Source organism: Mesorhizobium sp. M4B.F.Ca.ET.203.01.1.1 (assembly GCF_004791025.1).
Lineage (GTDB): Bacteria > Pseudomonadota > Alphaproteobacteria > Rhizobiales > Rhizobiaceae > Mesorhizobium > Mesorhizobium abyssinicae.
This window is the reverse complement of the sequence record NZ_SRUO01000019.1, coordinates 57,672-115,013: the sequence shown is the minus strand read 5'-3', so window position 1 is coordinate 115,013 and position 57,342 is coordinate 57,672. Positions and strand designations below refer to the sequence as shown.

52 protein-coding genes and 4 pseudogenes (1 of these 56 cut by a window edge) are annotated in these 57,342 nt (G+C 59.9%); 27 read left to right on the top strand and 29 right to left on the bottom strand.

Translation table 11 applies throughout. From position 1 onward, the window contains the following. Nucleotides 1-227: 227 nt before the first annotated feature. The 12 genes from EN846_RS28980 to EN846_RS28925 form a co-directional block, all read right to left on the bottom strand. The gene (locus EN846_RS28980; protein ID WP_024505378.1) at nt 228-1,031 is read right to left on the bottom strand and encodes a hypothetical protein; all 804 of its coding nucleotides are present in this window, start codon (nt 1,029-1,031) and stop codon (nt 228-230) included. A gap of 359 nt (nt 1,032-1,390) precedes the next feature. Further along, the gene (locus EN846_RS28975) at nt 1,391-2,428 is read right to left on the bottom strand and encodes an EscU/YscU/HrcU family type III secretion system export apparatus switch protein (RefSeq protein WP_095521255.1); all 1,038 of its coding nucleotides are present in this window, start codon (nt 2,426-2,428) and stop codon (nt 1,391-1,393) included. Continuing rightward, on the bottom strand, nt 2,425-3,243 hold the full coding sequence (gene sctT, locus EN846_RS28970; RefSeq protein ID WP_091595845.1) for a type III secretion system export apparatus subunit SctT: 819 nt from the start codon (nt 3,241-3,243) through the stop codon (nt 2,425-2,427). Before sctT ends, EN846_RS28975 begins: the two co-directional genes overlap by 4 nt. A gap of 8 nt (nt 3,244-3,251) precedes the next feature. Further along, entirely contained in the window at nt 3,252-3,500 is a 249-nt protein-coding gene (locus tag EN846_RS28965) for an EscS/YscS/HrcS family type III secretion system export apparatus protein (protein ID WP_189523703.1), read from the bottom strand. Between the two features lie 29 nt (nt 3,501-3,529). Next, nucleotides 3,530-4,195, bottom strand: coding sequence for a type III secretion system export apparatus subunit SctR (gene sctR, locus EN846_RS28960; protein WP_029354851.1), 666 nt, complete (start codon nt 4,193-4,195; stop codon nt 3,530-3,532). After that, on the bottom strand, nt 4,188-5,216 hold the full coding sequence (gene sctQ, locus EN846_RS28955; protein WP_187331393.1) for a type III secretion system cytoplasmic ring protein SctQ: 1,029 nt from the start codon (nt 5,214-5,216) through the stop codon (nt 4,188-4,190). The genes sctR and sctQ overlap by 8 nt, the downstream gene beginning before the upstream one ends. A gap of 89 nt (nt 5,217-5,305) precedes the next feature. After that, on the bottom strand, nt 5,306-5,818 hold the full coding sequence (locus EN846_RS28950) for a hypothetical protein (protein ID WP_091595843.1): 513 nt from the start codon (nt 5,816-5,818) through the stop codon (nt 5,306-5,308). Then, on the bottom strand, nt 5,794-7,152 hold the full coding sequence (sctN, locus tag EN846_RS28945) for a type III secretion system ATPase SctN (protein ID WP_024505372.1): 1,359 nt from the start codon (nt 7,150-7,152) through the stop codon (nt 5,794-5,796). Before sctN ends, EN846_RS28950 begins: the two co-directional genes overlap by 25 nt. Continuing rightward, nucleotides 7,149-7,772: a type III secretion system stator protein SctL gene (gene sctL, locus EN846_RS28940; RefSeq protein ID WP_095521256.1), complete on the bottom strand. Its 624-nt coding sequence runs from the start codon at nt 7,770-7,772 to the stop codon at nt 7,149-7,151. The genes sctN and sctL overlap by 4 nt, the downstream gene beginning before the upstream one ends. Continuing rightward, the gene (locus EN846_RS28935) at nt 7,769-8,464 is read right to left on the bottom strand and encodes a nodulation protein NolU (RefSeq protein ID WP_281034022.1); all 696 of its coding nucleotides are present in this window, start codon (nt 8,462-8,464) and stop codon (nt 7,769-7,771) included. The genes sctL and EN846_RS28935 overlap by 4 nt, the downstream gene beginning before the upstream one ends. Beyond that, nucleotides 8,409-9,272, bottom strand: a complete 864-nt coding sequence (gene sctJ, locus EN846_RS28930) for a type III secretion inner membrane ring lipoprotein SctJ (protein WP_095521257.1) — start codon at nt 9,270-9,272, stop codon at nt 8,409-8,411. Before sctJ ends, EN846_RS28935 begins: the two co-directional genes overlap by 56 nt. Nucleotides 9,273-9,281: 9 nt before the next feature. Next, on the bottom strand, nt 9,282-9,791 hold the full coding sequence (locus tag EN846_RS28925) for a nodulation protein NolB (RefSeq protein WP_095521281.1): 510 nt from the start codon (nt 9,789-9,791) through the stop codon (nt 9,282-9,284). Nucleotides 9,792-9,977: 186 nt separating this feature from the next. On the opposite strand from EN846_RS28925, the gene EN846_RS28920 reads away from it, so the two are divergent. The 7 genes from EN846_RS28920 to tdh all read left to right on the top strand — a co-directional run bounded on the left by EN846_RS28920 (nt 9,978) and on the right by tdh (nt 19,133). Next, entirely contained in the window at nt 9,978-10,676 is a 699-nt protein-coding gene (locus EN846_RS28920; RefSeq protein WP_091595837.1) for a secretin N-terminal domain-containing protein, read from the top strand. 427 nt (nt 10,677-11,103) lie between these two features. Further along, a complete protein-coding gene (locus EN846_RS28915) occupies nt 11,104-12,915 on the top strand; it encodes an HrpF/NolX family T3SS translocon protein (protein ID WP_245518754.1) in 1,812 nt (603 codons plus the stop codon). A gap of 1,051 nt (nt 12,916-13,966) precedes the next feature. Beyond that, nucleotides 13,967-14,311, top strand: a complete 345-nt coding sequence (locus EN846_RS36555) for a helix-turn-helix domain-containing protein (RefSeq protein WP_127282368.1) — start codon at nt 13,967-13,969, stop codon at nt 14,309-14,311. A 37-nt stretch (nt 14,312-14,348) separates the two neighbouring features. Continuing rightward, a complete protein-coding gene (gene glyA, locus EN846_RS28900) occupies nt 14,349-15,686 on the top strand; it encodes a serine hydroxymethyltransferase (protein WP_091595829.1) in 1,338 nt (445 codons plus the stop codon). A gap of 57 nt (nt 15,687-15,743) precedes the next feature. After that, complete coding sequence (gene metK / locus EN846_RS28895) at nt 15,744-16,919, top strand: methionine adenosyltransferase (protein WP_063169265.1); 1,176 nt, start codon at nt 15,744-15,746, stop codon at nt 16,917-16,919. After that, complete coding sequence (locus EN846_RS28890; protein ID WP_236370636.1) at nt 16,894-18,033, top strand: adenosine kinase; 1,140 nt, start codon at nt 16,894-16,896, stop codon at nt 18,031-18,033. The genes metK and EN846_RS28890 overlap by 26 nt, the downstream gene beginning before the upstream one ends. A gap of 65 nt (nt 18,034-18,098) precedes the next feature. Then, the gene (gene tdh / locus EN846_RS28885) at nt 18,099-19,133 is read left to right on the top strand and encodes an L-threonine 3-dehydrogenase (RefSeq protein WP_127282948.1); all 1,035 of its coding nucleotides are present in this window, start codon (nt 18,099-18,101) and stop codon (nt 19,131-19,133) included. 1,084 nt (nt 19,134-20,217) lie between these two features. Here the strand turns inward: tdh and EN846_RS28875 are convergent. Continuing rightward, on the bottom strand, nt 20,218-20,502 hold the full coding sequence (locus EN846_RS28875) for a hypothetical protein (RefSeq protein ID WP_126089914.1): 285 nt from the start codon (nt 20,500-20,502) through the stop codon (nt 20,218-20,220). Between the two features lie 309 nt (nt 20,503-20,811). Here EN846_RS28875 and EN846_RS28870 point away from each other — a divergent pair, with 309 nt between their 5' ends. From EN846_RS28870 to EN846_RS28855, 4 genes are all read left to right on the top strand, one after another. After that, entirely contained in the window at nt 20,812-21,498 is a 687-nt protein-coding gene (locus EN846_RS28870) for a response regulator transcription factor (protein WP_029354874.1), read from the top strand. A 71-nt stretch (nt 21,499-21,569) separates the two neighbouring features. After that, nucleotides 21,570-22,991 (top strand): type II and III secretion system protein family protein, encoded by a 1,422-nt coding sequence (locus tag EN846_RS28865; RefSeq protein WP_051695798.1) that lies wholly within the window; start codon nt 21,570-21,572, stop codon nt 22,989-22,991. Between the two features lie 9 nt (nt 22,992-23,000). Further along, nucleotides 23,001-23,564: a CpaD family pilus assembly lipoprotein gene (locus EN846_RS28860; RefSeq protein WP_029354878.1), complete on the top strand. Its 564-nt coding sequence runs from the start codon at nt 23,001-23,003 to the stop codon at nt 23,562-23,564. Between the two features lie 84 nt (nt 23,565-23,648). Next, nucleotides 23,649-25,520, top strand: a complete 1,872-nt coding sequence (locus tag EN846_RS28855) for an acyltransferase family protein (RefSeq protein WP_091595825.1) — start codon at nt 23,649-23,651, stop codon at nt 25,518-25,520. Between the two features lie 488 nt (nt 25,521-26,008). On the opposite strand, the gene EN846_RS28850 is transcribed toward EN846_RS28855, so the two are convergent. Further along, nucleotides 26,009-27,148 (bottom strand): porin, encoded by a 1,140-nt coding sequence (locus tag EN846_RS28850; RefSeq protein WP_095521259.1) that lies wholly within the window; start codon nt 27,146-27,148, stop codon nt 26,009-26,011. Nucleotides 27,149-27,830: 682 nt separating this feature from the next. On the opposite strand from EN846_RS28850, the gene EN846_RS28845 reads away from it, so the two are divergent. Both EN846_RS28845 and hemN read left to right on the top strand, forming a co-directional pair. Then, nucleotides 27,831-28,187, top strand: a complete 357-nt coding sequence (locus tag EN846_RS28845; RefSeq protein ID WP_091595902.1) for a hypothetical protein — start codon at nt 27,831-27,833, stop codon at nt 28,185-28,187. 495 nt (nt 28,188-28,682) lie between these two features. Beyond that, nucleotides 28,683-30,010 (top strand): annotated as a pseudogene (gene hemN / locus EN846_RS28840) (oxygen-independent coproporphyrinogen III oxidase). Between the two features lie 231 nt (nt 30,011-30,241). Here the strand turns inward: hemN and EN846_RS28835 are convergent. The 10 genes from EN846_RS28835 to EN846_RS28790 all read right to left on the bottom strand — a co-directional run bounded on the left by EN846_RS28835 (nt 30,242) and on the right by EN846_RS28790 (nt 41,665). Beyond that, the gene (locus tag EN846_RS28835) at nt 30,242-31,885 is read right to left on the bottom strand and encodes an MFS transporter (protein WP_029354881.1); all 1,644 of its coding nucleotides are present in this window, start codon (nt 31,883-31,885) and stop codon (nt 30,242-30,244) included. Between the two features lie 173 nt (nt 31,886-32,058). Then, on the bottom strand, nt 32,059-33,042 hold the full coding sequence (locus EN846_RS28830; RefSeq protein ID WP_091595821.1) for a beta-ketoacyl-ACP synthase III: 984 nt from the start codon (nt 33,040-33,042) through the stop codon (nt 32,059-32,061). After that, nucleotides 33,039-34,304 (bottom strand): adenosylmethionine--8-amino-7-oxononanoate transaminase, encoded by a 1,266-nt coding sequence (locus EN846_RS28825; RefSeq protein ID WP_091595819.1) that lies wholly within the window; start codon nt 34,302-34,304, stop codon nt 33,039-33,041. Before EN846_RS28825 ends, EN846_RS28830 begins: the two co-directional genes overlap by 4 nt. Continuing rightward, a complete protein-coding gene (gene bioD / locus EN846_RS28820) occupies nt 34,304-34,939 on the bottom strand; it encodes a dethiobiotin synthase (RefSeq protein WP_029354884.1) in 636 nt (211 codons plus the stop codon). The genes EN846_RS28825 and bioD overlap by 1 nt, the downstream gene beginning before the upstream one ends. Beyond that, nucleotides 34,936-36,072 carry an 8-amino-7-oxononanoate synthase gene (locus EN846_RS28815; RefSeq protein ID WP_029354886.1) on the bottom strand — a complete coding sequence of 379 codons (1,137 nt, stop codon included), beginning with the start codon at nt 36,070-36,072 and terminating at the stop codon, nt 34,936-34,938. Before EN846_RS28815 ends, bioD begins: the two co-directional genes overlap by 4 nt. Next, nucleotides 36,069-37,037: a biotin synthase BioB gene (gene bioB, locus EN846_RS28810; protein WP_236370746.1), complete on the bottom strand. Its 969-nt coding sequence runs from the start codon at nt 37,035-37,037 to the stop codon at nt 36,069-36,071. Before bioB ends, EN846_RS28815 begins: the two co-directional genes overlap by 4 nt. Nucleotides 37,038-37,244: 207 nt before the next feature. Continuing rightward, on the bottom strand, nt 37,245-38,123 hold the full coding sequence (gene nadC, locus EN846_RS28805) for a carboxylating nicotinate-nucleotide diphosphorylase (protein WP_029354890.1): 879 nt from the start codon (nt 38,121-38,123) through the stop codon (nt 37,245-37,247). A 4-nt stretch (nt 38,124-38,127) separates the two neighbouring features. Beyond that, nucleotides 38,128-39,669: an L-aspartate oxidase gene (locus tag EN846_RS28800; RefSeq protein WP_029354892.1), complete on the bottom strand. Its 1,542-nt coding sequence runs from the start codon at nt 39,667-39,669 to the stop codon at nt 38,128-38,130. Beyond that, nucleotides 39,666-40,640 carry a quinolinate synthase NadA gene (nadA, locus tag EN846_RS28795; RefSeq protein WP_029354894.1) on the bottom strand — a complete coding sequence of 325 codons (975 nt, stop codon included), beginning with the start codon at nt 40,638-40,640 and terminating at the stop codon, nt 39,666-39,668. Before nadA ends, EN846_RS28800 begins: the two co-directional genes overlap by 4 nt. A gap of 62 nt (nt 40,641-40,702) precedes the next feature. Continuing rightward, nucleotides 40,703-41,665: a hypothetical protein gene (locus EN846_RS28790; RefSeq protein ID WP_095521262.1), complete on the bottom strand. Its 963-nt coding sequence runs from the start codon at nt 41,663-41,665 to the stop codon at nt 40,703-40,705. A gap of 171 nt (nt 41,666-41,836) precedes the next feature. Here EN846_RS28790 and panB point away from each other — a divergent pair. The 5 genes and pseudogenes from panB (at nt 41,837) to EN846_RS28770 (ending at nt 45,120) form a co-directional block, all read left to right on the top strand. Then, nucleotides 41,837-42,672: pseudogene (gene panB / locus EN846_RS28785) on the top strand (3-methyl-2-oxobutanoate hydroxymethyltransferase). Next, nucleotides 42,669-43,577: a pantoate--beta-alanine ligase gene (gene panC / locus EN846_RS28780; protein ID WP_091595811.1), complete on the top strand. Its 909-nt coding sequence runs from the start codon at nt 42,669-42,671 to the stop codon at nt 43,575-43,577. Before panB ends, panC begins: the two are co-directional and overlap by 4 nt. 99 nt (nt 43,578-43,676) lie before the next feature. Beyond that, nucleotides 43,677-44,198, top strand: coding sequence for an autoinducer binding domain-containing protein (locus EN846_RS28775; RefSeq protein WP_329609618.1), 522 nt, complete (start codon nt 43,677-43,679; stop codon nt 44,196-44,198). Further along, nucleotides 44,192-44,395 (top strand): helix-turn-helix transcriptional regulator, encoded by a 204-nt coding sequence (locus EN846_RS36550; protein ID WP_287324222.1) that lies wholly within the window; start codon nt 44,192-44,194, stop codon nt 44,393-44,395. Before EN846_RS28775 ends, EN846_RS36550 begins: the two co-directional genes overlap by 7 nt. A gap of 92 nt (nt 44,396-44,487) precedes the next feature. Beyond that, complete coding sequence (locus EN846_RS28770) at nt 44,488-45,120, top strand: acyl-homoserine-lactone synthase (protein WP_095486082.1); 633 nt, start codon at nt 44,488-44,490, stop codon at nt 45,118-45,120. Between the two features lie 364 nt (nt 45,121-45,484). Here EN846_RS28770 and EN846_RS36075 read toward each other — a convergent pair whose 3' ends face one another. After that, on the bottom strand, nt 45,485-45,733 hold the full coding sequence (locus EN846_RS36075; protein ID WP_095486077.1) for a DUF6074 family protein: 249 nt from the start codon (nt 45,731-45,733) through the stop codon (nt 45,485-45,487). 536 nt (nt 45,734-46,269) lie between these two features. Between EN846_RS36075 and EN846_RS28760 the strand changes: the two genes are divergently transcribed. Beyond that, a complete protein-coding gene (locus EN846_RS28760; RefSeq protein WP_095521264.1) occupies nt 46,270-46,974 on the top strand; it encodes a Crp/Fnr family transcriptional regulator in 705 nt (234 codons plus the stop codon). Nucleotides 46,975-47,462: 488 nt separating this feature from the next. Here the strand turns inward: EN846_RS28760 and EN846_RS28750 are convergent, their stop codons facing one another. Further along, entirely contained in the window at nt 47,463-47,852 is a 390-nt protein-coding gene (locus EN846_RS28750) for a hypothetical protein (RefSeq protein ID WP_029354905.1), read from the bottom strand. 710 nt (nt 47,853-48,562) lie between these two features. Here EN846_RS28750 and EN846_RS36070 point away from each other — a divergent pair. The 4 genes and pseudogenes from EN846_RS36070 to EN846_RS28735 all read left to right on the top strand — a co-directional run. After that, nucleotides 48,563-49,534 (top strand): annotated as a pseudogene (locus EN846_RS36070) (cation:dicarboxylase symporter family transporter); the annotation flags it as partial. 856 nt (nt 49,535-50,390) lie between these two features. Beyond that, complete coding sequence (locus EN846_RS36065; protein WP_329609616.1) at nt 50,391-50,669, top strand: thioredoxin domain-containing protein; 279 nt, start codon at nt 50,391-50,393, stop codon at nt 50,667-50,669. Between the two features lie 82 nt (nt 50,670-50,751). Next, nucleotides 50,752-50,946 (top strand): hypothetical protein, encoded by a 195-nt coding sequence (locus tag EN846_RS36060; RefSeq protein WP_051695369.1) that lies wholly within the window; start codon nt 50,752-50,754, stop codon nt 50,944-50,946. Nucleotides 50,947-51,422: 476 nt separating this feature from the next. Then, the gene (locus EN846_RS28735; RefSeq protein ID WP_127283689.1) at nt 51,423-52,424 is read left to right on the top strand and encodes a zincin-like metallopeptidase domain-containing protein; all 1,002 of its coding nucleotides are present in this window, start codon (nt 51,423-51,425) and stop codon (nt 52,422-52,424) included. Between the two features lie 149 nt (nt 52,425-52,573). Here the strand turns inward: EN846_RS28735 and groL are convergent, their stop codons facing one another. The 3 genes and pseudogenes from groL to EN846_RS28720 all read right to left on the bottom strand — a co-directional run bounded on the left by groL (nt 52,574) and on the right by EN846_RS28720 (nt 55,001). Continuing rightward, entirely contained in the window at nt 52,574-54,232 is a 1,659-nt protein-coding gene (gene groL / locus EN846_RS28730) for a chaperonin GroEL (protein ID WP_029354912.1), read from the bottom strand. Between the two features lie 65 nt (nt 54,233-54,297). Continuing rightward, nucleotides 54,298-54,591: pseudogene (groES, locus tag EN846_RS28725) on the bottom strand (co-chaperone GroES); the annotation flags it as partial. Nucleotides 54,592-54,692: 101 nt separating this feature from the next. After that, nucleotides 54,693-55,001 carry a hypothetical protein gene (locus EN846_RS28720; RefSeq protein WP_126089903.1) on the bottom strand — a complete coding sequence of 103 codons (309 nt, stop codon included), beginning with the start codon at nt 54,999-55,001 and terminating at the stop codon, nt 54,693-54,695. Nucleotides 55,002-56,011: 1,010 nt separating this feature from the next. Here EN846_RS28720 and EN846_RS28715 point away from each other — a divergent pair. The 4 genes from EN846_RS28715 to EN846_RS28700 all read left to right on the top strand — a co-directional run. Beyond that, nucleotides 56,012-56,335, top strand: coding sequence for a DUF736 domain-containing protein (locus EN846_RS28715; protein WP_029354915.1), 324 nt, complete (start codon nt 56,012-56,014; stop codon nt 56,333-56,335). 180 nt (nt 56,336-56,515) lie between these two features. Next, nucleotides 56,516-56,785 carry a helix-turn-helix domain-containing protein gene (locus EN846_RS28710; protein WP_029354917.1) on the top strand — a complete coding sequence of 90 codons (270 nt, stop codon included), beginning with the start codon at nt 56,516-56,518 and terminating at the stop codon, nt 56,783-56,785. Nucleotides 56,786-56,853: 68 nt separating this feature from the next. Next, nucleotides 56,854-57,330, top strand: a complete 477-nt coding sequence (locus tag EN846_RS28705; protein ID WP_245492526.1) for a S26 family signal peptidase — start codon at nt 56,854-56,856, stop codon at nt 57,328-57,330. Then, on the top strand, nt 57,318-57,342 hold the beginning of the coding sequence (locus EN846_RS28700; protein ID WP_024505647.1) for a lytic transglycosylase domain-containing protein. The gene runs 659 nt beyond the window's last position; 25 of the gene's 684 nt are visible here — the first part of the coding sequence; it begins with the start codon at nt 57,318-57,320; its stop codon lies beyond the right edge, outside the window. Before EN846_RS28705 ends, EN846_RS28700 begins: the two co-directional genes overlap by 13 nt.

The following is a 57,342-nucleotide window of genomic DNA, read 5'->3' as shown; positions in this document are numbered from 1 at the left end:
AATTGGATTCGGGAGAGCTCGTATCCAAGAGGCGGAGTTCCGGCCCGAATACAATCCGCTCGCCCGCTGCACCCACGATGCGCATCCGCAGTTTATTGTCTGGGAGATGGGCTGGATTGCTCGGCGGCGCTGGCGCTAAGGCGGGGCTGATCGCCGGACAATCAGCATTCACTGCCAACAGCCTTGCAACCGTCACCAGTTGCAAGGCTCGGCGGCGGGTCGACAAATCACATGAAATCGTCGTCGGACCCGCTATCGCTGCTGTCGCTGTCCTCGGTTTTGTGGAGATAGAGTGGAGGTTTGCCTGCACGCTGCCACTCACCGGCACTGTTCTTCGTCCATTTGTCGGGATGCTGCGTAGGGTCAAGCACCAGGTCGCCATGATCCACTTCAACAAACCCCATCGTCTGCGCGCGCGCTTGTGCTTCCGGATTAGCCGCACGCCAATTCAGCAACGGTCGGTCGCCGTCTATCCGAAGTTGATGCTCCAGCAGAATATCGCCCGCATTTTCGACGAGCGGATGGGCGACTTGAAGATCCACTATGGAAGTGACCTCAGTTCGACCAGGAAATTGTTCCCGCCAACTTTCCGATTCGAACTCGTTCATGCTGAATCCGCCTTCCATTCTCAGCAGTCCGGCACTCCGGTCTCCCAATTGGTAACTGAAATATCGCGCGTGCTCCGTATCTCGACGGATGCCATATTGCTGAGCAACGTCCGCGGTGCGCCTGGCTCGTGACGATACGAACTCCGAATACTCTTGAGGATTGTCGGCGATGTGCGTGATTTCATCACCATGAAATTGCCTCACCTGTCTCCTGAAGGAAGTCCTGTTGATCTCCACCACAGGAGGTCGGGAATTGAGGGAGTATGCTTGGGGAGCCGCCGATGATGAGGCGCCGCTACCTTCCGATCCGGATAAGTGCATTCGGGCAAATGTGTCCGCGAACCCTTCGCTTCCTGCATCCGATTGCTCGCCGGCATTATGCGCGCGGTAACTATCGGATGAGCCACCAATTCGACCATACATGACGATTCGTACTCCTATGTTTCGCAACCGAGCTCAAGTTAGCACGGCTGTTCAACATAGGTCGCTTAGTTGACGACTAGCTGACGAGGGCATTCCAACGGCTGCACGAATCAAATCCGCACTGCCGGCCTCAAAACCTCGGACTGCGCCACGCACCGGCCAGCAGAGGCTGCAAGGTCATGCCGGAGGACTTGCCGTAGTTGCTGGGTGGCAGATCCGAGGGGAGTGATTGCCCCAGGCCCGCGGTTGCGCGGTTGGCCTGACAGAGACACTGGGGCACGGATGGCCAGCCGACATTTGCCACTAGCTAGCATGGAGCCAGGTCAGTTTTGAACTGGGCAGTCGTGGACTTCCAATGACTAGGCCAAGCCTGCGGCAAAGAGTGCTTTCGCGACAGGCTGGAAATATTGCATAGGAACGGCGTTGCCGAGTTTTGTAGTGCTTATCAGCTGACGTGCTAAGACATGGTCATGGACGATCGTCAGGCGTAGTGCCCGCGCCTCACTCAACACATGTGAAACGCGCTCACCTTCGGCACGGCAAACTAAGAACGGCACCCCGGTTTCACCGCGAACGTAACGCAGACCGATCAGGACCGCCCTTCCTGTTAAGACCAGCGTGGCGCGATGCACGCCAAGCGCAGGCTCGTCGGCCGCCTCCTCGCGGATGCGACGCTGTTCACCTTTCAACTCTGGCGCTCCTTGCTGATCCTTCGACTCGCGCGTCACTTCGGTATTGGTCATGCGCATTTCGCGCAGATACAACGCGCGCTGGAGCAGGAGATCGATCAGTCCGCCGACCAGCAGTGCGCCGGCGCCAATTCCCATCAGCAATTTTGTCTCCATAAAGATGAGGCCAACACAGCCCATGCCGCAGATCGGCAGAGGGACCATTGTCTTCCACATCCCGAGAAGGACAATGGAAAAGGTTGCGCTGAGAACCAATACCTTGAACATGGTCTTGCAGACTTCGACCATGGAACGAGCAGACCCCAAGCGCTTCAGCCCTTCAAAGGGGTCAATTTTCTTAAAGCTGAGCTTCATCGGCTCCAGAGAGAAGACAAATCCACCATTGGCTAGCAGGCTGGCCAAAATCACCGCGGCGACGAGGGTTCCAAGCAGCGGGCCAACAGCCGCGACGGTGAGTTGGACGAGCACAACCAATGCCTGCGGCACCGCGGTATCGAAAGGTAGGCTCTGCAACTTGGTGGCTAATAGGAGCGCTTCCCGGCATTTGTCCTCGATCACGCTGCCTCTTAGCCAAAGGTAGCCGAGCCCAGCGCAAGTCCCGACCGCGCGGACGAAATCGGAGCTACGTGGCAGCTGTCCTTTTTTGCGCGCTTCACTTAACTTCTTCGGGCTGGCGGCGTGTGTCTTCTCTTCACTTGTGTCGCTCATGGCAGCAATTTGTCGAACCACTCCAGCGCGCCGTTGGCTTGTGTGACCTCCAGTTTCATGCTCTCCACCAGATAGGCAGCGTAGGTGACCATGAGAACTGGAAAGACAATGTTCTTGATTGCCGGAGACAGTTGGCTCGCCTTAAATTGCGGGGCAAAGCGACGCAGCAGCATCATCGATATATCAATCAGTATCAGGAAGAACACGACAGGCCCCGATACCAATAATGCCGTGCGCATTATGCGGTCGAGAAGCCCCAACAACTCCATTGCTCCTGGCCCGCTCAGTGTCGGGTGAAACTGATACACCGGCCAGATCAAGTAGCTGCGGTACAGGACACTGATCAAAGTTTCCAGGCCTCCTGATCCGACGAATATGGCAATCGCAGTGATCCCCAGAAAAACGCCCATCGCGGAAGCCTGACTGTTCGTCGCGGGATCGGCCGAAGCGGTCGGGCTGCTGATGCCGCGTTGGTTGTCGATAAGCTCCCCGGCAGCCTGAAGGCCCCAAAGCGGAATGCCAAGAAAAGTGCCAAGGAGTACACCGACAAAAACTTCCTTGAATCCGAGCAGGGTTAGCTGGATCAGGCGTGTATCAGAATCCAGCGCCGGCAATCCGCCGCTGACGTGTGCCAGGCATGGTAGTGCGAAGCCAACAGCCAAACAGCCCCGGATCAGCCCACTGATCTGCGAGCGTGTGAATACGGGAAAGATCAGCATGATGCCCATCGCGCGGGCTGCCCCAAGACCTGCCGCAACGACGAGTTCGAGAGCCGTCTGGATCAGAATTTGAATATCGGCCGATGGCGCGTCCATGGGGCGGACTAGTAGCTAAGTGTCATTGCGGGAAACTCGGTGAAGATCTGATCGGCTAGCTCTATGAGCGGGGCGCCTAGCACAGGAGCAAACAGCCCAATCACCGCGACAACGACCAGAAGCTTCACGGTGAGCGGCAAGCTTTCATCCTGGATCTGCGTCGCCGCCTGGAGGATGCCGATGACGAGGCCGACAACCACTGATGCAATGAGCGGCGGTAGAATCCAGATCATGAAAACCACCAGTGATTGGCTCATAAGAGTAATGATGCTGGATTCAGTGATGATCAGCCTCCCGGTAACGTATAACTCAGCACAAGCCCATGCATCAATTTTGACCAACCATCAATGGCAACAAACAAAAAGATCTTGAACGGGACAGATATAACAGTTGGTGAGACCATCGACATACCCATTGCCATCAAGATAGTTGTCACTATCAGATCTATAACAATAAAAGGCAGATAAAGTAGAAATCCTATCTCAAATCCGCGCTTCAATTCTGATAGCAAGAAAGATGGTACAAGTATTGCAAAGTCATCAGGCGTGGCTGCAGCGTGCATTTCCTCTGGCCAGACCTTTTCTGTCGAAGATAGGAAAAATCGCCGCTGCTCTTCATTTGTGAATTTCTTGAGATGCTCGCGCAAGGGCTCACTTCCGGCTTTAGCGGCGCTTACCCAGTCGTCGAATGTCTGATAGTGGAGCTTGGGATCCGACATGCGGTCATAGGTCTGCTCAGCAACGGGCGCACTAACGAACATAGTGAGGATCATCGCCGCGGCGTACAGCACCACATTGGGTGGTATGGTCTGGGTCCCGAGCGCATTGCGGACGAGGAAAAGAACAATTGATACCTTTACAAAGGCCGTTGTCGTGGCAACTGCTAAAACCAGCAGACCGAGTCCGGCGGTAACCGCAAGAAGCGCCAGGATTGTCGGCTGAGCTTCACTCATTGCATGCAAACCCGCCACGGAGCCTGATGCCCAGCTCTTCTCCGATGCGGACAATGTCGCCACGCCCGATACGCTGACCATTGGCCACTATGTCGACCGGGCCGTCGATCGGCCATCCAAGTTCAAAAATATGCCCTTCGCCGGCACTTCTTAATTCCCCAAGAGAAATAGGCCAGCGGCCGCATTCAAAGACAAGCACGATCTCGACATCGTCGAGATCCTTAGTAAGCTCCAGTTGCGATCCGGGTTGTGTCATATGCGCATTCTCCAAAGGACACGGTCGCGGGCGGAAAGGCCCCCGCAAGATTAATTCATCGCCGTCAAGATCCGCCCCGGCGCACAACTGGCCGACAGCTAGGGTGATCTGGCCGCGGCCGAACGGCGCAATATCGGGCAACAATGCATCACCGACACATGCGCTTCGAAGAAGCGCCGCAGGAAGGCGAAGCGTGCCGACCTCTCCTGCAACAATGAGCGGGAGCTCTGGAGGCAGCCCGCCCAGCTGCCGCGGCAACTGGGCAAGCAGTTCGCCTAGCGCGCGAAACGCAGGCGGTACTAAGCCGTCAAGAGGCGTGAACAGGAATAGACGGCCCTTGCCCTTGACCGCGCCGAAAATGATGTCGAGTTCAAGATGAGGAGCCAGCATCGTGGCTTCGCATACGCGCACGAGTTGCACGTTCAGACGCGTCGTCTCCTCCAGTCGAGTGACAAGCGGCTCAAGAGCGAGTTCGAGAATAAGCGAAGCAGTTGGCTCGGAAGGGAAGGCCAAGCCGTTCTGCACTGTCGTGATGAACTCCTCTACGAGCGGGCGCGACAGCGACAAGATGACCGTCTCGGCTCCCACTCTCCAGACGCAGTCAAGCATCGGAATGGCAGCAGGTTCCTGCTGCCAGACAAGCCCTGCCGTTCGCACCGATAGCGGCACCTCGTTGATCCGGCTTTGAAACGGCGTGCGGGGCGCTGCTGTATCATTGAGCCACGAGACAACCGTGCGGGACAGTTTCAGAACTGGTTCGAACATGGCGGGTGTGACCGCAGCGGCTATCAAAGACTGCACGGTCGTGTCATTCGGACGACCTCTTGCGACTGTCGGATCCGGTTGCGCGGCATTTAGGCAAGCGACCCCCTCGCATATTTCAGCAGTATCTCGTCGTCGGCCTCGATCTCGGCTGCGGCCTCCGAATGAGTCTCGACGGCGCGCCGCACGTCGTCCTCGATTTGTTGCCATTTGTCCCTTGCCGCCGAACATATGACCCATAGCTCCCTCGTCCTGGACGCCGCCATCTCAGCCTCCTCTTGAGCGATTTGGGCATCATCAAGCATCTGCCGTCTGGAAGTGATCTCAGCGGCAAGCTGTTCAGTGTGAAGGCGGTGACGGTCGAGCGCTGCGCTAGACAAGTTGTCGAGTGACATCAGATGCTGATAGAGCGCTGCTTCTGTTCTTGAACAATGTTGCTGTATCATTGCAAGCTCCCTAGCGGCATTTTGTACGGCTGAGGCGGCCACATCGCGCTGGGCTTCCTTCTTGGACAGCTCGCCAAGGGCACGACGCTCTTGCATTTCCTTCAGAAGCCGTAACCTCGAAGACTGAACCCAGTTCACGCGGTCAGACGCGACATCCATGCGACCGTCTCCTCGAAATCTGACGCGTCATCTTCGCTCTGGCGCAGAAACTCCCTCAGTTCGTCGATTGACGCGACGGCCCGGTCAGTCAGGGGATCTCCACCTGGCTTGTATTCGCCAACATTGATCAAGAACTCGGTCTCGGCATAGCGCGATAGGAGCTCGCGGAAAATGGATGCTGCCTTGCGATGTGTCCCCGAAACGACTGCATCCATGACGCGGCTGCGACTCTGCAGCACATCAATAGCGGGGAAATGCGATCGCGCCGCAATAGCGCGTGAGAGGATGACATGGCCATCGAGAATACCACGCGATTCCTCGGCGATTGGATCACCTGTGCCATCACCCTCTACAAGCACCGTATAGAAGGCCGTGATTGAGCCCCGCTCACCCATGCCGGCGCGCTCGAGCAGGCCTGGCAGCATGCCAAAAACGGAAGGAGGAAAGCCCCGTCGCGTCGGCGGCTCACCCGCAGCAAGGCCTATTTCGCGCATAGCGCGGCAGAAGCGCGTCAGCGAATCCAGCATGAGAGCAACGCGTAGGCCCTGATCGCGAAAATATTCCGCGAGCGCAGTCGCCATTGGAGCGCATTGCGCACGCTCCACCGCCGAGCGGTCGGAGGTTTCAACCACGACGACCGTACGGAGAAGGCCCTCTTCACCAAGATTCCTTTCGATGAATTCACGAACTTCCCGTCCACGTTCGCCTATGAGCGCCACTATGACGACGTCAGCGGCGGCACCCTTTACGATCTGTGACAACAGCGTCGACTTGCCACCACCTGGCTCGCCATAAATCCCGATCCGCTGGCCCTCGCCGCACGTCAGCAGACCATCGAGGACACGGACCCCAAGCGGGAATGGCCGCTCAATCATGCGCCTCGTCATCGGATTGGGGGCTCTGCCATGCAGTGGCCGAGTTTCGACGGTCTTGATTTCGCCTTTGCCGTCCAATGGGCGGCAACGACTGTCGATCACGCGACCGAGCAAATCGCCGCCGACGGGCACCTCACGCATTCGGCCAGTGGCCACGACCTCTGCGCGGCTGGATAGGCCCACCAAGTCCCCGATCGGTGTCAGCAATACACCATCACCCGACAGGCCGATCACCTCGGCCTCGAGCGACAGCCCGGTTCGCGGGTCCTCTAGGAGGCAAAGTTCCCCAATACGAGTGTCTGGCAAGACGGCATGAACCAGTGTGCCGATAGCCCGCGTGATCCGACCCCGCACCGCACGCGTGTCAATTCGCTTGGCCGCAGCCCTCAACGACGAGATTGCTGGAACGAGAGCTCGAGTGTCGGCGTCAGCGTTATGTTCTGGGACGGGCTTTCTCATAGCTCGCCTTTTTCACAGAGCGTCCCGAAACCAAGGCGCAGCGCGCGCATCTGGGCGTCAAGTCCCAGGTCGACATTGCCGTACTCGCTCCACAGCACGCACCGTTGCGGCGACAACGTCGGGTCGGGCTCGATCCGCACCCTTGGTCGACCATCCTGGCCGTCGCATCGAGCAAACTCTCGTGCAAGCATGTCGACTTGCATGGGAGAAACATGAAGGCAAACTTCGGCGCCGCTGTATTGACACTCTATGGCGTGACGAACAGCCCTCACCAATAGCTCGCCCGGATCGAAAGCGCCGATAAGATCGCTCAATATTTCCATCACGAGCTGCGGCAATTCCTGCTCCAGAGCCGCCTTTCGTCGCGCGATTTCGGAGATTGTCTCCGCAATCAGCCCTGCCATCTCCTCGGTGCCTGCATTCGAGCCCTCCATGTGGCCGCGCGCCCACGCCCGCTGGTAAACGGCGCGTGCCCAGTTTCGAACGCGCTGCCGATGCCGTTCTGCCGCGGCAAGCGCTTGCGCGGCGCTGTGCCAGGTTTCGAGCTCGCTCGCGGGTATCAGTGGTCCGACTGGACGCATCTGCGGCGCTATTGGCCCCTCGGAAAGTTCGGCTGTCATTTCACCGGGGTCTCTGTCTCAAAATGAGCTAGTACAAGTGAAAGCAATTGGCCGGCGGCGGTCCAATGCTCAGGTGCTGGAGTCTCCGCGGCAGTCCCCTCGGGCAACCGAAGAAGCACGCGGTTACGCTCGGTCGCTGAACTGTCCTGGAGCCAAGCCCCAAGACATGCATGTCCATCGTATTCGATTTGCTGAGCGAGTTTTTCTGGGTCCGCGATCAGTCTGTTCTCAACGGCATGCAGCAGGTGTCGGATTCCGAATGCGTGTGCATCCACGCCGATGCGTTTAACAAGGATGGCAAGCTCAGGCTGAGAGACAAACGCGACCAGCGAACGGGCATGCCAGATACTACCAGCAAGAAGGGCAGCTCGATATGGATCGTGCCCGCGTAGAAGGTCCGGCCTGCAGCCGATGTGGTTCAGATCCACGTCATAGTTGCCCAGCAATTCTGCCAGCCTTGGATGCAGTCTGGAACACTTCTGCAACTTCACTAACGTTTCTGCCGATAACGCCGGATCAAGACGCGCCGCTAGACGGGTCGGATGGGCCGAAGCCGCAAGCTCGCTCGCGCCCGGAAAACGCAATTGGTGCGGACCATCAGGTCGGGCGGTCTGTATAGGCATTTGCAATGAGATGTCACCCACGTCCAATTGCAGGCATTCTTTTGCGAATGGCCTCGACAGCAGAAGCATCCCGGCGCCCCTCGACCTTGGAAACGCCGGTTGATTGCTTGCGCCGACGCGTAACAACGCTGACCAAGAGATAACAGGCCAAGGCGAATACGGCTGCGGCAAAACCTGTCACGGTCGCCAGAATTGGCGCAGGAAGAGGTATTGATGCTTGTGGCAAAACAGCAGTCGGATCGGGCCGTTGCTCGTGTGCGGACCGTTCTACCGGCACCAAAACCACTTCCACCTTATCGTAGGACAAGCCTTCGATGCTGTCGGCTACGAGCATCTTTATCTTTGGCAGCAGAGCCGCGACATTTGTTTTGGCGTCGTGCCTGATAAACACCGAGGCCGAGGATGGCGTGGCGCCGGCTCGCACAAGGTCGTTATGCGGCAGCACGACGTGAACACGTACAGAAAAAACGCCATCGATATCGCTGATCGTCCGCGACAACTCTTCGCTCAGGGCATACACGTAACGGGCACGCTCTTCGGTCGGCGAGGCAATCAGGCCTGATCCTTGGAATATCTCACCGAGGTTCTTGAAGGATTGGCGCGGCAACCCCTTGGCGTTCAGAAGGTTGATTGAGAAGGCGAGCAGCTTTTCGTCAACCTGGATCGTGCTGGTCCCATCCTTGGCGACCACCCGGATCGCGGCGACCCCGTTGTCTTCAAGAAGTGCGAGCATTTCATTTGCCTCACGCTCTTGCAATTGCGTGTAGAGGTCGGTTTTGCAAGCACTGAGGGCGACGAGAACTGGCAGCATGACAAGTCTAATCGACCGCCACCCTGACAGGCCACGCATGATTTCGCCCTTGGCCAAGCCAATCATGCGCCCGGTTCAGCCTTCCTTCAAAAGTTTATTCACGGATGATGTGATGCCGCTGACGCCTTTGGAGATAAGCGCCACCTGGGTGACGCCGTTGTAAACATCCCGAAGACCAGCCATCATCGTTTCGAAGTCTTGCCCTTGTTGAGGAATGCCCGAGATTCCGGTTCCCGCCTCACCTGCGACGGGAAGCTTCTGCGCCGGTCCCGGTAGAGCGCCCTTCGAAAGGGCTATGTCATGGTCGAGCGCGGGGAAGGAAACAGTGTTGTGTGGATATAGGGAGGAAATCGTCTGCAACACGCGATCGCCCATGCCGCTCGTCGGCGCAGCCGCGCGCTGAACATCCATCGCCGCAGCAACTGGCGCCGCACTCGCTGGCCCCGCGGCGGCATCGTTTTTCAGCGAGTCGGCTGCATGCCCTAAGGCGCGCTCAAACTGGGCCTGCTCGACAATCGACGGTGATCCGACCCTGGGGAGGCCAGCCGTTAGAGTGGCAGAGATCGACGTGACAGGCATCATCATGTAAGGACTCGGTTGCTCTCTCTGACCGGGCGAGCCCCGCCCATTCATCACCCGGTGTCGGCGCAACACTCCTAGGGGGGCAAGCTGACAACAAGCTGACTAACGGCGGCGTCATTTCGACATCTAAAATCTCTTCGGCAATTTAGTCACTTGTGATGATTTCAGCGTTTGGTTTATCAGTGCGACATGCCGAGAACGCTTATCCAACCCGTCACCCTGCATGTTTTGAGACTTCTCTGTGCCGGGTTTTTTCTGTCCACCGGGATTCACCCGGCGCACGCAGTCCCGCTGTCCCTTCCGGCGACACCCTATAGATACACGGTTCTGGATCAGGAACTCGCTGCAGCGTTGCAGGAATTCGGCAACAACCTGAATATCAGGGTCAACATCAGTCCTGCGGTGAAGGGGCGAATTCGCGGACGTATGCCTGATTTGCCACCGCGCGCGTTCCTCGACCGCTTGACGAACCTTTACGGTCTCCAATGGTACTATGACGGCCTTGTGCTCTATGTGTCTGCTGCACAAGAATCGCAAACTCGAATGCTTTTGATGACGTCGATTCGCTTCGATGCGTTCAAGGGGGCTCTCGACAAGCTTGATATCTCCGACGAGCGCTATGTAGTCAAACCCGTGCCAGGCAATGGCCTCGTCTTCGTTTCCGGTCCACCGCGCTTCGTCGCACTCGTGGAGCAGACCTTTAACGGCTTGGTGGCGGAGGCGCAGGCGCAGACTCACATAGCGGCCACGCCAAAGGAATCAGTGCTGATCTTGTTTCGCGGCTCCTCCACTACGGTCGTTCGCGACGGACGACCGGATGCTTCTTATTCTTCTGACATCCCACAACAGGATAGCGTTGGCGGGAAGCCTGAGCTGGGCAAGAAATGAACATTGAGGATTTGCCGCAGCTCTGAAGAACATGACTGCGGCTACCCCTTTGTGAACTCTTCGCAAACTCGTCAGTTTCTCGAAAGCTAATCCGCTCATGATGAGTCCCGGCAGCTCTCGCGGTGACTCCGGCCATTGTGTTGGACCGAACCTTGGAGCCGGCCCGGAACACAGCAATTGAAGGCAGGGCAGGCGCATTCGTGACCTGCCGACGCTTGGAATTGTCGAATTTTGTGAAACGCAAGGGATCTTCTGTCGGGGTCTCTTGTGGGGATTTCAACGTCACGTCTGAGGATGCACAATGTCGGCCAGCAATCTTTCAACTTTCTACCGCTCAAATTCGCTACAGTCCGCAAGGGGTTGGCCGGGCCTGAAAGTTTCCCATTTTGCGACCCAGCATCAGCAAAGTGCATCGTGCTTCGAAGCGATGCTGTCCACTTGTGTGCTGGCAAACAAGCCCGGCTCTTTCGCGCAAGGGGATCTGCCAACGTCGAATCTTGATTCGACAATGGATAAATTGCGGCAGGACCCTTTGGGCCATCTGGCACCGGATGTCGAATCGACATTGAAGGGCTTGGAGCAACACCCACTGGATCTGCTGCCGCCACATATGAGGGCGGCTCTCAAGGAGGACCAATCGCAACGCTCCAAGGCGACTGAAGCCCAACATCTGCTCCGCGTCACCCCGAAGATCGAGCCGGCTCCCAGGCCGAGCCCCGGAATCACGTGGAACGGTGGGTCGCTGACCACGGCTGAGTTGCAGATTGTTGCGGTACTCAACCGTCACAAGGACCAATGCCCGCTTAGTTGGAAGTCGTTGACCGAGAAAGCCAATGATCCCTCTACGCCACCGGATCTGAAAGCGGCGATCAAGGGACTGCAGCAGGATTCGGGACTTTTTTATGCGATTGGCTCGCAGGGCGACGGCCGCTGTGGAGGCAAGATCAACGCCAAGGACTTGGCCGGATTTTCAAACCACCACCCACAAGTTGCTGCATTTCAGGAAGCCCAAGCGCAAAGCTACGAGCAGAACTACATACCATCCGACGGCAGCGGAGGTTTGCAGCCTTCGGTCATGACCTTGAGCGATGCCTTGCGGGAGTTTTACCGGTACTCCGAAAATCTGTCCAAGGACCTGAGTCTGGATGAGTTCAAGAAAATGGTCGGCGGCGAATCGAAAAACGGCAAATTTCCGCCCCAGGTCATTGCGGCGGCGCAATATTTCCTCGATCACCCCGATGCTTGGAACCAGTTGTGCGGTGGCTCGAAAGGGAAGATGCACAAAGAGGATTTCCTGCAAGTGGCCTCATCGTCGATGAGCCTCACGCAAACTGAGCTGAATACGGTCGAGATGATCAAGGACCATCAGGACACGTTCTTTGGAAGCGGTGTTCTGACTCGCGACAAACTGGCGAAAATGAAAGACGACAAGAGCCTTGATCCGAAAGTGCGGGAAGCAGCCTCTCAGCTCCTTTCAGATCCTCTTTTGTTTGGCCTCCTGAACAATTCGATCACGGGCTATAAGACCCATCATAAATTCTTCGACTTTGGCGGCGGGCATACGGTTGATTCCGGCAATATCAGCAAAAAAGACTTTGCCCATTTTTGCACAAACATGTCGTCTGCGAACCGCAACGTTCAGCAGCCAATCACCCACGGCGCCCAAACCGCAGAAGAGCAGAATGCCGTCGCGGACATGAAGATGGGCCTGATGGACCAGCCTGACATTAAGTCAGCCAAAAAGAACGGCGGGGCCGTCATGCACGTCGTCGACTCCGTGCTCAAAATCGAGACGAAAGTGCTCGACTTGGCGGCAACGGCGGTGGGACTGCTCAGCTTCATTCCGGGCCTCGGACAAGTAGCCGATCTTGCCTCGATGGTTCTCGAGGCTGAGTCGCAAGCAGCCAATCTCCTGCGTACGGCCATTAACGGAGGCGATATGAAGCGAGCGCTGGAGGAAGCTGGCCTCAATATGGCCGCGCAGGCGATCGGCCTTATCGCAGGCCCCGAGGTCAAGCTGGCCATTCGAAATGGGCTCGTAAAGCACCTGATGGAAGAGGCCTTGGCGGCAGGCATTGATCTTTCGGTCTCGACGGCGAAGGACTACGCAGAAGGCTATGTGAATAACCTCCAAGCGCGCCTTGCAGGCGGCCCTGAGCAAAACCTAGGCCTTCCGAGCATGCCATCATTCCAGAGTGTGGCAAGCAATGTGCCCTTCGTCGGCATTGCCTTATCCTAGCCGTCGCCTTGCGCGGAAGCTTTGGCTCGCGCGCTGAGATAAGGGTCATTGTGGCACAAGCAGGGGTTCATCCGCATCAACGCAAGCGGTGTTCCTGACGCCATCTTGATCGGACTGTGAGGGAGATGTCCGAAGTCTGTGAAGGCTTCGGTATATGACGACTTCAGAGTTACGCTGAGCCCAGCCATCTCGAGCCGGTGCGCCGGGTCGAGGTTTTCACGGGCGCCGGCCGGCAGCGGGAATGGTCTCCGGAAGGCACGGCGCGGATGGTGGCGGAGCTGGCGCAGCCGAAGGAACGGCTGTCGCGCGCCCAGGGCGGCCTCCCGAACAGCCAGACGATGATCTCCTGCGGCCTATATCCTTGTGCCCACGCTCAAGGCAGTCGGCTGAAAACAGCGCTAAAACAGCATTATCCTGCACTGCACCCTCGATCCTTGCGCTCACCGATCGCTCGTCGACACGCACGCGGTCAAGTCGTTATCGGCGCTATGCCGATGGGCTTCGAGAGCAAGGTGGACGCTGAGCGGTGCGTCAGCCTCAGGGCGCGGCTGGCCAGCTTTGGGTCTCACGCTCTATGACGGCAACACCCGGCTGATCCACTTGGCCTGTTCGGGGGCTCCCGGCAGCGGCGCGGAAGCCACGGTCCGCCTTCCTCGGCTTCAGGCCAAAGACACCGCAGCATGCTCCAGAGCTATGTCTGCCGCCTTCGCCCCATCGTCGCTGGTCATGTGGAAAGGACAAGCAGGCTACGCACCCCATAATCCCGTCGGGCAGGATTCGACAGTCGACGGCGAGACATTCGCCAAACCTCACCCTTGATTCTCAGCAACGTTAAAAAAAATTCACATAATGTTCGTGAGCGTAGTCTCCTGTCAGGTGGTACATTAGCCCCAATATCTGGCGTCTTAGTCGTAGAAAGGACTGTGATCCATCTTCCATTAGCATCCATACCAGCGGATTTACAGCAAATGACAAGAAGAGATCTCATGCGGATTGATGGGGATAGAAGGGCTAGCGGCTTGCTGCATCCCGTCCGGGTTGATGCCAACCAATGTTGACACTGGTAAATCGCGTAAGGACGGCAGCGCATCTTGATCGCCTTCGAATCCTGGGCCTTTGCGCGCATGCGGATCTAACCGTCGGCGAGCTGGCCGATATTACCAGTCTGCCTCGCGAGCAGGTTCGACGCCACGTCCGGCGGCTGGTCAGAGCCAACTTTCTTTGCTGCAACGAACAACGTCCGCAGTCTTCGTACCATATGCAAGCAGGAGGCAAGGATGGCGGGCTGGCTCAATTGGTGGTCGATCTCCTGCCCCACGATGATGGTCATCATAAAAGAGACCTACAACGCCTGGAAGCAATACAAGACGCGCGGTTGAAGGGACCGCTTGCTTGATCGTGAAATAGATCAGTCCAAATGGAGCGCGACTACCATGGATAACTCCGCCGGCGGCGCCATCGCGCAGCCCGACACTTACGGGCGGCCTCACTTAGCCGCCGTCGACTCCCGCGTTCGCGAACTGCTTCTAAGACAGGAGCGCCAGGAGCGGACAACTCTCAAACTGATCGCCTCCGAGAACTTTGCCTCCTCGGCGGTGTTGGAAGCGACCGGGTCGATTTTCACCAACAAGTATGCCGAGGGATACCCCGGTGCGCGCTACTACGCCGGAAACGAGATCGTCGATGAGCTTGAGACCCTCGCGATCGAGCGCCTGAAAGCGCTATTTGGCAGTGAACACGCCAACGTCCAGCCTTATTCAGGCTCGCCAGCCAACCAGGCTGTCTATCGCGCGCTTTTGAGCCCCCGTGACAAAGTGATGGGCTTGCCTTTACCCGAAGGCGGCCATCTGACTCACGGTTGGTCCGTCAATTTTTCCGGCAGCGATTATCAGCGCGTCCCGTACAGGCTGCACGAAAAGACACAGCAAATTGACTATGACCACTTGCGCGAGACCGCCAAGCGGGAACGCCCGAAGCTAATTTGGGTCGGCGGAACTGCTTATCCGCGTATTTTTGACTACGCGGCAATGGCCGAAATTGCTTCGGAGGTGAACTCGTATCTGGTGGCTGACATCGCCCACATCAGCGGCCTGGTTGTCGCAGGAGTGCATCCGAACCCCGTGCCCCATTGCGATGTGGTCACCAGCACCTCTCACAAGTCGATCCGCGGTCCCCGGGGTGGCTTCATTTTATCAAGGAATGAAGACCGTTATCAGCCCCTCCATCATCCGAAGAGCAAACACAATCTGGCCAAACGTATAGACCGCGCCGTGTTCCCTCTTCTGCAAGGCGGACCGCATATGAATACTATCGCCGCGCTTGCCGTCGCTTTGCAGGAAGCAGCGAACTCGTCCTTTCGTGTCTACGGTCAGCAGATCGTCCACAACGCCAAGGCTCTGGCCCAGGCGCTTCTGGAGCGAGGTTATGAACTCGTCACCGGGGGCACTGACAATCACATGCTGATCCTTGATCTTCGGGACCGGCCGCTGTCAGGCAAAGCCTATGCGGAGCGCTTATCGCGTGCAGGCATCATTGCGAATTTCAATATGGTCCCGGGCGACCGGCGGCATCCGGCGCTGACAAGCGGCATCCGCTTAGGGACACCAGCGGTGACGTCCATGGGCATGCGCGAAACGGAGATGGTGCAGATCGCCGCTTTCATCGACTCGGTCTGCCGCCAGCCCGATGACCAGGAAGTTCATGCGAGCGTACGAAGAGACGTTGCCGACTTCTGCACTGCGTTCGATGTTCCCGGCATCCCCGACCGATAAGCCACCCCAATCCAGAAACTCCTCACTAACTCCAGCACTTGAAGCGAGGGCATTTTTATGACCAGGCAGTTCGTGTTCTCTTCCGAATCCGTCGGCGCGGGACACCCCGATAAGATGGCAGACAACATCTCCGATGCCATTCTCGATGCGGTCCTGCGCACCGATCCGAAGGCGCGCGTCGCCTGTGAAGTGTTGGTGAAGACGGGGATGGTCGTTGTGGCTGGCGAGATCACCAGCCATGCCCACATCGATTACAGCCAAGTCGCCCGCGATACGATACTCGATATTGGCTACGACGATGATGCGATTGGCTTTGATGGTCGACGTTGCGCCGTCGTTCTGGCCCTCACCGAGCAGTCGCCCGACATAAGCCAGGGCGTTGATGAAGGACGAGGGCAGGATCTCGGGCAGGGGGCAGGGGATCAGGGCATCATGTTTGGATTCGCATGCAACGAGACGGATACATTGATGCCCCTGCCGATCCAACTCGCTCACCATTTGACGAAAAGACAGGCCGAGGTCCGGAAAGCGGGACAGCTTGGCTGGCTGCGTCCGGACGTGAAATCTCAAGTGTCCGTACGCTACGAAGGGCTCCGCCCGGTGGCGCTGGATACCATAGTCCTGTCGACGCAGCATGACGAAGCGGTCTCACAAGCCACGGTACGCGAAGGCGTCATTGAGGAGATCATAAAACCGGTCCTGCCGGCCCACCTGGATACTTCGGGGATCAGATTTCTGGTCAACCCAACAGGGCGGTTCGTGGTCGGTGGGCCTGCCGGCGACTGCGGCCTCACAGGACGGAAGATCATCGTCGATTCCTACGGTGGGACCGGGCGTCACGGCGGCGGTGCCTTTTCGGGCAAGGACCCATCCAAGGTTGACCGCTCGGCGGCCTATGCCGCCCGGTATGTCGCGAAGAACATCGTTGCCAGCGGCCTTGCGGAGGTCTGCGAGGTTCAGCTTGCCTACGCGATCGGCGTGGCCAGTCCGGTTTCTGTCATGGTCAATACTTTCGGAACCGCAAGGATCGAGGAAAAAAGGATCGAGCGCCTTGTTCTCGAGGTTTTCAATCTCCGACCGAAAGGCATCATCAAGATGCTTGATCTCTTACGCCCGATATACCGCAAGACGGCGACATACGGACACTTCGGGCGTGAAGAGCCTGAGTTCACCTGGGAGAAGACGGACAAAGCTGACGATTTGCTGCGTGAAGCAGGACCGGCAGCTGCGTGAGGGCGGCTGGATCAAGCGCATGCGGCAACCCATTTCAACTCGCGAGACCACGCCCGGCCGGCATGGCAAGAAGCCGGCTCGGGTTTTTGGCGGAGATTTTGATGCGGATTATGACGTGCTCTGCATCGGTAATGCCATTGTCGACATCATCGCCCAGTGCGACGAGGCATTCCTCGAGACCAACGGCATCATCAAGGGAGCGATGAACCTCATCGACACAAGGCGCGCCGAGCTGCTCTACAGCCGCATGGGTCCGGCGATCGAGGCCTCCGGCGGCAGCGCCGGCAACACGGCGGCCGGCGTCGCCAGCTTTGGCGGCCGCGCCGCCTTCTTCGGCAAGGTCTCCAACGATGCGCTGGGCGAAATCTACGCCCACGACATCCATGCGCAAGGCGTCGCCTTCGACACCACGCCGCTCAAGGGTGAACCGCCGACGGCGCGCTCGATGATCTTCGTCACGCCCGACGGCGAGCGCTCGATGAACACCTATCTCGGCGCCTGCGTCGAGCTCGGGCCTGAGGATGTCGAGGCGGACAAGGCCTCTGGCGCCAAGGTCACCTATTTCGAAGGCTATCTGTGGGATCCGCCGCGCGCCAAGGAAGCAATCCGCCAGACGGCGATGCTGGCGCACGCGGCAGGCCGCGAAGTGTCGATGACCCTGTCGGATTCGTTCTGCGTCGACCGCTACCGCGACGAGTTCCTCGAGCTGATGCGTTCGGGTACCGTCGACATCGTCTTTGCCAACAGCCACGAGATCAAATCGCTTTACCAGACGGCGTCGTTCGACGAAGCGCTGGCGCAGATTCGCAAGGATTGCCGCATCGCCGCCGTGACCCGATCGGAAAAAGGCTCGGTGATCGTGCGCGGCGACGAGACCGTGGTGATCAAGGCGACCGCCATCAAGGAGCTGATCGACACGACGGGCGCCGGCGATCTCTATGCCGCCGGCTTCCTGCATGGCTACACGCAAGGCCGTGACTTGCAGACCTGCGGCGACCTTGGCTCACTGGCAGCCGGATTGGTGATCCAGCAGATCGGCCCCAGGCCCCGTCAGAATTTGCGCCGCGAGGCCGAGCAGGCGGGGCTGACCATTCCGGACGTTCAAACGAGTTAGTGGCCTACCTTCCCGTTGTGCAGGCTATCTCGCCAGAAGCGCAATCACGGAATAGGGAAATCCTGATGTCGAACATGATGAAGGCGCTGGTCAAGGCCAAGGCCGAGCCGGGCATCTGGATGGAAGAAGTGCCGGTGCCGGAAATCGGCCCGAACGACGTTCTGATCAAGATCAAGAAGACCGCGATCTGCGGTACCGACGTCCACATCTACAATTGGGACCAGTGGGCGCAGAAGACCGTGCCGGTGCCGATGGTGACCGGCCACGAATTCGTCGGCACGGTCGCCGACTTCGGCGCGGCAGTCACCGAATACAAGGTCGGCCAGCGCGTTTCCGGCGAAGGCCACATCGTCTGCGGCCATTGCCGCAATTGCCGGGCGGGCAGGGGGCATCTGTGCCGCAACACCCTCGGCGTCGGCGTCAACCGGCCCGGCGCCTTCGGTGAATATCTGGCGATACCGCAGCACAACGTCGTGCCGATCCCCGACGATGTGCCCGACGAGATCGCCGCAATCTTCGATCCCTTGGGCAATGCGGTCCACACCGCACTGTCCTTTGATCTGGTCGGCGAGGACGTGCTGGTGACTGGCGCCGGGCCGATCGGCATCATGGGCGCGCTCGTCGCCCAATGCGTCGGTGCGCGCAAAGTGGTCATCACTGACATCAACCCGGTGCGGCTGGCACTGGCGAAAAAGCTCGGCGTCCAGCATGTCGTCGACGTCTCGAAGGAAAAGCTGCGCGACGTCATGCCGGCGCTCGGCATGACCGAGGGGTTTGACGTCGGCCTCGAAATGTCGGGCGCAGCCCCCGCCTTCCGCGACATGATCGATACCATGAACAATGGCGGCAAGATCGCCATTCTGGGCATTGCGCCGACCGGCTTCGAGATCGACTGGAACAAGGTCATCTTCAAGATGCTGCATCTCAAGGGCATCTACGGCCGCGAGATGTTCGAGACCTGGTACAAGATGATCGCGCTGGTGCAGGGTCCTCTCGACGTATCGGGCCTGATCACACACCGCATCGGGGTCGATGACTACCTCGACGGTTTCGAGGCGATGAAGAGCGGCAATTCGGGGAAGGTGGTGATGGATTGGTAGGGATTGCCTTGGCCGCTCTTCAGGAAAAGCTGACGGGACAGCACCCCTCTGGTCCGCCGGACATCTTCCAACGAGGGGAACATGGCTGGGTGGAGAGCTATGGCTCCGCTAGGTGCGCCCCCTAATCATGATACGGCGACGTATCGCGGCCCATCCGATAACGGTCGATGGTGGCAATTCGCCTCAGCCGATGACGGAAACCCGGTGAACGGATGCTCACAGGCCCCCACGCGATCGTCTATTTCCTAAGATCTGCGATTGAGGTCGAGGTGTTGCCGCCGTTTCAGCGGGTAAGATGCGTTAGACGACTTCCGGTACCTTTCCGGTCAGCGAATTAAGGAAGGCAACGAGCCGCATTGGACAGGTCGTGCCATTCCGGTTCGGGGGAAGTATGGCGCGGCTCAGCATGGCGACACGGTCGGAACTGAAGCGGCGATCGTGGAGCGTTATCGCGGCGTTGACAAGCGGCGCATTCTGAATGAGTTCGGGGCGGTAATCGGCTATTATCGCAAGCGCGCGCGATCCGTCTTATGAACCGTCGTGAGCAGAGGCCGTCTGCGGGCAAGAGCCGCAGCCGCTGTTACGGCAGCGATGTCCGCGAGGCGCTCATCGTGTTGTGGGAGGCTTCGGAGCGGCTGAGGTCCGCATCGTCGCTCGCGGCGGCCAGCGCCGCCGGGCAGGAATGAGTTCGGCAGTTCGCCGCTCGGTGCAAGCCCGCACCTTCGGCGATTGGAAAGATCCGCCGCCCGGCTTTGTTGAGCGCATTCGGGCACGTCTTGGTCGGGGAGCTTCGTGCAGACGATGGTGCTGACCGAAATTGCCACCGGCTGGACCGAATGCATTCCGGTCCGCACGCGCAACAGCGGCAATGTGATCATGGCGATCAAGCAGGCCCGCTCGCGGTTTCCCTGACCCTGTGCTGCTGTTTGCCGGCATCCGCCCGCACAGGAAGAGCTTGGAAAGCGGTCGATCGTCGTGGCCTGAATGCGGAAATCGAGGAGCCGTTGGTCGTCGATCTCCAGCCTGAACGCGGTCGTTTCCTGGTGCCGCAAATCGGCTGTTGCATACACATCCCTGTCAGACGTCAGTTTTCCTCGCCCATTTTGGTGTCGAGACGCGAAGTGCTCTTTTGGACCAGCAAGGCTTTTTGGAAATCTGAGAGCGGCTTTCCGCGGGGCGCTCCATTTTTGAGCATCAAGCTACCACAGCCAATGACGCGCAGGTTCCACCAGACTCGCCAGCCTTGAAGGACAGCGAAAATAGCATAGCACGACAGACACAACAATCCATCAGGAAGCCGCAGTCGTTGAAGATGCGGCGCTGCATCCATACCGTGGATGCATTCGATCCAAATAATCGATTTGTTCAATCAGTTTCTCGAAAGCTAACCCTACCCTCTGTGGGAATCGGGCTCTGGGCCGCGACGCTGCCTTGCGAGCGCAGGGGCTGCACGTAGGAGAGATGATGCAACGAGAAATCGCACGCGGGTTGCTGGCGTCGTGGGTTCGCCGACCGGCGTATTTGAGCCCGTCAGTTGGTCCTCACCCGCGCCTATTGCCACCGAGCGACTTGCATGTCCCTCCAACTCGGACCTGTTCCGAGAGATGCGACGAGTTGCGCGCCGTGTGCTCCGATCAGATGGCCGCCGGTGACGCGTCTCTCTTCGATAGGAGATGAAATGCGAACGCTGCTCGTGGATCATCATGCGGATCTTGCGCGCGCCATGCGACTTGCGCTCGGGGATGGCGGCTTCGTCGTTGATGTCGTTGGTACTCTGGAACTGGCCTCGAGTGCATTTTCTTGCGCCAGCTATGAAATTCTCCTGCTGGAATTGGCTCTGCCAGATGGCGATGGCTTGGGTTGGCTGAGGCAGTTGAGGACCCACGGGCATTCAGTTCCTGCCGTCATTATGAGCAGCCTTAACGATCTCGATAAGCGAATTGCGATCTTCAACGGTGGTGCGGACGACTTTCTGCTCAAACCCGTCTCTACCGATGAGCTTATCGCCAGAATGAGAGCCATTCTGCGCCGGGCGTCACAGATGACCGACCTGAGGCTCGTATTTGGCAATCTCAACTTCGATCCGGTCGCCCGGCAGGTTTTCGTTGCTGGGCACCCAATGATGATCGCACGTCGCGAACTCTGTATTCTAGAGCATCTGCTTAACCGGGCAGGCCGCATCGTGCCCCGTGCGCAGTTGGAAGATCACCTCTATTCGTTCAACGACGACGTGTCTGCCAACGCGCTTGAAGTCGGAATCTATCGTTTACGTGGACATCTGACCAGATCAGGTGCAACGCCACGGATCAAGACCATCCGTGGCATTGGCTACATTCTAGAATTGACTGACGCGTCATCCGCATAGTTTGTCGAATCGAAAGAAGATCTATTTTGCTGATCCTTCAACATCCTTGCCCTGCGCTCAATTGGCGGGCGATCGCCATCAAGGTTCCGAGACCTGCAGTGCCCCGTTACCTGGGCCATCTCCTCTGCGCGCTTATTGTGACTTTCCCACTTGGTGTCGCGGCGCAAAACAAGCAGGACAAAGGCGCGCCGCGTGCGGCTTCGAATAGCATCAATGCCACGCTGACCCTTTCCTCTTCGCTCGGGGAGACCGTTCATCTGCCCGCGCCAGCCACGACCATCTTTGTTGCTGACCCGACGATCGCGGATTTTCAGGCACCATCGAGCAAAACAATCTTCGTCTTTGGCAAGAAATCGGGGCGGACCAGCCTATTCGCCTTGGACGGCAACGGCGAGCCTCTCGCCGAATTGCGTATCGTTGTCACGCAACCGATCGGGGATTTACGCGCCATGTTGCGGGAGCAGGTCGGCGACTATCCCATCCGCGTCAACTATACGCCGCGCGGCGCAATCCTTAGCGGGACGGCGCCCGACGCAGAGGTCGCCGACACCGCAAAAAGAGTCACTGAGCAATATCTGGGCGACGGAGCGCAAGTCGTCAACAACATCAAGGTCGCTGGATCCCTGCAAGTTAACCTCAGCGTGCGCGTAGCCGAAGTCTCACGCAGCGCCATGAAGTCACTTGGCGTCAACCTGTCCGCCTTCGGTCAAATCGGCAATTTCAAAGTGGGCGTTCTAAGCGGAAGCGGTGCAAGCGCTGGATCTGGTTCAACCCAGGGTGGCGGTACAGCAGAAATCGGATTCGACAACGGTGTCGTCAACGTCAGCGCGGTTCTCGACGCGCTCGCCAAGGAGCATATAGCTTCCGTCCTGGCTGAGCCGAACCTCACCGCTATGTCGGGTGAAAAAGCCAGCTTTCTAGCTGGCGGCGAATTTCCCATTCCTGTCCTGCAGGAAAACAGGCAGGTATCGGTTGAATTCCGTCACTTCGGCGTCAGTCTGGAATTTGTGCCGACAGTTCTCAGCAACAATCAAATCAACATTCACGTAACGCCCGAAGTCAGTGAACTGTCGACGCAAGGTGCCGTGCAAATCAACGGAATTTCCGTGCCGGCAGTTTCCACGCGCCGAGCCGATACGGTCGTCGAACTCGCCAGTGGGCAGAGCTTCGCAATCGGCGGTCTAATCAGGCGGAACGTCAACAATGATGTCAGGGCCTTTCCCTGGCTCGGAGAAATGCCGATCCTGGGACCGCTTTTTCGCTCGTCCTCGTTTCAAAAAGAGGAGTCAGAACTGGTCATTCTAGTTACGCCTTACATTGTAAGACCAGGCTCCAACCCAAACCAGATGAGCGCACCTACGGAGCGGGCGGCACCGGCTTTGAACGGAGGGGGCGCTCCGACGAATTCCGTGGCAAGTCCCCCGCGAGACCGCGCTGCTATCCGTGCGGGCGCGCCAAGCGCCCAGGGCGGTCTCGGCTTCATCATCGAATAGTGTCGTCCAATGATGTTGCGTTTTATAGTCCTCTTTGTCGCTCTGGCACCAAGCGTAAGTGGCTGCACAAGCACTACGCCAGTTGATGTCGAACCATCGGCATCAATGCTTGTCCGAGAGGAGACCACCCTCCTGACGTTGCAAAGCCTGCGCGCTTCCGAACGGCAGCGTTTGCGTGATTTCCTAAACAAGGCCAGTCGCGGCCGATTCGATGCCCTCCACCTCCTCATCAGCGGTTCGCCCCAGCTCAGCGCAGGGGTAGCCCATCAGGCCAGGCAGTTGGCAATCGAAGCAGACAACATTCAATTGCTCGATCAACACGACGCCGGCTCAGTGCGAATTGAGGCGATTGTCTATCACGCCCGTCCGCCGGTCTGTCCCTCATATGGTGCCTTACCCAATGAAGAATCCTTCAAACAGCCGCTTGGTTGTTCGACAGGATTTAACCTGGCCGTGATGGTCAACGATCCGCGCGATCTGCTCGACAATCAGGCCGTCAAGTCCGGCGATGGCGATCGTGCTTCTGTACCAGTTGCCACTTACAGAACATTCGGGACGGATAAAGGTGGCTGATACCGGCCCTTATCTTGGCAGCACTCCTACCGGAGATTGAAAGCTTCCAATCTCGTCCTGATCTAAAATCAAAGGAACCGCTGGATGCAATATAGGCGCGATATCGCGGGCCTTAGGGCTGTTGCTGTACTTCCGGTCGTACTCTTTCATTTCGGAATTTCGGCGATCCCGGGTGGCTTTAGCGGGGTCGATATCTTCTTCGTCATCTCCGGCTACCTGATCAGCGGAAGCCTCTTGGATGACCTTGAACGCGGCCAATTTTCGATCGTCAACTTCTACTGGCGCCGTGCCCGGCGCATTCTGCCGGCTCTCGTCTTTGTGATGCTTCTCACCTGCATTGCCGCATTGTTCATTCTTCTGCCATCGGATCTGCGCGAATTCGGTCTTAGCATCATAGCTGCCTCGACCTTCTGGTCGAACGTTTTTTTCTGGAAAACGTCAAGTTACTTCTCGATCGATGCCGCGCTTCGACCACTGTTGCACACCTGGTCGCTTTCCGTAGAGGAGCAGTACTACATCTTCGCCCCAATCCTGATGTTCCTAATCTATCGCTACATCGGGAAGCGCTGGCTGACGACACTTCTTCCGATAATTCTCTGCAGCTTCGTAATGGCGGTGATGGCGACATCGCTGGCGCCCACCGCCGGATTCTATCTGCTGCCGACCCGAATCTGGGAACTCATGTTGGGCGCCCTGCTCATGCTCAAACGCCCCCCGCCGTTGGGCAACAGATTCCTGATGGAGTCGGTGGGGTTGGCCGGATTTGGCCTTCTCGCCATCGGGTTCTTCGCGCTTTCGGAGAGCGACCCGTTCCCAGGCTACAACGCCTTGTATCCATGCATCGGAACGGCCCTTCTGATCTATGTTGGCCAAAATTCCCCCTCGACGGTCGCCAGCCGCATGCTCGAAGTCCGGCCGCTGGTCTGGATTGGGCTCATCTCGTATTCTTTGTATCTTGTTCACTGGCCGCTCAATGCGTTCGCGCATTATCTTTCGTTCCAAAAACTCGATCCTTTGATGACCGGTGCGATGTTGGTAGCAAGCCTCGCATTGGCTGCATTCTCCTGGAAGTTTGTAGAGCAGCCGTTTCGACAGAAGAGGGCCTTCACCGCCCCGGGGCCTATCTTTGCCTTTTCAGCGCTCGCGATCGTTGTTCTTTGTGCCGGCGGAGCGGCGGGGGCGCTCGGCAACGGCTTTCCGCAACGGTTTCCGGACTATGTCCAGCGGCGCATTTCCGTCGGGGACTGGAGGAATGGCATCTGTTTCAACGAGGGCACCAGCCGGATCGAAAGCTGGAATATGGAGGATTGCACGCGCACTCGCGGTTTTCCAACAACGGTTTTTTTGTGGGGCGACTCCTTCGCCGCGCACTATGTTTCCGGCCTGGGTGCTAACATAAATCGGTTGCAGGCGAACATCGTGGAATATACGTACGCCGGCTGCCCGCCGATACTCTCTTACTACTCTTACGCTCGTCTTGATTGTGTCCGGTTCAATCGCAAGGCCTTGGACATCATCTTGGAAGCGGACATCAAGACGGTTATCCTCAGCGGTAAATGGAGTGACTATGAGGTCAGAGGCTTCGACGGTCTTCAGCAAACAATCGATACGCTTCGTGCCCTGGGCGTGCGCGTGTTTGTCATCGGCCAGTCTCCGCAGTTCCCAACTGACGTCCGGAAAATTGCGTTCTTCGCCAAGCGCCAAAATCTGGACGATACGTCCTGGCCGATGGCGATGGACCCCGGCATCAACGAACGTGTGCGCTCATTTACCAAAGGCGCCACATTCATCGATCCGCTGAAATTCCTGTGCAGCGCAGGACGCTGCCCCTATTCCGACAGAGGAGAGTTTATGTATTTCGACTATGGTCATTTCTCTTCAGCCGGCGCCACACTGGCAATCTCGAAATACTGGCCGGCTTTTGGCAAAGACAATGCTCTTCCTAAGACGAAGTAGCGGGTCAGACGGCTGACAAGCACCAGTGCGGGTCCCTGTGATTGCTCCTGCTTCGGCAGCAGCCGCGACGATGGAGCTGTTCAGGTTTAAGGCCACCCGATAGCGACCTAGGATGGGTGCTGCCACGCGGATCGGACTAAGCGTGCATTATCACGTAAATGTTGAGAGAATGAATGGCGCCGCGAAGGGCAATTCCAGCCATCACAGCGACAGGCGTGTCGCGGTCCCGACATAGCAGTGGCACTTACCTGACACGGCCTCACACTGCCCTCTAAACGGCCCCGAATTTGAACTGACCACCCCTGGCCGGTTCATTGGGCAGGTCAAGGGCTAGGCTGTATTACACAGGGCTCACCCCTTTCAGTCTCAAGTTGGTACGATGGGCCGTGGACGGTCGATGCAGACTTCAAGGATGGCGAAAGAAGCTCTCTATGCGTGCGTTGTCGAGGCAAGTGCCTTTGCCAGAGATGCTCGCGGCTGGAGAGATTTCAAAATGAGCGTTGGAAGCGGAGAATGCCGCCGACGCTGTTCGGCTTGCTCGTGCCCTTGACGGTGGTAGGGTCGGCAGGGCCGACGCCAAAGTTGCCGTAGTGGTCGTAATCGACCTCGGCTGTGACCGTGAAGCCAGGAACGACCATATAGACGACGTTTGCAGCCAAACCAGAATTCTTGAGCTGATCACTCGAGACCTGAAAGTTGAACGAAGTTTTCTCGTCAAACTCGTAGGTGGCGCCCGCCCAGAAAGCCCACTGGCCGTTCCAGATTTTGTACGAGCCGCGCACATGATTGGCGATTGCGCCGTTTGAGTCCTCGTTGAGACTGCCATTGGAACCGTAGCCGAACAGTCCAAACAGCGACAGCTGGTTTGTGACAGCGACGTCGACACGGATCTTGCCGGCCAAAGCTTCGTAGTTGCTGTCATAAGCCGCGACGCCGGTGATCGAGCCCCAGCCTTGCGTGTATTTCAAGCCGGCGACAACGTGCGGAATATAGCTGTCGATAGTACCGGCTGAGCCCGATCCTTGTTCGAGCGAAATCACGGTCGAAATGCCGTTGCCGGCGTCGAAGTAGTACTGAGCCACGTTGGTGTCGAAGCCGGCCGACCGAACGAGCATACTATCGAGAACGTTGCCAGCGTAGCTTACAAACGTATCGAAGGCCGACCCGTCCTTGCCAACTCGCAGGCCCCCCAGCTCGACCCAGGCAGAAGCCAGTGCGAGGCCGCTGTTGAAACCATAGTTCTGAGGACTGTCACGCGAGTTAGCGCTATTGCCAAAATTCACGTGGGTTTCGGTATAGGTCGTCAACGCGCCGAGCTCGGTCTGCTGGCCGCTCCAAGTTTTGAACGTGAAGCGTGTGTTGTTTCGCCAAGTGCCTTGGTCCTCGCCAGTTCTCACATCCGAGGTTCTTGCGCTGTCATACGATCGGACATCACCCAGGCCGATATCATAACGGACATAGCCGCCGATGCGCAGGCAGGTCTCGGTGTTGGGAATATAGAAATACCCCGAGCCGAGGACGTCGCAGATCTTGATGTACTCGGCCGGTTCCCGCTCGGCGCCAGCTGCTCGAACGACGGAGGCGGCGATCAGAGCAGTTAAGCCGAGAAGACGAATCTTGATGTACATGTCTAGATCTCCATGAAGGAATAAAAAGGATAGAGGCGTAAGAGCAAGCTTTACTCTAAATTTTGTGCGTGTTGTCTCCAATTTGTGGACGTAAAAGCGCTTGACATGGGAGGTTATCCAGCGTAAAAGCCACATGTACTTAGAATAGTGTTTTCTTCTAGGAGATTCATTATCGTTTATATGTGAAACACTCCGGTCAGACCGCTGCAGCCTCGGAATAGAGCAGCAAGCGACATGCCAACCTGAAGCGTAGATGCGGCCGACACCAAAATTGGGCCGACGCGCCTTCGTCTCGCTGGAATCACTTTTTTTGAGGGTCACTGCGAAAAGCAATGTGCGACACGGTTCGCCATGTTCGATATGTGACAGTCTCGTTTAACAGCGACGGCTTCCCGTCTGACCGCAACGGAGGCCGCTTCATGCGCTACCGAGAAGGATTACTGCGCGCGTGCGGTCCGCAAGGGCTGCGCCAGGAACAGAGGGCGTCCACGTCCGATGTGTCGCATGGTGGCCGAAGCACCTTTTCGCCGCTGTAAGTTCGCCGTGCAGGTACATTGCGCGGCCGATAGCGAGAAGGGATCGCACCCTGAAACGGTTGCCTAGGGCTCGCCTCGAGTAATTGGCGATGAACAGCATTCTCGAGAACTTAGTCTCGACGGAAAGAGCAACGAAAGGAAGCCGCTTGGACGAGCACGATCCGAAGGAAGAACTGATCGAGACCATTTTCCGCAACGGCACAATCACTGCCGTGGGTATCCTGCTTGCCTTTTCGCTCGGCTTCCTCACTCATTGGGCGGCGAACCCCTTGCCATGGCAACTCTACGATCTGTTCGCCGTAGTGCCGATCCTGCTCGGCATCGCACTGCAGATGAGAGCGCTGTCCATGCTGCTCGACATGAGTTCCTTGCGCCGCCCCATCTACGAACGCGCCAATCGCATTTTCATGGTCGGCCTCATCCAGACCGCGTGTGGCGTCGGGATGGCGATCTTGGTCGATCTTTTCGGGATATCGGTAGGGGGCACGCTGCCCGGCGCTTGACGACAAGCCACACCGCCGCTCATCGCTCGAAGCGACGTCAAGCTGGGGAGCCTTGTGCACCCCCTAGCGGCGCCTTCCTTTCATCAAATGAGCGGACGTCAGCTTTAGAGCGTCTCGGTGGCTAAAGCCGGTATGGTTTTTCGGCCGGCAGGGAAGGCCGCTGGCTGGACCTGGATGGCGTCTGAACGAGGCTTGACAGGTGCGTTGCGACGTTTGGCGTCGGACATGAATTTCGCATTGCAAAGTTCTTCCGCAGACGCCTCAAGCACACTGCATCGGCGTCACGTACTCAAACGTTGAATGCGGCACCGCACCATCACCTCAGGCGGACCATGGCACGCGCGCTCGGTTGATACCGTCCTCTCCAAGCGAGACTGCGACATCGCCGCCTCCGCCTTGAAAACGCGGAGAAAGCGGGACGCACTGACTTAGGTCAGAGACAGGACGAGCGCGCAACGAAAGAATGATGGATCAGCGACGTGGGACGACAGCTCCTTGCACACCTCAATCCTGACAAAGTACCGGGACCCCCGGCCGCCTTGGTATACCATCTATCCGACTGTGCCAGACTTCTCTGCGGCGGTTGGTGCTGACGATTATGAGGAATGGCTGGGGGGCCTCCCGGCCGACGAATCGGTGTCGCTCTATTTCCACATTCCGTTTTGCCGATCCATGTGCTGGTATTGCGGCTTCCCTACCGCCGTCACCCGTCGCAACGGCCCGATCCTTAATTATTTGGCGGTGCTGCGTCAGGAGATCAGTTTGGTGTCGGAGCAAGCGCGGCAAGGGCTGCCGGTGAGCGATGTGCATTTCGGCGGCGGAACGCCTCACCTTATCGGGCCAGCCGAGCACTTAGCGCTGATGGAATTTCTACGCCGCCACTTCGCTTTCAGCAAAACTGCTGCGATCGCCGTGGAGTCGATCCCCGAACGTTCACACCGGAAATGGCCGAAGCCTTGGCAGCTACCGGTGTCAACCGCGCGAGCATCGGCGTGCAGAGCTTTGATCCCGATGTGCAAAAGGCGATCAATCGGATCCAGAGTAAGGTGCAGACGGCCGCTGCCGTCGAAAATCTCCGCCGGCATGGCGTTGGCCATATCAACTTCGATCTCATCTTCGGTCTCCCGAAACAGACTGTGCAGTCCTGCATCCAGACCGCGATGGCTGCGGTCGCCATGCGCCCCAACCGGTTTGCGGTGTTCGGCTACGCGCATATTCCTTCCGTGATAAAGAATCAGCGCCTAATCGAGCAGGCAGGTCTACCGGACGGCGATGTTCGCGCCGAACAGGCTGCAGCTGTCGCCGAGACACTGGTTGGCGCCGGCTACCGGGAGATCGGGCTCGATCATTTCGCTCTGCCGGACGACGAACTCGCGCTAGCGCAGAAGACCGGGCGCCTGCGGCGTAATTCGCTGGGATACTCGGCCGATACTTGCAAAACCGTGATCGGCTTCGGCGCGTCGGCTGTTGGCCGAGTCGGCGAGGGGTACGTTCAGAACGAAGTAACACGGGATTCTTACGCCCGGCACATCGCAAGTGGACGTCTGGCGACATCAAAGGGCCACCGGCTGACCGACGATGACCGGGTGCGCGCAGCAATCATCGAGCGACTGATGTGCGATTTGGAGGCCGACGTGCCGACCATCTGTGCCGCCCACGAAATCGAACCAGCTCGTTTTCTCGATTCAGTTGAGCGTTTGGTGACGCTGGCTGAGGAGGGGATCGTGGACGTCGAAAACGGCTTCATCCGCGTGCGGCCGGAGCACCGCTTTGTTGTTCGCGCCGTTGCTGCTGCATTCGATGCTTTTCTCGCGAATCGATGAGTTGAGGCCACGACTCCGAAGGCATCAGACCTTGTTTGGCGCTCGTCGGCATGGGCTCTCGCAGAAGACTCCGCAAGCGCATGCAGGGGACTTCCACTTGACGCCGCGTTCATCATCATCTCGCCTGGGTGCGCTCGATCGCACAACTCGGAGCACGCTGCTCTCGGCGTGAGGCTGTGCTCTGCAAAGCACCGGTGATCCACCCTGTCCCTGGATAGCAGCTTGATGGCGTCATCTTGGAGGACGAGAAAAGATTGTCGAGGTACGGGTACGAATTGCCTCGGTCGTTCGTTCAATCGAAAGCACTGTCTGCGGAGGCACCTCTCCTTCATGCAGTGACAGGAGATGCTGGCCGACTTCCTTATCTGCTGCGGTGAGTCGATGATTTAGGCGGAGAAAGTCCATCCAGGTGGGGGTGCGGAATGTCTCCGTCCAAAGTGACGGTGTTTGCAGATTTCGCTGGAGCGTCCAGTTTCGTGCACCGGCACGGCTCTGGACGTGTCGCCGCGTGCGCATGTAGCCCAGAAAGGCCTCGATATTTTCCTCCGATATCAAATACTCGACCTTGGCCACGATAGGGCCACTTCTGGGTTTCAGATCGAGAGCCACGTCCGGCGGATGAAAAACTGAACTTTCTTGATCCGTTTCTTCCCAGGGACGGACCGGCAACACGATCCCCGCTGCTGCAACCAGCAACAGAGCGCCCGCGGCGCCCTCCAATGCTGAGGTCAAGGAATAGTTTTGCGCGACAGAACCCCAGATCCAGCTGCCAGCAGCCATACCGCCTGCGCTCAAGGCGTAGTAAATGGAGAGCGTGCGGCCTACAACCCACCTTGGGCTTGCCAACTGCACCGACACGTCAATGCCCGTCCAGGTGATAAGCCAACCCGCTCCGCCGAGCGCCAGCGAAATGGCCGCCACAGGAACCGACGATGTCAGGGCAAGGGAGAGGCAACAGACTGCACAAGCCACAGAGGCGAAGGCCACCAGCCTGTTTTGAGACGTGACCTTCCTCAAGAAGCCGTTGCCCATGCCCGCGATGAAAGCACCCATGCCGAAGCCGGCCAATAAGATACCGTAGACAATTGGCCCACTCTTCAACTGATCCCGGACGACGAGAGGGAGCAACGCCAGAATGGAGATGCTTGCCAATCCGAAAAGAGCTGCTCGGGCGGTCGCTGCCCTGATCTCCAAAGACATCGCCGTAAAGCGCACTCCGTCATGAATTGCCGTCGTCATTCTCTCACGAGGGAGAGGCGAAGAGCGGACCTCCCATTTGGTGCGCCATATCGCGCTTATAGGCGCCAGATCACTCACCGCAGCCAAGGCGAAAGCGGCCAGCGGCCCAAAGACGGCCAGGATCACGCCCCCTAAGGCCGGACCAACGCTGCGCACAATGTTGTATCCGACGGACATAAGCGTCACTGCGGCCGGAATGTCGCGTTTGTGAAGGATATCGCCGACCGAAGCGTGCCAGGCCGGATCATTCAAGGCAAAGCCGCAGCCGGCCAGGAAACCTAACCCGAGAATCAGCCAAGGACTGACAAATCCCAGACCCACAGAAATCATCAGCGTCATCGACGCCGATGCTATCAGGCAGTGTCCCGCAAACATCACCCACCGGCGGCTGAAGTTGTCGGCAATGGCTCCGGCGAAAACTGAGAGGAAGAACACCGGCAGTGTGGATGCGGCCTGGACGAGAGCCACCATAAGGTCGGACGCTGAAATCGTTGCCATAAGCCAACTGATGGCGACCGTTTGCACTAGCCAACCGAGGCTGGAAATCTGGGTGGCCGTCCAAATTGAGCGAAACACCTTGTTTCGAAATGGGGCGAGCGTCTTTGAAACGGGCGGTTGAGGATTTTCGCTCTGCATGAGGTTTTGCTGGCCTTCGATGAGCGCTGCGATTTGAGCAAGTGGGTCGATACTTAGACATCGCGGAGCACCGCACGGAACCCAGCTCTATGGAGCTTGCCGGCGACTATTTGCGTATTGAGCCATTCTCATAGTCTCATTCATGAGCAGTCCTATGCGCAAGCGTTGCTTTGCTAAATTCCCACGACAAGCGCGCCGCCGCTGAGACCCGCACCCGCTGCCGCCAAGAGGACTTTCTCGCCAGGCCGAAACGGCTGCGCCCGATGGGCGAGCGACAACGAGAGCGGGATCGTCGCGGCGGAAGAGTTGCCATATTCGGCGATCGTCTTGACCATCGAGTGATCTGTGATGCCGAGGTTCCTGCCGACCGCGTCGAAAATGCGAGCATTGGCCTGATGCGGCACGAAACGATCGAGGTCTTGCGGCCTCAGTCGGGCAGCAGTGAGCGCGTCTCTCGAGCAGGCGGTCATCATCTCCACGGCCTTGGCGAACACTTCGCGGCCATCGGTGATCGTCATCCGGGTCTGCTCGAGGTCGAGGCCGCCATGGAACGGATTGTTGCTTCCACCGGCAGGAATCTGGATCAGCCCGTAACGCGAGCCGTCCGAATCCACCGAAGCGCCGAGAATGCCTCGATCCGGGTCATCGCACGGACCGATCACCACCGCGCCGGCGGCATCGGCAAACAGCACGGCGCTGGCGCGCTCGGCCGGATTGATGCGGCGGCTGAGGATGTTGGCGGCAATGACAAGGCTCGCTTTGCCATGCAGGCGAGTGAACCCGTCGGCGAACATCAGCGCATAGATGAAGCCGGCGCAAGCGCCGGTCAGGTCGATCGCGCCGGCGCGACCTAGTCCCAGCCGATGTGCGACCAGGGGCGCGCTTGGCGGCAGAAGATGATCGGGTGTGGAGGTAGCGAGCAACAGCAGGCCGATGTCGCCGCGGTCGATACCGGCATTGGTCAGCGCCATGTCGCCGGCGTGCGCGGCAAGGGCCGACAGCGTGTCTTCGTCCGCTGCCCAGAAGCGCGACCGTATCCCGGTGCGCCGCTCGATCCAGCCGGGTTCAAGCCCGAGACGATCTTCGATTTCCGGATTCTCCACCTTGCGCGCGGGCGCATGATGGCCAAGCCCGAGAATGCGCGATGATCGGCTCATGGCTTTGAGCCGAAGCGTTCGCCGGCCTCCTCGATGGCGTCATAGAGCCCATCCAACTCGTTGCCGGTAATGCAATAGGGCGGCAGAAGGTACAGGACATTGCCGAGCGGGCGCACGAGCAGGCCGCGCTCAAGAAAAAAAGCGCGCAGTTTTGGCCCGATCTCGGCCAGATAACCGGCTGAGCCGGTGCGTAGGTCGAGTGCCGCGATGGTGCCGGTTGTCCGGCAATCGGTGAAGCGAGGGTTGTCGCGAAAGCGTCGAAGCCCGGCGGCCTGTCGCTCGCTCAAGGCCGCGATCCGATCGGCCACCGGCTCGTCGTGCCAGATCTCGACATTGGCAAGTGCCGCCGCGCATGCAATCGGATTGGCGGTGTAGGAGCTCGAATGGAAAAACGTCTTCTTGCGATCCTCGGAATAGTGAGCCTGGAAGATGGCATCGGTGGCGATCGTGGCGGCCAGCGGGATGGTACCACCGGTCAGACCTTTCGAGGTGCACAGGATGTCCGGCGAGACGGACGCCTGTTCGCAGGCGAACATGGTTCCGGTGCGCCCCCAGCCGGTCATCACTTCATCGGCGATCAGCAGCGTGCCGGCGGCCTCAGTGATCCTCTTCAATTCGGTCAGAACCCAGGCCGGATACATGAGCATGCCGCCGGCGCCGAGCACGAGCGGCTCGACGATCAGCGCGGCGGCGCGCCGGTCGCGGGAGAGTGCCTCGAACCGATCCAGCGTTTCCTGCTCGCGCCCGGCGGCCGGGAAGGGGATGGTGTCGACCTCGAACAGCAAGGGCTCGTAGGCGGCGTTGAACACGCCACGGGCGCCGACGCTCATCGCCCCGATCGTGTCACCATGATAGCTGTGCTCCATGACGACGATGCGCGAACGCGGCGCGCCGATGTTGCGGAAATAGCCGAGCGCCATCTTCAGCGCGACTTCGATTGAGGTCGAGCCACTGTCGGAATAGAACACCCGGTCAAGGCCGGCGGGTGCGAGGCCGACAAGCGCCTCGGCCAGGCGCTCGGCCGGCTCGTGGGTGAAGCCCGCGAAGATGATCTGGTCGAGGTTCGACGCGGTCGTCTCGATGGCCTTCATGATGCGGGGGTGGCGGTGGCCATGAGTGACGACCCACCAGGAAGAAATCGCATCCAGGATGCGGGAGCCGTCGGCCTTGTGGAGATAGGCGCCTTCAGTCAGCACGATTTCAGGGATCGAGGGCTCTAGCGCGTGCTGCGTGAACGGATGCCAGACTCGAGACTGCGCCATCAGTCGCCTCCGGCAATCATGGCCAGGTCGAAGCCGGAAATCATTGCATCTCTCAACGTTTCACCCGTCAGCGGACCGAGGTGCGGCAGCCTGCCGAGCTGCGGCACGCCGCCGAATTCCACGATTGTCCTTTGCGTATCGGCCACCTCTTCGCCCATGAAGGCAATGCCGATGAGCGGGATGGAGCGGGCTCTCAGGGCCTCGATCGACAACAGCGTATGATTGATGGTGCCGAGCGCGGTGCGGGCGCACAGTATGACCGGCAGCCGCCATTGTTCGAATATGTCAATGAACCTTGTCTGTCGATTGAGCGGCACCATCAGCCCGCCGGCGCCTTCGATGACGAGCGGTGTCGGCAGGACCGGAAATGAAAGATCGTCGGCCTCGATCGCGACGCCGTCGATTTCGGCTGATCGATGCGGCGACAGCGGCATCGTCAGTCGATAGACTTCGGGCAGCACGCGTCCGTCGGGCAAGCCGGAAAGCCGGGCGACGACCTCGCTGTCAGTCTCCTCGTCGAGGCCCGATTGCACCGGCTTCCAGTAGAAGCCGTCGAGCAGCCCGGCAAGTCCGGCCGAAAATACTGTCTTGCCAATTCCGGTGTCTGTTCCGGTGACGACGATGCGTTTGGTCATGCTGTGGCCAACACCTCAACGAGAGCCTCGACCATGGCGGAAATGTCGGTCTCGTCGACGTTGAGCGTCAGCGAAATGCGCAGGCGCGATGTGCCCTCGGGCACCGTCGGCGGACGTATGCCGCGTATGTCGAAGCCGCGTGCCTGCAGGGCCGCCGCCACCGCCATGGTGCGCCCAACGCCGATGACAAATGGCTGGATCTGCGAGCCGCTGGGTACGACGCCGCAGCGCTCGGCCAATTGGCGGCCGGCGCAGGCAACGCGTTCCTGCAGCTGAGCGCGGCGCATGGGCTCGTCGGACAGAATAGTCAGCGCTTCGCGCGCCGCGACCGCCATCAGCGGCGAGGGCGCGGTGGCGTAGATGAACGGCCGGCACCGGTTGACGAGATAATCGCACAGTGTCCTCGGCCCGGTGACGAGTGCACCGGATGCGCCGAGCGCCTTGCCGCATGAGTGGAGCGTGACGATGTTGTCGCGGCCTTGGCACGCGGCGGCCAGTCCCCGGCCGTCCGGTCCCCAGATGCCGGTGGCATGCGCTTCATCGACGACGATGAATGCCTGGTGCCGATCGGCCATCGCGACCAGGCTCTCCATCGGCGCGCGGTCGCCATCCATGCTGTAAAGGCTTTCGACGGCGATCCACACGCGCCCCGTGCCGCCTTCGGCGCGCCAGCGGGTGATTGCGTCCTCGACAGCGTCGACGTCGTTGTGCGCGGCCAGCTTGAACTCGGCGCGCCCGGCCTGCGCGCCCTCATGCATGCTGGCATGGGCGAGTTCGTCGAGGACCAGCAGGTCGCCTTTCTGCGGCAGCGCGGTCAACAGGGCGAAGTTGGCGATGTAGCCGCTGCCAAAGAACAGCGCACGGTCGGCGCCGAAGAATGCCGCGGCGTCCGCCTCCAGTTGCTCATGTTCCGGTGCGTTGCCGCGCAACAGCCGCGACCCGGTGGCGCCAACCGGCGTGCCCCGCGCAATCGCCGCCGCAACCGCTTCGCCAAGTCTTTTGGAGGCGGCAAGTCCGAGATAGTCGTTCGACGAGAAGTCGAGACCGGCGCGCGGTGCGAGCGTCCGCAACCGGTCCTTGCGCGCCAGTCCGCGCAAGGATGCGTCATAGCGGGCAAGAATTGCCTCGTTCATTGCGTGGCGAGTTCCATCGGCTCGATGCCGAGACGCTGGAACAGAAGGCTATCCTTGTCCTCGCCGGGATTGTCCGCCGTCAGCAGCGTGTCGCCGACAAAGATCGAGTTAGCGCCGGCAAAGAAGCACAACGCCTGCGTTTCGTCGCTCATCGCCGTCCTGCCGGCGGACAGCCTTACACAGGATTTCGGCATCATCACCCGCGCGAGCGCAACGATGCGGACGAAATCGATCGGATCGATGGCGTCGGCCGCGGCAAGCGGCGTGCCTTCGATGGGAATAAGCATGTTGATCGGCACGCTTTCCGGCGGCTCGGGCAGGTTCGCGAGCGTGACCAGCATGTCGATGCGATCGGTCTTTTCTTCTCCCATCCCGACGATGCCGCCGCAGCAGACTTTCATCCCAACCGCGCGCACGTGCCCAAGCGTTTCCAGCCGGTCGGCAAAAGTCCTGGTTGAAATAACCTCGCCATAGTAGCGCTCAGAGGTATCGATGTTGTGGTTATAGTAGTCGAGACCGGCCTGCTTCAGGCGAGCAGCTTGCTCAAGATCGAGCATGCCGAGCGTCATGCAGGTCTCCATGCCGAGCGCCTTGACGCCCTCGATCATGGCGACCACAACGTCCATGTCGCGCTCCTTGGGACTTCGCCACGCTGCGCCCATGCAATAGCGCGTTGCGCCGCCATCACGCGCCTTGGCCGCTTCGTCGATGACATGCTTGACGTTCATCAGCTTCGACGCCTTCACCCCGGTTTCGTAATGCGCAGACTGGCTGCAATAGCCGCAATCTTCGGGGCAGCCGCCGGTCTTGATGCTAAGGAGCCGCGACAGCTGCACTCGGTTTCGATCGAAGTTCTGGCGGTGGATCGTCTGAGCTAGGAACAGCAGATCGTTGAATGGCATGCCGTAGATGGCCTCAGCCTCTTTGCGGTTCCATCGCGGAGGCGTTCCATCGACCGATTGCATGGTCTGGTTCACGTCGAACTCCGAGTTCATTCCAACCGTCATCGTCAAACCTTTGTTGCTAGTCCGGTACGCCTTCAGGAGTCTGTCGACCGGCAAGCTCGGTCCGACTTGGCTTTGGAGCGCACTCGCTAAAAGGCGAGCTGCGGCACGTCTTTCCACCGCCTTCCTACGCCTGCCGAGCTGATGTTGCTCCTCATGCCGTAATCCTCAGTTCAAATGCTTGCAGATGTTCTGGTGGTCCGGCATGTCCAGGCCGATGTCGAGGATCGGGGCGCTGTGCGTCAGCCATCCCATGGAGATGAGATCGACACCGGTCGCCGCAATCGCCGCCGCCGTTTTCGGCGTCACCCGACCGGAAGCCTCGGTGATCGTACGGCCACCCACTATAGAAACCGCGCGGGCAAGATCCTCGACCGACATATTGTCGAGCAGCACCGCGTCAACACCAATCGCGAGCGCTGCATCGAGCTGCTTCAGCGTGTCGACCTCAACCTCGACCTTCACCATATGCCCTGCGGCGGCGCGCGCCCGCTCTATTGCTGTGCGGATATCGCCGGCGATCGCGATGTGATTGTCCTTTATGAGCACGCCGTCATCGAGGCCGAAGCGGTGATTGGCACCGCCGCCGACGCGCACGGCGTATTTTTCCAATACCCGCAGGCCGGGCGTCGTCTTTCGCGTCGATACGATCCTCGCCTTGTGACCGCGCACGGCCTCAACCATCGCCGCTGTGGCAGTGGCAATGCCGCTCAGCCGGCACAAGAAATTGAGGGCAGTGCGTTCGGCCGTGAGCAGGCCTCGCGCGGGTCCGGACAATCTTGCAATGGTTTCCCCGGCCCCGACATCGCTGCCATCAGGGCGCCAGATCTGGATGTTGATCGCCGGTTCCACGAGCAGGAAGGCGTACGAGACCAGATCGAGCCCGGCAACGACGCCCGCCTGCCTCGATTTGAGCACCAACGTGGCAGTGCAATCATGCGGGATAACCGCATCGCTGGTCAGGTCGCCGCATCTGCCCAGGTCTTCGAGGAGCGCACCGCGCACAATCGGTTCGATCAGGGTCGCGGGGAGGGGGGAGAATGAAATCACATCAGGTGCTCCGTATGGTAGCCCGGCAATCGAGTGCGGCCGCGGCCCGCATTGCGCTGTGCAGTGTCAGCCGTGATGGGCGCGCGTCGGCATCGTGGAGCGGGAAATCGGACCGACAGTGCGCGCCTCGACTCTCTTCCCGCCCCAGGGCCGCCACGGCGATCATCAGTGAGACCAAAGCCGGACCAGAGGCAGCGACATTGTCAGCTGCGATCGGCAGCAGGGTCGCCACCGCTTCGCGCATTGCCTCGCCGTCGCGGATGATACCCAGGGCGGCGGAGACAATTGGGCGGACCGCGGAAGCGTCTGGTCGTGGAGGGACGAATGTGGAGCATCTGCGCGGTCGCCGGGTATACGACGTGCCGGCAACGCTTTCGGCAACCCAGCTCGCGGTGACCGCCGCTTCGGTGAGCGAGTTGCTGGCCAGGCGGTTGGCGCCGTGCAGGCCGGTACAGGCGACCTCACCGCAGGCCCACAATCCCTCGATGGAGCTGCGGCCGGCGCTGTCTACGGCGACGCCGCCCATGTGATAATGTGCCGCCGGGCGCACCGGGATCGGGTCGGTCGCGGGGTCGACCCCTGCGCTCCGGCACAATTCGGCGATGCCTGGAAAACGCTTGCCAAATCTCGGGCCGAGACTTTGCCGTGCATCCAGGAATACGCGGCGTCCAACGGCAAGCTGGTGCCAAATGGCGCGCGCGACGACGTCGCGAGGCGCAAGTTCACCGCCAGGTGTGTCAGCGAGGAAGCGCTCTCCTCGCTCATCGATGAGCACCGCGCCTTCGCCACGCACGGCTTCGCTCACCAGCGGCATCGGCCGGCGCGGACCGTCGAGCGCAGTTGGATGGAACTGTATGAATTCCAAGTCGGCGAGTTCCGCCCCCGCCCATGCGGCGAGCGCCAGCCCGTGACCCCATGAGCCAGCGGGGTTTGTCGTATCGCAAAACAGCCCGCCGACGCCGCCGGTCGCCAGCACCGCGCGACGCGTGGGCAGAGCGAGCGCGCCGGCTCGTCCTGCGGCGACCACGGCGATGACCGACCCGTCCTGCACGACCAGCCGGCGGACCTCCACATTTTCGATAGTGGTGATCGAGGCTGTACGCCGAACCGCGGCGATGAGCACGCGCACCAACTCGCGACCGGTGGCGTCGCCGGCTGCATGCACAATCCGCCGTCGCGAGTGTGCCGCCTCGAGCCCAAGTCGCAACGCGCGGTCAGGGTGCTGGTCGAAGGCGACGCCGAACCTTTGGATCGTCCTAATCGCTTCGGGTGCAGCTCGGACCACTCGCCGCACCGTGGCCTCGTCGCAGAGTCCGTCGCCGGCAGCTATCGTGTCGCAAAGGTGAAAATCCGGGCCGTCGTCGCCGCCGAGACTTGCCGCAAGACCGCCCTGGGCAAGCTCACTGCAGGCTCCGGTTCCAAGCGGCGCGTTGGTCAAAAGCACGACCGGTTCCGGCGCCAGATGAAGCGCCGTCATCAGGCCGGCAATGCCGCCGCCGATGACGACCGGCGCCCCGGCGATGTCGCGAACCTCCAGGCTCATAGGGAAAGCATGCGCTCGACCGCGCGGCGGGCGGGGCCGGCAATTTCCGGATCAATCCGGACCTCATGCCGGTTCTGCTCGAGCGCGGCGCGAATGTTGGCCAGGTTGATGCGCTTCATGTGCGGGCACAGGTTGCATGGGCGAACGAACTCGACGTCGGGATGCGCGACCGCGACGTTGTCGCTCATCGAACATTCGGTCAGAAGGACGACACGCGTCGGTTTCTCCCGCTCGACATAATCCGACATCGCTGCGGTCGAGCCGGAGAACTCCGCCTCCGCGACAACGTCTGGTGGGCATTCTGGATGGGCCAGCACGATGACGCCTGGATGGGCATCGCGCAGTTCCCGAATGTCTGCTGCGGTGAAGCGCTCATGCACCTCGCAATGGCCTTTCCAGGCGATGATCTCGACGTCTGTATCGGCTGCCACGTTCCTCGCCAGATATTCGTCCGGCAGCATCAGCACACGCGCCACGCCAAGCGATTCCACCACCGCCTTCGCGTTGCCGGACGTGCAGCAGATGTCGGACTCCGCTTTTACGGCGGCCGATGTGTTGACGTAAGTAACAACGGGGACCCCCGGATACCGCAGCCGCATTAACCGCACGTCGTCTGCCGTGATCGATTCGGCCAGCGAGCAGCCGGCGCTGAGATCCGGGATGAGCACGGTCTTGTTCGGATTGAGCAGTTTTGCCGTCTCGGCCATGAAATGAACGCCGGCAACCACGATGATGTCGGCGTCGACCGTCACCGCCTTGTGGGCCAACGCCAGGCTGTCGCCGACGATGTCTGCCACGCAATGAAAAATTTCGGGCGTCTGGTAATTGTGCGCCAGCACCACCGCATTGCGCTCACGCTTCAGCGCTAAGATGGCTTCAATATCGCCGGCGAACGCGAGCCATTCAACGGGAGGGATCACCCGCCGGACACGCTCATACAGGGACGCAGCCATAGGTAACGCCCCAGCCATTGACGCCTCGATTATATTCGGTTTGACAATAAGGGAATATGTCTACCTTGACTATAAGTATGTCAAGCCCGCGCCAGCGGTAATTTTGTCCCGGCGATAGCCCTGTCGTCGAGAACGGCATGGCGGAAGCGATAAAGCTTCGCCGGTCGGCCGCCCGTGTCGAGGGAGGTCTCCCCAGTCTCCTCAACAAGATCCTGCTGCTCGACCAGTCTCCGGAAGTTGGGCTTGTTGATGAGCCTGCCAGCCAGAGCTTCCACGGTTCGCTGCAGTTGCAGCAGCGTGAAGGAAGGCCGCATAAGCTCGAACACGACCGGCCGGTATTTGATCTTCGAACGCAGCCGCGCAATCCCGGTTGCCAGAATGCGACGGTGGTCAGCGACCATTGGTTTGCCAGCCGCGGCCGCAATCGCGTCCCTGCCGCCACCGGCCTCTTCAATCAGAGCAGCTTCATAGAGCAACTCGTAGCGTTGGAGCGTGAGTTCCTCGTTCCAATGGCGGTCGTCGAAGCCGAAGGCTATCGCAGCGCGCTGCCGGCGCTCGCGTTGAGTGGTCGGCTCGCTGGCGCTGCCGGCCCACTCAATCAGGCGGGGCCGCAATCTATCGAGCAGCACAGGCGGCGTGCCGAAGCGGTGGTCCTCCCAGGGAAAATATTCGTACCAACTTTGCCAGCCGCACGCGGTCAAGTTCGTTGCCTGTTCCTTCCTGGTCAATGCGAGATAGCTGATTGAGATGACGCGCTGGTGGCGCTCAGTGCCGATGCGATCGCGATCGGCGAAGGTGTAGAGTTGCTCGATGTATCCCAGTGCATGGCCAGTCTGCTGCTCCACCCACCCCCTCAAACCCGACTGCAGCGATCGATGCTCAAGCGCAAAAGGTCCAGAAGGGAGGGTGTCCGCATGACCGACGGTGAGGACACAGGGCTCACTGTCGTTAACGGCGACCACGACGGCAGTCAGGTCCACTTTGGCTTCGTCAGCTTTGACGGCGGCTTTGCCTTTCTTGGTTCTTCTTGTCTGAGGATCCATGTTTGCGAAAGTGGGTTGGCCCAACGGAGCGCCTTAATCGATTGAATGTACCCTTGGCAGCCAGCACGTCAACACCGTACTACTCAAGCACTGTTTTTAGCTCTTCGCAGTCGCACAAAAATATGCCAAACGCGACCCCGCTGTTGGTAACGTAAGGGAAGGGGGCGTCGGTTGAGCGCGGCTGGTGAGATAAAAGGGATTAACCCTCCAGATATTCGAAGCGAAAAGGCCAAACGCCACTTGTATGCTTGACGGCCTACACCACGCCGGTCGCGAGGCTACTCGATCGCCACTGCGACATCGTTCTTGTCGGCGACAGCGTCGGCATGGTGCTGCACGGCCTGTCGTCGACGCTGGGCGTCACGCTCGACATGATGATCATGCACGGACAGGCCGTTCGCCGCGGCCTTGAACACGCGCTGATGGTCGTCGACCTGCCCTTCGGTTCCTACGAGGAAAGCCCAGAGCACGCTTTCGGCAACGCTGCGCGCGTGATGGGTGAGACCGGTTGTTCAGCGGTGAAGCTCGAGGGCGGCGAGACCATCGCGGAAACCATCCGCTTCCTTACCGCGCGCGGCGTACCTGTCATGGCCCATGTGGGGCTGACGCCGCAGGCGGTAAACACGTTCGGAGGCTATCGTGTGCAGGGCCGGGGAGCCGATGCAGAGCGGATCAGGCGCGACGCCAGGGCGGTAACCGAGGCGGGCGCCTTCTCCTTGGTGCTCGAAAAGATACCGGAGCAGCTTGCACGGCAGATAACCGCCGATATCGACATACCCACCATCGGCATCGGTGCCTCGCCAGCTTGCGACGGCCAGATTCTGGTGAGCGACGATATGCTCGGGCTCTTCACCTCATTTCGGCCGAAGTTCGTCAAACGCTATGCCGAGCTCGGTGAGCAGGCTGAGGCGGCAATCGCCGCTTACGCCACCGATGTGCGGAACCGGCACTTTCCGGCGGTCGAACATCTCTATGTCAACGCCTTGAAGGCCGGAGACTTCACATGAGCGTGCCGATCGCTCGAACCGTGAGCGAGCTGCGCGCCGTCGTTGCGCAATGGCGTCGCTCGGGTGCCACGATCGGTATTGTGCCGACCATGGGAGCCTTGCACGACGGGCATCTGAGCCTTGTGCGGAAGGCGCTTGAAAGGGCCGAGCGGGTGATCGTGACGCTGTTCGTAAACCCCAAGCAGTTCAACAGCCCCGCCGACCTGATTGCCTATCCTCGGACGGAAAGCGAAGATGCTGCCAAGCTCGCGCCGCTGGGCACGCATCTGCTCTATGTGCCGGACGCAGAGGAAATGTACCCGGCGGGCTTCGCCACGGTCGTTTCAGTGTCCGGCATCAGCGAATGCCTGTGCGGCGCATTCCGGCCCGGCCATTTCAATGGCGTGGCGACGGTCGTGGCCAAGCTCTTCCTGCAGGCCGGCGCTGACTTCGCCTTTTTTGGCGAAAAGGATTTTCAGCAACTTCAGCTTGTCAGGCGCTTGGTCCGGGACCTCGACATTCCGATCACTATTGTGCCCTGTCCGACAGTCCGCGAAGCCGATGGTCTTGCGCTATCGTCGCGTAACGTGCGGCTCTCCCCAGCCCAACGCGCCATTGCCCCAAAACTAGCATCGGTCCTGCTCGATACGGCCGAGCGGCTTGCACGCGGCTCTCCCATCCTGCCTACGCTTGATGAAGCGCGTGCAACAATTCTGGCTGCCGGCTATCGCGAGCTCGAATACCTGGAGCTTCGCGGAGAAACAGACCTGCAATCGTTAGCAAGCCTTGACCGACCGGCACGCTTGCTTGCTGCGGCTTGGCTTGGCGACACGCGGCTCATCGATAACGTCGCAATATCACCCATCGGTAGTTGGTCAGGTGCGCGGAGCTCTCTCCAATCGGAAGCAGCACAGCAATTGCGGTGATGACGGCGGCGCGTCGTACGCCCTGCAGGGACAGGCCATCATTTAGAACCACGTCTCCGCCCGGCTTCCAGCAACCTCCGCGAGGTACGCAAAGCGCAGATGCATCGCGTATTTGAAACCTTGGTCGAGCAACTCTCTGCAAGCGTCGATGCCGTCGATCTCCATGAGGCAATGGCGTCCGCCGCAGCCGGGTTCGACTTTCCGTTCTTCGCTTATTTCACCTACCCATCCGCTTCCGGCGACACGCCGCGATTGATCTCGAATTATCCATCATCATGGACATCACATTACCTGCAACTGCGCTACCACAGCGTGGATCCCGTGATCCTGCGGGGACTGCGAGGCTGGGATACCTTCGACTGGGGTGTGGACCGCGATCACCGTTATTTGCCGACCTCGCAGCAGGAAGTCCTGGAAAAAGCAGCTGAGTTCGGCATTCGCGGCGGACTGACCATGTCGATGCATGATCATCGCGGCCGGTTCGCCGCACTGACCTTCGCCTCCAACGAGGCGCATCCGCCACTTTTGAGGTCGCTGACGCGCTACGAAAAAGCAATGCAGTTGGTTGCGATCAACGTTATATCCATGCCCGGCGCAGGCTCGCCGAAGATTGCGTGGTAGATGGCATAACGCTCACCCCGCGGGAGTTCGAGTGCCTGAAATGGGCGGCGTGCGGCAAGTCGGCCTGGGATATCAGCCAGATTCTCGGTGTCTCGAAACGCACCGTGACCTTCCATCAGGAAAACGCCAAGGCGAAGCTTGGCGTGCGAACCATCAACCAGGCCATAGTGCGGATGGCTGCTCGGGCGAGATCCTGATCCTCTCCAAGGCTAGCTGTAAAGGTCTACAGGCTGCATTCATGACGGCTTTGCCCTTCGATTGCGTGGACACATCCCGCACGGAGACGACAATGATGCAGCTGATAACACCCGACTGCTACGCCGAGTTCGCGAGCGAACTCAGGGAAATGCACGGGCTTAGGTATCGGGTTTTCAAGAAGCGGCTCGATTGGGAAGTGCAGACCGAAGGCGAAATGGAAACGGACCCGTTTGACAGCCTGAACCCCGTCTACCTACTTCTCAAGGGGTCCGATTGGCGAACTTGCGGCTGCGTCCGCCTTTTGCCGACCACCGGACCGACTATGTTGCGCGATACGTTTCCGGCGCTGCTGGATGAGATGGTGGTCCCTGCGAGTGCCGATATCTGGGAGAGTAGTCGTTTCGCGCTCGATCTCCCTGCGACAGCGCCGAAGGCTGCTGGCGGCCTGGCACAAGCAACCTACGAGCTCTTCGCGGGCATCATCGAATTCGGCTTGGCCAACAATCTCTCCGGGATCGTAACGGTGACAGATACGCGCATCGAAAGGATCCTTCGTCTCGCGACCTGGCCGTTGTCACGTATCGGACAGCCCCAGCAGGTCGGCAACACCGAGGCAGTCGCCGGCTTCCTCGAGATTTCCTACGCCAGTCTCTTGCGCATCCGCTGGAGGGGACGCCTGAACGGGCCGGTGTTGTGGCAACCAGTTCTCATCCAATCGGCATAGCGCCTGCGGATGCTCAGCCGTGACCTGGGTTAAGTCTGCTCACGGCCGCCACCGCCCGCCGTCAAGCTGAGCGGACCCGGCCCCACGAGCATTCGACTGTTCCGGTCGATCGACTCGCGCGGCCGGACTTCGGATTTCCGTAGGCGCAACCCGCAGTCCAGCGTGAGCACGCCAAAATGGCGCCCGTCCGCTTGGAAAGAAGCCAATGTGGCTTCTGAGGTCGCCTTGGAATATTGGACCGGCCGCCGTGAGCGATCCCAACCTCAAACCTTTGCCGGTATGCCGGTTTGGCCGGACCGTCGGCCAGTCGGAGCAGTCCCCCGATAAGGACCCGAGCTGACGCGCGATCCAACAGCGCCCAAGCCTATGCTATGTGCATTACCGTTCGGTTGGCCATATCGTCCAAGACCGCATGAAGAAGGCTTCCAACCTCCTGCGCAGCGAACTCTGGCGCAATTCCTACATCGGACAATTGAATGAGCATTTTCTTGGCAGCACAGCGCCAGAACGCACTCGCCGCCTCGCCGTTCTTGGTCTCGAGGGCCTGGGCGATACTTTCGACCAATGTGCGTCGCCGATGCAGCGGAAATACGCAAATGTTTGAGTGATGCATCAATCACCTCACAGTTTCAGTTCCACAAAGAAAACACCGGCGTCTTCAAAAGCGCCGCGCTAGCGCGGTGACGGTTCGCGGCGACATGACGAGTTCCACTTCCCCTCGACAAGCCATTGGGCGATGAGCCGCCGGACCGCACATCCGGACCGCACATAAGGTGAACCACCATTGCTGATCCGGCTGCGTTTCCTGTGCCGTTCCGCGACGAGGCGTTCCAGCCCGAATTGACGTCCAATGACTTGATTTCTGAAAGGGCAGGGCGGCACGAATCACCCGACTGTTCCGCCGCTTACATTCCTGCGAGCTTGTGTATGAATGATTAAAGCGTGCCCGAGCCGTTCTTGGTGGCCGCAGAAGGGAATCATGCCATCCGCGCCTATCGTAAGGCCGCGCGACTTCTGGCATGGCTGCACTGCCCCGACAGGGCTTTGCAATCGCGCGTTTCCAACCCTATGCTTTGGCATCGGCCGTCAGTTACTTCGGATGCAGCCGACAGTAAGAGGTACGCGCTCTTGCCCGCATGGGAGAGAGCCTTGCCCGAATCCCTTTTTCGCAACCCGGTGCTGAAATCCCTTTCGCCGGAGGACTTCGCGCTGTTGCGACCATCGCTGCATCGCGTCGAACTGGACATCAAGGCTCAGTTGCTGATCGCGCATCAGCCGATCAGGAATGGATATTTTCCCGAGAGGGGCATCGCCTCGGTGGTCGCCACCATGACCGGCGGACGGCAATGTGAAGTCGGCATTATCGGATATGACGGGATGACAGGAATTGCCCTCATTCTCGGACAGGACAGCTCTTCCAACGAGACCTATATCCAGGTCGCAGGCAATGGCTGGCGCCTGCCGGTTGAAATCATTCGTCCTGCGGTTGCGGAAAGCCCGTCGCTGCGCACGTCAGTGCTGGACTATGCCCACGCGTTCCTTGTCCAGTCGTCCCGGACGGCACTGGTCAATGGCCACTCCAAAATCGAGGAACGGCTGGCCCGCTGGTTGCTGATGATCCATGACCGCTCTGACGGAGACAAGATCTACCTGACGCATGAATTTCTGGCGACCATGCTCGGCGCCCGCCGTCCCGGGGTCACCACGGCCCTGCAAATGCTTGAATATCGAGGACTTGTCCGTGCCAAGCGCGGCGAGGTCACGATTATCGACCGCGTCGGATTGATGGAACTCACGCATGGCGCTTACGGCGAGGAGGAGCAACGTTATTTCGGCCTGGCCACCGCTGCCTGATTGTCCGGTATCGGACATAGGCTTGAAGGCTGCCGAACTCCCGTCCTAGATCGTGTCAGTCAGAGTTTCAGGGAGGCGGGTGAAAAAGCCGCCGAAGCCTATGTTCTGTCCAGAGGCAAGGCCCGGTTCCTCTCCACCGCCCAGGCGATCCGCGCCATTCGAACGCTTATGCCGGCGTGCAAAGCGACCGATCGCGAGTTGAGGAATTGGTGGCGGCGACGTCCATCGTTCACGGTGTGCCCGTCGCCTTCGACGCAAAAACAGCCGAGGGAGTAGAACCACGGCTGCATTCCTAGGAGGGCATGCCGCGCCGTCCAGACTGTCAGATCGGGCATTCGTCAGATGGTTGTCCGCTAACTTAACTGGCAGAGTCTACAGGACGTGTCCAGCATTGCGAACTCACCGATCGCTTGGCGGCCAAAGCTGCCGGCAAGCGATCGCCTCATCCAGCCGTCTGCACCATCTCATCACAGACATCATCGGTGATGCTACCTGCCCAGCATATGTCCAGCATTTCGCAGGGCGGCCAGAAGGAGCCTCGCATAGCCTGTGACATCGATCTGGGCCTGCATGGACAGGGGCATGCTGGTCCAGTTCTCCAATGGTGCAATGAAAGGTGAGAAGGTGCCATTGACAAGGCAACAGCAGCTAACAAGGCCCTCTCGGTCCAATGCCACCACACCGATCTTGTCGCCTGGATATCCAATGGCTGCGACTCGCTGGACCTCCAGGTCACCGTCAACCCGCACGTCGAAAAGAAGGCTACCACGGCTCCTCGTGGCTATCTCAGCCGCCTTCTCATCAAAGCTTGAAGAGAGCAAGCGGACGCTTTCCACCGCCATCTGGAAAATCACCAAATCCAGTTCATTCACGGCCATATGGGCAATTGCGCGCAATGGGTGGTGATTGCAATGACACACACTGCTTGTTCACAGATGTCGGTCACGAACGATCATTCGTCGGGTTCCGGTTCCGACCAACGGTGTGGCCACCTGATCGTGCTGCGGTTCGAACATTCCTAACGCGAGCCGAGCGCTGTTGATGAGGATGGAGTCTAGGTCTCGGGCCCTGCCTCGCGGCTTGCTCATCCTTGGCAGACCCCTTGCAACGCCGCCGCGATGGCGCAAACGCCAGATGACGCTGATCCATCGCTTAATCGTGAACTGAGCTTCTGAACACCCTTGGTGGGACAGCAGGGTGGAAGGGCTTGACCAACGCTGCCGCCGTTTTCGAAGAGGGCCCGTCCTCGATTGAATCTTTGGAGCCCCGTGCGGCGCGCAGGAAAATGTTGACCATCTGGACGCAGGTCCCAGACCCCAAGGCAAACAGAGAACCTTCCAGCCAGCCAAGCTGCGCCGAAGCAAAGAGCGACCTTTGGAATTCCCAAGAACGGACCCTTCCATAGTTGACTGGCAACCGCAGCGCGAGTGCGGGAGAGCGAACAAGCACTTCGTGAGAGGTCCTGCGCGTTTTCCCCTCTTTGCTATTTGGCACATCGCTTGCGCCGAAGTGGGCGCAGCGTTCGACCGGAGCACTGCATGGGAGAAGGAGGAGCCCCACCCCGATCCGGTCAAGGAGAGAAACGGTGTTGGTTCCACAAGTCCCCATAGCGAACGCAGCGGCCCGCAAGCGCCATTTTGCCCGGGCCTACGTGCAGGTGCTTGCCGCCATAATCCTGGGTGCTGCAATCGGCTATTTCCATTTGGAGACCGGCCAGAGCCTGAAGCCGCTCGGCGATGCCTTCGTCGATGTCGTCAAGATAATCACCGTACCTGTCATCTTCCTGACAATAGCGACCGGCATTGCCGGCATGAGCGATCTGCAGAAGGTCGGCCGAGTTGCCGCCAAGGCGATGGTTTATTTCCTCACCTTCTCGACACTTGCACTCGTTGTCGGACTGATTGTCGCGAATATCGTTCAGCCTGGCGCCGGCCTCAACATCGATCCGGCCTCGCTCGATGTCCAAGCCGTTAAGGGCTATGTGGCCACGGCTCACGAGCAGTCCGTGACCAGCTTCCTGATGAACATCATCCCATCAACCATTGCCAGTGCCTTCGCGGAAGGCGACATCCTGCAAGTCTTGTTCTTCTCGGTCCTGTTCGGCGCGGTCTGCCGCTACAACGGCCGCTCGATCTTCTCTCTCGTCCGATACATCAAGGACGAGCTGCTGCTCGCAACGTCCTCCTCGGAGGCCGCGCTGCCCTCGCTCATGGAGAAGATGGAAAAGGCCGGCGCCACGCATTCGGTCGTGGGTCTCATTCCATTCAATCTGGACGGCACGAATATGATGCTCGCCGCCCTCTTCATCGCCCAGACGACGAAAACTGATCTGCCGATCGGCTGCCGGATCCTCATGCTGTTCGTCGCATTGTTCCCTTCGAACGGAACAACCCGCATTACCGGTGCAGGCCTCGTCACAATGGCTGCAACGCTCTTTCTTGTTCCGGCCGCACCGGTCACCTCCGTGGGTCTTATTCTTGGCGTCGATCAGCTTATGTCCGAATGCCACGCGCTGACGATATTTCTCCGCAGCGTAGCGGCAACGCTGGCTGTCGCCCGGTCTGGGGCGAGCGGGATAAACGACGATTCGGGGAGCGCCTCACTAGCGGACCGTTCAGCGCTCTGGCGGTGGACGGTCAAGTCGCCCGGCGTGGTGAACGCAGTTCCCCGCGCGAACGACGCTCAGCTATTGGGGTGGGCCCGATGGCGCAAAGCCGTATTTGAGAAACCGCCAGATCGCACCCGCACCTGTGCGCCTGTAGCAACTGCGGGGCACGATCAAAAGCGACCCATTTTACACCGAAAAGGCGGGCCGTTGCTGCCACGCCGTCCATGGATTGGAGCCTCATGTCTAAGACAACGGCCACCACTCTCGCGGTTCTCCTTTTTCTCCTCGCCGTGCTGCTTTCCGTGCTGGCGAGCCATAATAGCGCGCACCCGCCGCGGGAAAGGCCGCCCCCGCCCATGCAGTCGTGCCAATGGACAGTCAAAAGTGGAGCGGCGCACTCGCCAACGACCCCGCTTCGCCAAATCGCCGGCAACCCGGAAGGTCCGGGGACCCTTCAGCGCTCTGCCGGGCGGACGGTCAGTCGCCCGGCGTGGTGAATGGCGGTCGCGGTTGCCCGGCCCGCGCGAACGACGCTCAGCTGGGTGGGGTGGGCCCGATGGCGCAAGGCCATCTTTCCAGAAACCGCCAGAGCGCACCGGCATCTATAGCTGTGCGCCCTCGCGACTGCGCCCTGTGGCAAGTGCGGGGCTCGATCAAAAGCATTTTACACCAAAAGGCGGGCCGTTGCTGCCACGCCGTCCATGGATTGGAGACTCATGTCTAAGCCGACTGCCATCACTGTCGCAGCTCTTCTTTTACTCCTCGCCGTGCTGGCGAGCCAATATAGCGCGAACCTGCACCGGCAGGCGTGGTCGATCGACAGGCAAAAGTGGAGCGGCGCATTCGACAACGACCCCCTTCGCCAATCGCCGGCAACCCGCAAGGCGATGCCGTTCTGGTCATATTCAATGACTACCACAACTGTCCGCATTGCAGACTGGCAGATCTCAACTACCAAAAAGCCTTCAAGAATGATCCCAATCTGAAGCTTGTGATCAGACGGTTCCCGGTCCTGGGACCGGATTCCCAATCGCACTCGCCTCGAGAAAACAGGGAAAGTTCGACGAATTCCACCGCGCCCTTATGACTTCCCCCAGTTGGATCATTGAAAGGATCACTCTCAAGATCGCAGCGCGTGTGGGCCTTGACGTGGAGCAGCTCAAGCGGGAATGCAAGATCCGGCCATCGCAGATGAACTTGCGCGCGTCCGCGCACTCGCGAAAGGTCTGCACATCGACCGTACGCCCGCGTTGGTGGTCGGCGATATAGTGATCGCCCACCTGGTCGACATGGCCAGCTTGCAACGCTTGCTCGCCGATGCGCGCTCAAAGCGTGCAGGCTCTCGTGCGGGGCAGCATCTGTAGATCGGCCACGCTGTTGTTGCCGGAGCGTGCCGTTTGTGGCAGCTGGCTTTGCTGTTGCTCCTCGGCATCTTGTTGCGGTCATCCAGCTGCCGTGGGCGCCAACAACAATCCTGAGCGCCCGCGCCTGAAGGCGCTGGCCGGGTGCTCGTGAACCGAGCCCGCTTATCTTCGCCAGGCTCAGGCGGTCTTGGCCCTGCGGCTTCGCCCCCTGGCGCGGGGCAGCCTTCGGCTGCTGACGGTCGCCGGCCTGTCGGCCGGCGTCGTTTTTATCGTGGCCTTCCCCGGTGGCGCAGGGCGGGCAGCACTCCCTTCTAGGCCCGCCGCGGCGTCCCGCAACCCTTCGCTTTCGCTTCGGGTCCTCCACTCCGTTCCGGTCCTGCGGATGCAGTCCGCCTCCGACGTCGGGCCTTTCCGGTCGCTTTCGCCGCCCACCCCGCTTCCGGGGAGGGCGCGATTGAAGAGCGGAGGACATCACGATGCGTGCAAACAACAAACGTTGCGGCAGCCGACAGGCTGGCGCAGAGAGTGGCGGGCGCACCGGCGCCAGCCTTTATCAGGAAATCACCGACCGCATCATTGCCGAACTGGAGCGCGGCACCGTGCCATGGGTCAAGCCGTGGGGCAGGGCAAGGACAGGCCTCGGCCTGCCGCGGAATGCGGCCACCCAGCGCCGATATTCCGGCATCAATATCCTGATCCTGTGGGGCGGGGTCATCGATCGCGGTTTCCCCAGCCAGAACTGGCTCACCTTCCGGCAGGCGCTTTCCCTAGGTGGCAATGTCAGGAAGGGTGAGCACGGCACCACCATCGTTCACGCTGACCGCTTTGTTCCCAAGAACGAAAAGCAACGCGCCGACACCGATGGCGACGAACCGCAGGCGGTGCCCTTCCTGAAGCGCTTTACCGTCTTCAATGTCGCGCAGTGCGATAATCTGCCCGAACATCTTTATGCCGCCGGCGAGCCTCTGCCTGAGCGCGAGATGGTCCCGCAGGCCGAGGCGCTCATTCATGCAACCGGCGCTGATTTTCGCATCGGCGGCGAGCGCGCCTTCTACATGCCCGGCAGCGACACCATACAGGTGCCGCCGCAGCCGGCTTTCTTCCACCAGATCGACTATTACCGGACCTGCTTTCACGAGCTTGGCCACTGGACCGGCCACCCGACGCGACTCGCGCGCGACCTGTCCGGCTCCTTCGGGTCCAACACCTATGCGCGCGAGGAACTGGTCGCCGAAATCGCATCAGCCTTCATCTGCAGCAGTCTCGGCATCGAGCCGACCGTGCGCCATGCCGACTACATCGGCTCATGGCTGACGTTTTTGCGCGAGGACAACCGCGCCATCTTCCGCGCCGCAAGCCATGCCTCGAAAGCCGCCGATTTCCTGCTTGGCCGCAATGCCGATGTCGAAGGCGAGGCACATGCCGAAACCGCCTATGGAAGCGCGCAATCATCACACGCGGCCGCCTTGCGCCTCTGATGACGCAAAAGCCGCGCAACCAACTCGACAGTTCTTTTGAGGTTGCGCTAACATGGCCGGCGTTGGCGCCGATCGTTTATCGGATCGAGGTTCGCAAAAAAAGGGCGGCATTGCTGCCGCCCCTCGTTGCGAAAGCTGCCAGAGCTGGATTAGAAATCCATACCGCCCATGCCGCCCATGCCGCCGCCACCCATGCCGCCAGGCATGCCGCCGCCGCCAGCCGACTCCTTCTTCGGAGCCTCCGCGATCATGGCTTCGGTGGTGACCAGCAGGCCGGCCACCGAGGCCGCGTCCTGGAGAGCGGTGCGGACAACCTTGACCGGATCGACGATGCCCATGGCGATCATGTCGCCATATTCGCCGGTCTGGGCGTTGTAGCCGAAGGTCGCGCCCTTGTTCTCAAGGATCTTGCCGGCAACGATCGATGCTTCCGCACCGGCGTTGGCCGCGATCTGGCGGGCCGGAGCCTGCAGCGCACGACGAACGATGTTGATGCCGGCGGCCTGGTCGGCATTGACGCCGGTGGCCTTGATGTTGGCCGAAGCGCGCAGCAGCGCGACGCCACCACCAGCAACGATGCCTTCTTCGACGGCCGCGCGGGTCGCGTTGAGGGCGTCATCGACGCGGTCCTTCTTTTCCTTGACTTCGACTTCCGTCGCACCGCCGACGCGGATCACCGCAACGCCGCCGGCGAGCTTGGCCAGACGTTCCTGCAGCTTCTCCTTGTCGTAGTCCGAAGTGGTCTCTTCGATCTGCTGCTTGATCTGGGCAACGCGGCCCTGGATCTCGGCCTTCTTGCCGGCGCCGTCGACGATGGTGGTGTTCTCCTTGGAGATCGACACCTTCTTGGCGCGGCCGAGCATGTTGAGGCCGACATTCTCGAGCTTGATGCCGAGGTCTTCCGAGATGACCTGGCCACCGGTGAGGATGGCGATGTCTTCCAGCATGGCCTTGCGGCGATCACCGAAGCCCGGCGCCTTGACGGCGGCGATCTTCAGGCCGCCACGCAGCTTGTTGACGACCAGCGTGGCCAGAGCCTCGCCTTCGACGTCTTCCGAGATGATGAGCAGCGGCTTCGAGGTCTGCACGACGGCTTCGAGAACCGGCAGCATGGCCTGGAGGTTGGACAGCTTCTTCTCGTGCAGGAGGATGTAGACGTCCTCGAGCTCGGCAACCATCTTGTCGGCGTTGGTGACGAAGTAGGGCGAGAGGTAGCCGCGGTCGAACTGCATGCCTTCGACGACTTCGAGTTCGGTCTCGGCGGTCTTGGCTTCCTCAACCGTGATGACGCCTTCGTTGCCGACCTTCTGCATTGCTTCGGCGATCATCTTGCCGACCGAAGCATCGCCGTTGCCGGCGATGGTGCCGACCTGGGCAACCTCTTCGGAGGTCTTGATCTTCTTGGCGTTCTTGATCAGCGTCGCAACGACGTCGGTTACCGCGAGGTCGATGCCGCGCTTCAGGTCCATCGGGTTCATGCCGGCGGCAACCGCCTTGTGGCCTTCCTGGACGATCGACTGCGCCAGAACGGTCGCGGTCGTGGTGCCGTCGCCGGCGATGTCGTTGGTCTTCGAAGCAACTTCGCGGACCATCTGCGCGCCCATGTTCTCGAACTTGTCCTCAAGCTCGATTTCCTTGGCGACGGTGACGCCGTCCTTGGTGATGCGCGGGGCGCCGAACGACTTGTCGATGACGACGTTGCGGCCCTTGGGGCCGAGCGTGACCTTCACCGCGTCGGCGAGGATGTTGACGCCGCGCAGCATGCGCTCGCGGGCATCACGGGAGAATTTTACGTCTTTGGCAGCCATTTTTAGCTCCTGGCAGGGGCTTCAATCGAGCCCGGGAATTCAGTTGACGAAAGGGCCTGATATGAGCCGATGATGCCCATGATGTCGGATTCCTTCATGATCAGAAGGTCTTCGCCATTGAGCTTGACTTCGGTGCCCGACCACTTGCCGAACAGGATGCGATCGCCGGCCTTGACGTCCAGTGGGACGAGCTTGCCGGCTTCGTCACGGGCGCCGGAACCAACGGCGATGATCTCGCCTTCCTGCGGCTTTTCCTTTGCCGTATCCGGGATGATGATCCCGCCAGCGGTCTTGGATTCGGATTCGACCCGGCGAACGACCACGCGGTCATGCAGCGGGCGGAACTTCGACTTTGCCATTTTCGGATTTTTCCCTGGTGCGGATGTTGAGGGGTTTTTGTTAGCACTCGCGATGGACGAGTGCTAACGCGATAGTGAGGTAGGCTGTAAGCGGGCACTCGTCAAGACGGACGAGGGCAGGCGAGGAGCTCTGGCCCCCTCCCCGGTGGAACCCAACGCATACGCGCATCCGCGTTGATGGCTGCGAGCCCCACATTTCCATTGAATTCGGCGTCATGACGCCAACTTGCGCGCGCCGCTTCCAAGTCGTCAGTCGTGCTGCCGTCAGCACGAACATAGGGCTGCGCTTCACTTCCCGTCGAAGCCGCGGCAAGCAGCGTCGCCGTCAGCACGCTCCTTTGCAGATGCTTGCCAAAGGTGGACAGTGAGCGCACCTGCGCCGGGCTGTTGGTGCGAACGTAAGACGTCATTGACAACTCCTTTTTGCAAGTCGAGCCCTTCTCCACCTTCGGCCGCCGTCGACGCGAAGAAGTCCGCATCGCGTTGATGACGAGCTGCGAAAAAGAGAAAGATGTGTTTGATGGCTGCGGCCCCAACGGTGCCTTCAGATTTGAGATCACTTCCGCCGCGAGCGGCTGAAGCTCCTCGCAACGTCACAATCGAATCTGCTGCCAAGCCTCCAGGAAAGGAGAGCATTGCTCATCTCGCGCTTGTGCATGCAGTCAACCTTCGATCCGTGTTGCCACATCTCAAGTGCAAATGCCGTGCCAAAGCTCACTGGGTAGTGAACGCATGGCTCTCCCTGAAAACCTCACAAATCCAGCATGGTCAATTGTGCGGAACCCGACATGCGTCTTCTGCCACTGTCAGCTTTCGGACAGGCATGACGCGTTTCGCGCCGACCACCGGTCGATCGGTTTTGGGGCCGGTCTGTTCGCCTCATAAGAGCGCGTCACGTTGCGTAGCGGTTTCCCGAGCGCCGCCACATGACACTGGACCTGCAGGTAGCACCGGCTTCTCATCCAGCCTTGCTTTGGCCCCTTCGCGTATCAAATTCCCGCTGGCGAGCCCTGCTTTCATAGATCGCACCATGCCGGATGTCTGCTCTGGCGCCCGACCCGCTGGCACGATCTCGATCCGGCATAAGGGCGCAGCATCTTTGCAGGCCGTTTCATCCCGGCGTCCTGCTTGGCTGAAAGACCGCACTTGGCGAGCGGTCTCCATGCTCTCTCCAAGGACCATCCCTGCGGCTGGCTTGTCGACCTATGGGCGGGTCCGGCCGCCCGAAACCCTCGCCATCAGCTTTTTTCCCCGCCGCCTGCGGCGGCTTCCTCGCGCCGCTTCGCTCACAAAAAAGCTGCCCGCTCGGATCCTTCGCTGTCGCTGCGGCCCTGTCGGATTCAGGCGGTCCTGACGCGCCCATTACGGTGCGCCATCGCAGGGGATGGTCCCCGGCGAAACCACAAAAGGAGACTTCGAAATGACCGCGATCGGTTACGTCAACAAGCAGGAAAACGGCGCCTACAAGGGCCAGCTCAAGACGCTCAGCGTCCGCGCCGACATCGATATCGTCCCCAACCAGGCCAAGAGCGCCGACAACCATCCCGACTTCCGGGTGCTTACGCAAGGGGTCGAAGTTGGCGCCGGCTGGATCCGCACCGGCGAGACTTCCGGCAAGGATTATGTGAGCCTGTCGATTGCAGCGCCGGAGTTCGGACCGCGCAAGCTCTACGCCAATCTCGGCCGCGCCGCCGGCCAGGACGATCACGACACCTACGCCATCATCTGGAACCCGGCCGACTGACCGGCCGAGATAGAGCCTCGCGCCGCAGCCCCGGCGCGGGGCTCATTCCCAGGAGTTCCACCCAAACCCCGTCCGCCCTAAAGGGCGGCGAAAACTCTCCCCCGACTCTTCGCCCGTCCCCGAGACGATCTCCCTCGCCCATCCTCGCCCTCGCTTGTCCGAAGCGAAACGAGGATCATCATGGACGACGAAAACGAACGCGCGGCCCGCGCGAAAAAGGGCAGCCCGTTTCTCAGCACAGCCCAAGCCGCCTTCTATATCGGGCTCTCCCAGCGCACGCTCGAAAAGATGCGGCTCAAGGGCGGCGGCCCGAAATTCCGCAAGCACGGCCGCTATGTCCGCTATCACATCGACGAACTCGACCATTGGTCGAAAGGACACCCGCAGCACTCCACCGCCGGCGATGGCAAGGCCGGTTCCGGCCAGGGCGGCACGGGAGGCCGTTCATGAGGCGGCGCCCTTCCATCCATCTGATCGGCAGCCGCCTGAGGCGTGTTCGAGCCCGTAAGACGGTCGCCTTGGCCGCGGCCGGTCTCGGTCTTTTGGGCTTCACGGCGCTGGGAAAGCCCACCCCTTGGCTGGTCTGGAACGCCTCGGCCAGCGCGCCGATCGGCCTTTACCGCATCGCTGCGGGAGCGCTGGCGCGTGGCGATCTCGTGCTCGTGCGCCCGCCTGAATACGCGGCGTATCTCGCCGCCGAGCGCAGCTATCTGCCTCGCAATGTGCCGCTGGCAAAACGTCTTGCAGCGCTGCCGGACGATAATGTCTGCGCCTTCAATGACGCCATCATCATCGGCGGCGACATCGTCGCGCGCCGGCTCAAAATCGACGCCGAAGGCCGACCTTTGCCATGGTGGAACGGCTGCCGAGCGCTCGGGGATAACGAGGTTTTCCTGCTCGGCAGCGACAAAAACCGCTCCTTCGACAGCCGCTATTTCGGGCCTGTTCCCACTCAAAATGTCATCGGGAGGCTCGTACCGCTATGGACCGAGTGACCCTCCTCTTGT

Excerpts from the sequence above, each read along its gene's own strand:
- EN846_RS28980 (WP_024505378.1), bottom strand. The coding sequence starts at position 1,031 with ATGTATGGTCGAATTGGTGGCTCATCCGATAGTTACCGCGCGCATAAT.
- EN846_RS28975 (WP_095521255.1), bottom strand. The coding sequence starts at position 2,428 with ATGAGCGACACAAGTGAAGAGAAGACACACGCCGCCAGCCCGAAGAAG.
- sctT (WP_091595845.1), bottom strand. The coding sequence starts at position 3,243 with ATGGACGCGCCATCGGCCGATATTCAAATTCTGATCCAGACGGCTCTC.
- EN846_RS28965 (WP_189523703.1), bottom strand. The coding sequence starts at position 3,500 with ATGAGCCAATCACTGGTGGTTTTCATGATCTGGATTCTACCGCCGCTC.
- sctR (WP_029354851.1), bottom strand. The coding sequence starts at position 4,195 with ATGAGTGAAGCTCAGCCGACAATCCTGGCGCTTCTTGCGGTTACCGCC.
- sctQ (WP_187331393.1), bottom strand. The coding sequence starts at position 5,216 with ATGTTCGAACCAGTTCTGAAACTGTCCCGCACGGTTGTCTCGTGGCTC.
- EN846_RS28950 (WP_091595843.1), bottom strand. The coding sequence starts at position 5,818 with ATGGATGTCGCGTCTGACCGCGTGAACTGGGTTCAGTCTTCGAGGTTA.
- sctN (WP_024505372.1), bottom strand. The coding sequence starts at position 7,152 with ATGAGAAAGCCCGTCCCAGAACATAACGCTGACGCCGACACTCGAGCT.
- sctL (WP_095521256.1), bottom strand. The coding sequence starts at position 7,772 with ATGACAGCCGAACTTTCCGAGGGGCCAATAGCGCCGCAGATGCGTCCA.
- EN846_RS28935 (WP_281034022.1), bottom strand. The coding sequence starts at position 8,464 with ATGCTTCTGCTGTCGAGGCCATTCGCAAAAGAATGCCTGCAATTGGAC.
- sctJ (WP_095521257.1), bottom strand. The coding sequence starts at position 9,272 with ATGATTGGCTTGGCCAAGGGCGAAATCATGCGTGGCCTGTCAGGGTGG.
- EN846_RS28925 (WP_095521281.1), bottom strand. The coding sequence starts at position 9,791 with ATGATGATGCCTGTCACGTCGATCTCTGCCACTCTAACGGCTGGCCTC.
- EN846_RS28920 (WP_091595837.1), top strand. The coding sequence starts at position 9,978 with ATGCCGAGAACGCTTATCCAACCCGTCACCCTGCATGTTTTGAGACTT.
- EN846_RS28915 (WP_245518754.1), top strand. The coding sequence starts at position 11,104 with ATGCTGTCCACTTGTGTGCTGGCAAACAAGCCCGGCTCTTTCGCGCAA.
- EN846_RS36555 (WP_127282368.1), top strand. The coding sequence starts at position 13,967 with ATGTTGACACTGGTAAATCGCGTAAGGACGGCAGCGCATCTTGATCGC.
- glyA (WP_091595829.1), top strand. The coding sequence starts at position 14,349 with ATGGATAACTCCGCCGGCGGCGCCATCGCGCAGCCCGACACTTACGGG.
- metK (WP_063169265.1), top strand. The coding sequence starts at position 15,744 with ATGACCAGGCAGTTCGTGTTCTCTTCCGAATCCGTCGGCGCGGGACAC.
- tdh (WP_127282948.1), top strand. The coding sequence starts at position 18,099 with ATGTCGAACATGATGAAGGCGCTGGTCAAGGCCAAGGCCGAGCCGGGC.
- EN846_RS28870 (WP_029354874.1), top strand. The coding sequence starts at position 20,812 with ATGCGAACGCTGCTCGTGGATCATCATGCGGATCTTGCGCGCGCCATG.
- EN846_RS28860 (WP_029354878.1), top strand. The coding sequence starts at position 23,001 with ATGATGTTGCGTTTTATAGTCCTCTTTGTCGCTCTGGCACCAAGCGTA.
- EN846_RS28855 (WP_091595825.1), top strand. The coding sequence starts at position 23,649 with ATGCAATATAGGCGCGATATCGCGGGCCTTAGGGCTGTTGCTGTACTT.
- EN846_RS28850 (WP_095521259.1), bottom strand. The coding sequence starts at position 27,148 with ATGTACATCAAGATTCGTCTTCTCGGCTTAACTGCTCTGATCGCCGCC.
- EN846_RS28835 (WP_029354881.1), bottom strand. The coding sequence starts at position 31,885 with ATGCAGAGCGAAAATCCTCAACCGCCCGTTTCAAAGACGCTCGCCCCA.
- EN846_RS28830 (WP_091595821.1), bottom strand. The coding sequence starts at position 33,042 with ATGAGCCGATCATCGCGCATTCTCGGGCTTGGCCATCATGCGCCCGCG.
- EN846_RS28825 (WP_091595819.1), bottom strand. The coding sequence starts at position 34,304 with ATGGCGCAGTCTCGAGTCTGGCATCCGTTCACGCAGCACGCGCTAGAG.
- bioD (WP_029354884.1), bottom strand. The coding sequence starts at position 34,939 with ATGACCAAACGCATCGTCGTCACCGGAACAGACACCGGAATTGGCAAG.
- EN846_RS28815 (WP_029354886.1), bottom strand. The coding sequence starts at position 36,072 with ATGAACGAGGCAATTCTTGCCCGCTATGACGCATCCTTGCGCGGACTG.
- bioB (WP_236370746.1), bottom strand. The coding sequence starts at position 37,037 with ATGCAATCGGTCGATGGAACGCCTCCGCGATGGAACCGCAAAGAGGCT.
- EN846_RS28800 (WP_029354892.1), bottom strand. The coding sequence starts at position 39,669 with ATGAGCCTGGAGGTTCGCGACATCGCCGGGGCGCCGGTCGTCATCGGC.
- nadA (WP_029354894.1), bottom strand. The coding sequence starts at position 40,640 with ATGGCTGGGGCGTTACCTATGGCTGCGTCCCTGTATGAGCGTGTCCGG.
- EN846_RS28790 (WP_095521262.1), bottom strand. The coding sequence starts at position 41,665 with ATGGATCCTCAGACAAGAAGAACCAAGAAAGGCAAAGCCGCCGTCAAA.
- panC (WP_091595811.1), top strand. The coding sequence starts at position 42,669 with ATGAGCGTGCCGATCGCTCGAACCGTGAGCGAGCTGCGCGCCGTCGTT.
- EN846_RS28775 (WP_329609618.1), top strand. The coding sequence starts at position 43,677 with ATGCATCGCGTATTTGAAACCTTGGTCGAGCAACTCTCTGCAAGCGTC.
- EN846_RS28770 (WP_095486082.1), top strand. The coding sequence starts at position 44,488 with ATGATGCAGCTGATAACACCCGACTGCTACGCCGAGTTCGCGAGCGAA.
- EN846_RS36075 (WP_095486077.1), bottom strand. The coding sequence starts at position 45,733 with ATGCATCACTCAAACATTTGCGTATTTCCGCTGCATCGGCGACGCACA.
- EN846_RS28750 (WP_029354905.1), bottom strand. The coding sequence starts at position 47,852 with ATGGCCGTGAATGAACTGGATTTGGTGATTTTCCAGATGGCGGTGGAA.
- EN846_RS36060 (WP_051695369.1), top strand. The coding sequence starts at position 50,752 with ATGCAAGATCCGGCCATCGCAGATGAACTTGCGCGCGTCCGCGCACTC.
- EN846_RS28735 (WP_127283689.1), top strand. The coding sequence starts at position 51,423 with ATGCGTGCAAACAACAAACGTTGCGGCAGCCGACAGGCTGGCGCAGAG.
- groL (WP_029354912.1), bottom strand. The coding sequence starts at position 54,232 with ATGGCTGCCAAAGACGTAAAATTCTCCCGTGATGCCCGCGAGCGCATG.
- EN846_RS28720 (WP_126089903.1), bottom strand. The coding sequence starts at position 55,001 with ATGACGTCTTACGTTCGCACCAACAGCCCGGCGCAGGTGCGCTCACTG.
- EN846_RS28715 (WP_029354915.1), top strand. The coding sequence starts at position 56,012 with ATGACCGCGATCGGTTACGTCAACAAGCAGGAAAACGGCGCCTACAAG.
- EN846_RS28710 (WP_029354917.1), top strand. The coding sequence starts at position 56,516 with ATGGACGACGAAAACGAACGCGCGGCCCGCGCGAAAAAGGGCAGCCCG.